Source organism: Pseudomonas sp. S9 (assembly GCF_000222125.1).
Lineage (GTDB): Bacteria > Pseudomonadota > Gammaproteobacteria > Pseudomonadales > Pseudomonadaceae > Aquipseudomonas > Aquipseudomonas segetis.
This window is the reverse complement of sequence record NZ_AFFX01000003.1, coordinates 1-57,671: the sequence shown is the minus strand read 5'-3', so window position 1 is coordinate 57,671 and position 57,671 is coordinate 1. Positions and strand designations below refer to the sequence as shown.

Here is a 57,671-nt window from a genome sequence, read left to right as displayed (position 1 = left end):
CTCGACAGGCTTGCGCCGCGGAATCGGTTTCCATCCTCCACGCTACACAGCCGTTAATGAGTCATATAAACCCAGCTGACAAGTGCCAGGCAAAATTCAATTAACTGTTCGGCATAGCATGAACAAATTAACAATCAGCTCTTCACAAAATGTTCAGGGTCCGGAAGCCGATTCAGCCAAAAGAACAGCAGTTGCCTCTGTCAGTCAGCCTTGGGGATTGGCGAACAAGCGGGCCTTCAACTCATGGAATAGCTCTTCTGCGGGCGCAGTGAGGCTATGGCGGTCGATGCACACCAGATTGACTGGGTAATCCGGCACCAACTCCTGGATGTCCACATGGGCCAACTCTTCACCCTGTGGATAACGTTTGAAATCCCGAATGGCCAGTTCGCTGATCGTCATCAGCGCTTCATCATGCTTGACCAGTCTCAGCGCCAGCATGATTGAGGTGCACTCGATGGCGCTCTGCGGGCGGCGTATATCATTGACCTCAAACAACTGGTGAAACTGCGATGCAGGCTCGTCCAATTCATCCAGGCTAATCCAGTTTGCATACTGCAAGGAGCGCAGGGAGCGCGAGAACTTATGCAGATTGCTTTTATGGCAAACCACCAGGCCTTTGATGCTGCCCAGCGCTTCCCAGTCCAGGTTCAGGCGAGTTAATGGTTGCTGGGAGGTGATGGCAAAATCCAGCGAGCCATCGCGCAGACGCTGCAGAATCTGGTTGGGGCGCAGGTCGGTAATGCTGATGGTCAAGCGCGGGAACTTGCGGCGCATCGTCAAAATGGCTTCATCCAGGCCTTCGAGCATGGCCGTCAGGGACGTCACCCCGATTGCAATGTGCCCGACCGTTGCATCTTGAATATGTGCGGCATCGACCTGTAGCCGTCGAATGCTTTCCACCACCAGATTGGCATGGCGGATAATCCGCCGCCCTTCTTCGGTCAGCGACATCCCCTTGTAGGAACGTTGCAACAGGTTGAATCCCAGCTCTCGCTCCAACTCCTTGATTGAGCGACTCAGGGCAGGTTGAGTGATATGCATGACCTTGGACGCTTCCTGGATACTTCCAGACTGGTGAATTGCCACCAGCGCCCTGAGTTGATGAAGCTTCATCCTGTTCATACTCCCACCTAAACCAGCGCAGGAATTAACCATAGGCACAGGGCAAAAGTAAACGACTATGAGTTCAGGATTGACTTAACAGCATGATGGCTAAAGCGCAGCCTGGGGCGAGGCGACGGGCCTAACACCAAGGCTTTTATAATCCAAACGTTCGCCATGAGTAGTTGAATATTCAAAGGTCATGTCACGACCGACAAGCGAGCCGGGAATATTTATCAAGGCCAGTTCAACTTCTGCCCCTGTTATACAAACAGGGGCATTTAATAACGACAGCCCTGCCCAACCCCTACTTGGTTTAGTTAAAAGACAAATATCGCCAGCAAGATAATAATCGGAATTGGTACACCGAGAAAAAACAGCAATATAGAACGCATAACAACCTCCGGGTATCAATGTTCAGGATCAGGCGTCGCGTTGACGACCACCCAATGTGGCGGAAAAACTCGCAACGAAAGCGCCAACCAACAATGAAATAAACAACCAAATCGCTGCATAGGCGGATGTCTTACGCGCTTGATCAGCGGTTTGGCGTGCCTGGGTCTGGGCTTCGTCCACAGCGCTCTTGATTCGGGTAAAGGTTGCAGTGACTCGCTGTTCGGCCTCTGGTTGATTGAGCCCTGTGCGCCTGGCAACTAGTTGACCCAGGTATTGCGTATCCTCGGCTGGCAGTGAACCTGTGTGTATCGCATTCATGAAAATGCGCGTGACTTCGGCAATAGGTGCAGGTCGTTCCTGGGCCGGGGCCAATCCACTTTGCGCATTGGCAGGCGCATTTACAGTGCGGCGAAACAGGCTGTCCAATGCGTACCTCATGCCAGCGCCTGCATTATCAGTGTTGGTCACAGCTGCGCCGGCCTTCGCCGCAGAGGAAGCAACGCCTTGGGCAAACGAGGCGCCCACCTTCGCCCCGCCACTGGCGATGCCGCCCAGCACAGAGCTCAGCAGCAACGCAGTCGCAAGTGTCGCAATGGACCATGCAAGAAAACCATGTGCCGTGTCGCGGAAATAGACTTCGTCGGCATGGACATCAGTCCACTTGGCCCTGAGCCGCCCTGCCAGGTAGCCGCCCAAACCGGCGGCTACCAGCTGGGTGAAGGTGATCCAGGCGATAGTCGAGACGCCAAGAGTCTTGATGCTGGCGCCATCGTTGGCCCAGGGCGAGACAAACGAAAACCCCAATCCCGTACCCAGAACCAGCAATAACAGCGACAGCGCCGCCGCGCCAGCAGCACCCGCCAATATCGCCCCCCATGAAACTGCACGGGGTGAAAGTTGAGTCATACTCAAGGCGATTGAATCCGGTAACGCAAGTTGTTCGTTTATTGTTTTCATCGTCCATCTCTCATATAAAGCGCACGCTAATGCAGCCAACTAACACTTCATGAGGTGCGACACTTAGTCATGCCACTTGCACCTGTGCAGGAGCAAGGCACATGCCATGTTTATACGAGCTATGAATCGCAAGACTAATCAACTAGTTAGCAAGCCAGCACGATCAAGCAACGGCTTGCATTGTGCATGATGACTTTTAATGACCGTGCAACTTGCACGACCATCTTGCTGGCCGATGGCGTCATCAAAACCAGCAGACTGTCCTGGTACTTGCCAACACTCTGTTTGCAACGGGCATTCTTGTTAGGCTCTGCTTGAATACCAAGGCGAGCTTTATGACCAACCGTGCTGCAGAGCCGCCTCCTTATGGCGAGTGATACCAGTCCTGCCGGCAAGGACTGGGCTATGAAGGACTTAACCTAATTTATAGTTGGCGGTGATTGTGGACAGGTTTCAAGAGATGAAGGTGCTGCTGGCCGTGGCTGAGGCAGAAAGCCTCGCCGGTGGGGCCAAGCTGATGGCTATGTCGCCAACGAGTGTCACGCGTGTGATTGCCGGGCTTGAAAGCCGCCTGGGCACGCTGTTATTGGCGCGGAGTACACGCAGCCTGCGCCTGACCGAAGCTGGGCGGCGCTATGTCGATGATTGCAAACGCATCCTGCTCGAACTTGACGAAGCGGAAGAACTGGCAGCAGGCAGCAGTAACCGGGCGCGAGGCGACTTGGCCGTGACCGCATCTGTAATGTTCGGCGAACTGTATCTGATCCCGCTGGTCAACGCCTATCTGGAGCAACATCCTCAGGTCACCATCAACGCCCTGTTGGTTGATCGTCTGGTAAACATGGTTGAGGAAGGCATAGATGTCGCCATCCGCATCGGTCAATTACCGGACACCAGCCTCCGGGCGGTGAAGGTCGGCCAAATCCGTCCCGTCGTCTGCGCCGCGCCTGATTTTCTAGACCGGGTGGGCAGGCCAACATTGCCCAAGGACGTGCTAAGCATGCCGATTGTCATGTCCTCGGCTAGCAATCTGCTGACCGCCTGGCACTTCAAGACCGGGAAAAGTGACTTGACCTTACACCCCAAGGCCCGCCTGGTGGTCAGTTCTAATCAAGCGGCGATCAATGCCGCGCGCATGGGGGGAGGCCTGACGCGGGTGCTTTCTTACCAAGTTGCCGAATGGGTGACCAGGGGCGAGCTGGAAATTGTCCTTCAAGAGTTCGAAAAAACTGCCTTGCCGGTACATATTGTTTATCAAGACAGTGGCCGACTACCCGCCAAGGTACGAACCTTCGTCGACTATTGCACACGCCAGTTTCTTGCCGACCCGAGTCTGCAACCAGCGACGCGGGACCTGTAAATGGGCCGTTATCGAGAGATCCAGACATTCGATGCCGTGGCGATGACTGGCAGTCTGGCTGGCGCTGCGCGGCACCTGCAAGTGTCATGCGCCACTGTCATGCGAACGATCAGCGCCTTGGAAACACGTCTGAATAATACCCTGCTGCTCCGTGGCCCCCGGGGTGTCACCCTGAGCCCGACAGGCAAAGAGTTCGCCCACAGCTGTCGACATATATTGCGCCAGACTGTTGCGGCCGAGCACTCTGCTGTGGGTCTGCACGCACGCCCGTCCGGACAGTTGACTGTCGCATTGCCACTGCTGATGGCGTCGCAAATATTCATGCCGATTGCCCTGGCCTACCTGGAAGCCTTTGCCGATGTGCGACTGCTTACCCTAACCCGTGAAGCTGTACCCAAACTCCTTGAGGAAGGTATCGATATCGCCCTGGTCGTAAGCCAACTGCCGGACTCTTCTAGCTTCGCCATGCCGATTGGCAAGGTAAAGCCAATCATCTGTGGCGCGCCCGGCTACCTCGCAAAATGGGGAAAGCCACAAACGCCTGTCGACCTCAAGAGCCACCGGACGATTGTCACGACGGCCCAAGGTTGCGAATCCGAATGGCGCTTTTGCAACGCGGGTTCCTACCGGCAGGCAAAGCTCGCACCGGGGCTCAGATGCACGAACCAGCGCGCGGCCATTCGCGCGGCGAGCCTCGGGCTCGGGCTGGTTCGCTGCATGAGCTACGAGGTCCACGATGAAGTACGCAACGGATTATTAATACCGGTTCTGACAGACTTCTCCAGTCCAGCCGTACCCGCACAACTACTCTATCGCAATGGCCGACGTGCCGACGCACGCGTGCGCACCTTTATCGATTTCGCAACGCCGCTGCTGCGTGCCCATCCGGCGCTTCTTGAATCAAGCTGACTCTTTCAAAAAACGAAATTATGCATTGTCTGTGACGGGGCTTCTGCTCAGCCAAGCCTGGGCGCAGTATCCCCAACCAGCGCATTAACCTCCTATTGGGTTTGCCTTAGCGCTGATTTCCCCAAATCAACTGAGGAGTCAAAATCATGCCCACTGATGCCATAAAGCTCTATCGCCACCCTTTGTCCGGCCACTCCCATCGCGTTGAGCTACTGCTCTCCCTGCTACAACTACCCACCGACTTGGTCTTTGTCGACCTTGCCAACGGCGCGCACAAAAAAGCCGAGTTCCTGGCCATCAACCCCTTCGGCCAGGTTCCGGTTATTGACGACAAAGGCACTGTTATCAGTGACTCCAACTCGATACTGGTCTATCTCGCGCAAAAATACGGTAGCGGTAACTGGAAAATCGAAGACCCGCTGACGGCCGCACATATCCAGCGCTGGCTTTCGGTGGCCGCAGGTCAAGTTGCGTTTGGCCCTGCCGCCGCGCGGTTGATTACGGTATTCGGCGCGTCATTCAATGCGGATGAAGTCATCGGCCGCTCCCACGCCTTGCTTAAGCTGATGGACAACGAACTAAACGAGCGCTCGTTCCTGGTCGGCGACCAGCCCACCATTGCCGATGTAGCCAATTACAGCTACATAGCCCATGCCCCGGAGGGCAACGTCTCTCTTGAGGCCTACCCAAATGTGCGGGCTTGGCTTGCGCGCATTGAAGCGCTTCCCGGATTCGTGCCGATGCAACGCACCGCTGTAGGTCTACAAGCAAGCTAAGTCCGGATCAGGCTGCTGTTAAGGCCGCCAATTCAAGGAGTGCTCCGCATGGAACACCTTCCCAAGCACCGTCGATCACCTTGGCATGCCGGTGAGAAAATACTCCAAGACCTGTTCAACGCCTCTGATCGAATGGAGGCGGTTGGACAAAAGGTCATTCGTCCCTATATGCCCGACCAACACCGCGAGTTCTTCCAGCAATTGCCCTTTATGGTGGTTGGCAGCCTGGACACAGAAATGCGGCCTTGGGCTACCTTTCTGGAAGGACCCGAAGGTTTCGTCAGCTCACCTGACCCGGAACACCTGGCCCTGGCTGTACAGCCCGACAGCCAGGACCCAGCCACCGCCGGAATGCAGGCAGGACAGCCCATAGGCATGCTGGGTATCGAACTGCACACTCGGCGGCGCAACCGCGTCAATGGGATTATCCAGCAGGCTACGGCAAATCGGCTTGAAGTTGCGGTCGAGCACTCCTTCGGCAACTGCCCCAAGTATATTCAGCAAAGGTCCTATACACGCTTACCCGATCCACCGGGAAAGGGCCCACGGCTCGACGCCTCGGTGCTGGACGAACAAACCAGCAAAATGATTCGCGATGCCGACACCTTTTTCATTGCCAGCTACTTTACCCATGAAGACCACAGCTGTTCAGTTGACGTATCCCACCGCGGCGGGCGCGCCGGTTTCGTCAAGGTCGAAGGCAACCGACTGAGCATTCCTGACTACGCTGGGAACCTGCACTTCAATACCCTTGGCAACTTGCAGGCCAACGGATTGGCCGGGCTGTTGTTCGTCGACTTCACAAACGGGGACATGCTGCAACTTACCGGGCGGGCAGAACTGATACTCGACAGTCCGACAATCAAGGCATTCGAGGGCGCCGAGCGGATCTGGACCTTTGATGCAGAGCGAGTCGTCCTGCGCCCCAAGGCCTTGTCGATTCGCTGGACATTTGATGACTATGCCCCGACCAGCCTGATGACTGGAACCTGGGAGCAGGCTGACGAGCGCGTGCGCCAGAACGAACTGCGCCGACAGTGGCATCAATGGCGAGTGACGGGAGTCCACCAAGAGAGCAAAGACATTCGCTCGCTGTACCTTGAACCGCTGGACGGCGCACAGGTTGCCTTCTCCCCTGGCCAGCACTTGCCGATGCGCATCCCCGGGGCAGGCCAGGATGCGCTCGTACGTACCTATAGCCTGTCCAGCGCACCCTCAGACGGACACGTCCGCATTAGTGTCAAGCTGCAAGGCAAAGCATCGCAATTTCTTCACCACCAAGTGAAGGTTGGCGACCTGCTCGAAGTCCGCACGCCGCTGGGCAACTTTACCCTCTGTGACGGGACAGCAAGGCCAGTGGTCCTGATTGGGGCGGGAGTGGGCATCACACCACTGATTTCCATGGCCAGAGAGCTGGTTGTGCAAAATCAACTGCAGCAAACCGAGCGTCCCGTTCATCTATTCCAAAGCGCCAGAGGCCTTGAGGACCTGCCGTTTCAGGCGGAACTCAAAGACCTGCAACAACGCTCTGCCGGACGACTGCATATCCACCGGGCATTGAGTAACCCCGGCCCAGACACGGTGCTGGACCAGCACTACCAAGTGGCCGGCCGTCTCGGATTTGCTCAGATCAAGGCTCGATTACCGCTGGATGACTATGATTTTTATCTGTGCGGCCCGGCAGGTTTTATCCAGGATATTTACGACGCTCTGCGTGGCATCAATATTCCAGACCGGCGCATTCACGCCGAAGCCTTCGGCCCCTCGGCCCTTCGCCGGTTTGAAGTAGAACAATCATCGGTGCTGGAGCAACCGCCTGCTGCAAGCACGCCGGTCCCTGTCTATTTTTCATCCTCTGCCACCCAGGCACGCTGGAAGCCAGATAGCGGCAGTCTGTTGGAGTTGGCGGAAAGCCGGGGGCTCAGCCCTGAGTTCAGTTGTCGTGGTGGCTCTTGCGGCACCTGCAGCACGCGCTTGATCAGCGGCCGGGTGCATTACCCCAATCCACCCGCGCAATTGCCAGATGACAATACTGTGCTGATCTGCTGCGCCATACCTGCACAAGCAGCAGAAGGGACTTTGCCCTTGGTTCTTGACCTTTAAGCAACGCGTCACAACCCGCCAACCGAACAGGAGCAATCGTCATGTCCACCTCAGAAATTCGCCAGCCAGTTCCTCCCTTCACCCGGGAAACAGCCATCCTCAAAGTGCGACTTGCAGAAGACGGTTGGAACAGCCGCGATGCGGCTAAGGTCGCACTCGCCTACACCCCGGATACCAAGTGGCGAAACCGTGCTGAATTTGCCAACAGCCGCGCCGAAGCGGAAGCCTTTCTGCAGCGCAAATGGAGCAAGGAGCTGGACTACCGCTTGATCAAGGAACTGTGGGCATTTACCGATAACCGAATCGCCGTGCGTTATGCCTACGAGTGGCATGATGACTCCGGCAACTGGTTCCGCTCCTATGGCAATGAGAACTGGGAGTTTGCTGAAAACGGCCTCATGGCACATCGGTTTGCATGTATCAATGACCTGCCCATCAAGGAATCCGACAGAAAATTTCGCTGGCCGCTGGGCCGTCGTCCGGATGACCACCCAGGTCTCTCCGACCTGGGCTTGTAAGCTCAATAAGGTTCGCCAGCACCTGGAGTCCGGAGAGGTACAACTGACTCGATACCAAGGTATAAAAACCGCATATTGATGAATGAGCTGAACTAAGCCCGAGTGCAAATGAAAACCCACAGCCCCGGCGATAGATTAATCGCCAGGGGTTGTGGAGGATTTCATCGTGGGTAAGCTAAGCGCTGATGTGCTGGACACCATGACAGAGCTTCGCTCGAAAATGCTGGTCTGCCTGAGACTGAGCACTGCCAGCGTTGCCAGCCAGCTCAACCGGATCATGCCCAAGGCTCACTCGACAGAAGATCTAGCCAGGCTGCAGTTCAATGTTGTCAGCATCGGCCCGGATATGGACAGCCTGTCTCCAGGCGCACACCTGATCAGCCCGCGTCGTTTTTATATGCATCATGGTATCTACCTGGGCAACGGCACCATTGCCCACTACTCAGGATTTGGCAGCTCGTTCAAAGCAGGCCCGATTGAGATCACCAACATGCAACGCTTTGCCCATGGGAAACCCGTCTGGCGACTCGAAGAGCCGCGTAGATTTTCCAATGACCAAGTCGTCAATCGCGCCCGGTCGAGAGTCGGCGAGAACCAATACAAACTGCTTACCAATAACTGCGAACACTTCTGCAGTTGGTGCATCAACGGCCAAAACCACAGCGCGCAAATCAATGCCTACCTGCATTGCCCAGCCCACTTGCTGTGTTTGATTTCAGCGCTTGATCCCTGCCTTACGGCCTAGCGATTCGACGGCGTATTCAGCCTAGCAACAACCATGCACCCTACGCACGGCAAGAAACCTGTGTGGTCAGACTTCCCGTTGAACCTCATCCTGGTCAGTGAGCCGACTTGGCCTTGAAAATAAAGGGGCAGTAGCGCCTGATCGATGCCAAGTCATGAGTATTTTTACCAATAAAGACTATTGATCATATCGACTGGCCTGCATCTGCGCCCTGTTAAAGAATCTGTCCCAAGGCAGCAATGCCCTCCGTCAGTAAACAGGCTAAGAGGACAGCTAAAATGACAATGTCAAACGCTGTGGCAAAACTCCAGATCACACGCAGCGCCGCAGCTCTGGTGCTGGCAGCACTGGCAAGCTTGGCAGGTTGCGCACAGAACGCCGATACCCGGCTCAGTTGGGAACGGCGCAATACCCTGCAAGACATGAATCGTTTCGCCTACCTCGATTGCGTCAGCAAACGGGCAAACTCAAGTACCAGCACCATCACATTCGACCAGACCTCAGGGCAGTTGCTTGTCGGCAGCAATGACCCGCAGAAGGCCAGTGGAAGGGTCGATGTTAGCGAGCATAATGGCAACCTGCAGTTTAGCGTCTACCAAGCACACGCCTGGCAGACAAGGGGGGACCTGGTCAACGCGGAAACAGCCTGCGCCCGTAGCTAGGCCTGGCTACAGCGCCCCCGATTCGGTGGGCGCTCATCTGCTGGCTAGATCTGGCCCAGGCCACCGTCCGCACAAAGATCAATACCGGTGACGAAACTGCTCTCGGAGCTAGCCAGAAACAACGCAGCAGCAGCCAATTCCTCGGGCCGTCCCAGGCGTCCCAGCGGGATCATCGCTGCAACACTATTCTCGAAAGCCTCAAGGTTCTCTGGCGCGATCCCCATCTTGCCGATGATCGGGGTCTTGACCGGTCCCGGGCTCAGGCAGTTGACCCGGATACCCCGGTGTTTCAAGTCATGGGCCCAACTACGGGCAAAGGAGCGCACTGCAGCTTTGGCCGCCGCATACACGCAATGGCCATCAATCGCCTTGAAATGCGCGATGGAGGACACCAATACAATGGAGCCGCCGTCGTTCAGCAGTGGCAAGGCTTTTTGCGTGGTCAGAAACAGCCCGCGGACATTGATATCGAACTGGCTATCGAATTGCTCCAGGGTCACGCTCTCAAAAGGGGCCGGATGGATGACACCTGCATTGGCCACCACGATATCGATGCGGCCATGCAACTGGCCAACTTGCTGGTAGAGACGCTCAATATCATCGGCAGAGCTGACGTCCGCACACACTGCCGGGGCCTGCGACCCCATGAGCGCCACGGCGTCATTGAGTACCGATTCGCTGCGCCCGGAAATCACCACCCTGGCGCCTTCCTCGACAAACCTCTGGGCGATGGCCAAACCAATGCCGCTACCGCCGCCGGTAATCACTGCTACTTTGTTGTTCAACTTGCCCATCACTGACTCCGTTAATACCTTGGTATTCGAGATCAAGCCCATCATTGGCTTGCTCATCGGTGTGCGTGGGGGCATCTGGATCGGTGTAAACTCGAAGGCGTTCGAACAGGCGCTGGCGACGCTCGGATAGCTGTGCAATCAGGCTATCCAGGGCGCCCAGCTTCTCCATGTGTTGCTGCAGGCACTGACGGAAATGCTCTGAACCAGGCTCACTGTCCTCAAGGTAAGCCAGCAGCCCATGTATTTGCCGCGTGCTGAAGCCACAGTCGATTAGCTCGCGAACCCACAACACCCCCTCTACGGTCGCATGACCATATTCACGGTAACCATTTTCCTGCCGGGTCGACTCAATCAGCGCCTGCGCTTCATAGTGACGCAAGGCCCGATGGCTCACACCAGTCCGCTTTGCCAGTTGTCCAATTCGCATGATGCCCTCCACCAAGGCACTCTAAAACCCTGACGCTAGTGTCAGGGTCAAGCGCTAAATTCAGGAAAAATACCAAGCTCAGGTGCTACTGCGCGGGCGCACTCGAAGCCGCTGGCAAGGTAAATTGAACAACGGCCCCGCGCGGCAAATTGGCACTCGCCCACAAACGCCCGCCATGGGCATCGATGATCGAGCGACAGATCGATAACCCCATTCCCAGGCCGGTCGGCTTGGTCGTGTAGAAGGGCGCAAACACATGTTCGGCGTTTTCCTCGGCAAAGCCAGGGCCGGAATCGCGGACAATCACCAGCAGGTTGCCGCCATCATCTCGACCAGTACTGATGTGCAACTCCTTGGCCCCGTTGGCAACCTCGCTCATGGCCTCAAGCGCATTGATTATCAGGTTGAGCAGCACTTGCTGGAGTTCGACCAGGTCGCCGTCGACCAGAGGCAGGCCACGGCTGAGTTGCGCCTGCACCAAGGCACCGCTTTTGTTGGCTTGCCCCCGGGTGAACTCGATCATTTCATGAACCGCGACATTGATATCGACCAAGGTCTTCTGCGGCGCTTCCTTCTTGATCAAGCCACGAATCCGGCTGAGCACTTCAGCAGCCCTGTTGGCATCGTTGATTATGCGCCCCAACACCTGCTCGACCTCGCCCAGTTCGGGCGGCTCGAAGCGCAGCCAGCGCAATGCCGTCTCGGCGTTGGTGACTGTCGCCGCTATGGGTTGATTGACTTCATGGGCAATCGAGGCTGCAAGCTGGCCCATGGTTGCCACGCGATTGGCATGTGCCAGCTCAGCCTGAACTTCACGGTATCGGAGCTCGCCTTCGCTGGCCTTTTGCTCCGCCAGCTTACGCTCGGTCAGATCAAGCACAAAGGCGACGCCCTCATTGCGGCTTGCCTCAAAAGAAGCCAGACCGAGAATAACCGACAACAGGCTGCCATCCTTGCGAATGTACTGCTTCTCGAAGGGCTGGACATGCCCGGTACTTATGGCTTTTGCTAGGGCGTTTTCACTCTCTGCCCGCGACTCAGGAGGAGTCGGGTCCCGCCAGCCTATGTTGCCTGAGACAAGCTCTTGGCGCTCATAGCCCACCATGCGCAGAAAGGCATCATTGGCCTCAATGATTTCACCATCGGTGTTCCACACGATAATACCGATGATATTGGCGTCCACCAGTCGCCGTATCTTGGCTTCACGCTGTTCAACACCACGATAGAGCCGGGCGTTATCCAGGGAGATAGCCGCTTGGGAGGCCAGCAGCTTGAGTACCGCAATACGCGCGGGACTGAAGACCTCCGCGGCGAGGTTGTTTTCCAGGTAGAGCGCACCAATAAGCTTGGCCTGGTTCATCAACGGCAAACACAGAATCGAACGGGCACGGTGCTCGCGAATATAGGTGTCACCGGCAAACTGCAACTCGGCGACTGCATCATTGAGACACAGGTATTGGCCGGTACGCAGCACCTGATTAAGGATAGAGCCCGGCAAGAGCGATGCACTCACCGGCACATCGCGCAGCATCATCTGCGTGGCATCCTGGCTGGTTGTCGCTTCCGCCGCGATCCGCAGCTCATCATCGTTCGACAGGATCAGCACACCACGCTCCGCGCCAGCTTGCTCAATCGCCGTACGCATGACCATGTCGATCAGTTTTTCCAGCACCAACTCACCGGATGCCGCCTGCGCGACCTTGAGTACAGTCGCCAGATCGAGGTGTTCAACCGCCGCGGCAATGGTGGTGGTTGGCCCGGGCGCCGGTATATCTGGGCGCAGGTAGGCGTATTTGGCTTCGAGCTGGCGGACCTTGCCATCGGCCCCCCAGCGCACATAGGCATAGCGTGCGTCCTGCATATATACGCGAGCAACTTTTTGCAGCCCGCGCCCAGCATAGAATCGCGCAGCAAGCTCGTTGGCCACGGCCTCGACATGGACAAACGAGGCTTTCTGCGCCAGATCTATGGCGTACTCATAGAGTTGTTCGGCGTCGACCACACGCTCCTGGCAGCGGGCGATTTCAGCATCCACCAGGGCAACCTGGCTGGCAAAGTTTTCAGGGCATTGTTGCGCCCAGGTCCGCAGCTGCAAATGATGTCCGACCATGTCAGCCAGGTACTGCTCGCGAACATCGCCAGACGCGTGCTCAAAAGCTGCCGCCATCGCCAGCGCCGCATAGAAATAGTATTCAGCTTCCTCATAAAAGGAGGACGCAACCCAAAGCAACGGCTGTGCCTTCGCCGCCGATGCCAGGGCTGCATCGTTATCTTCAGCCAGATAAAGCGCCTGTAGCTTGCGTATCCAGTACCAGCAGGTTGCAAGCGCTAGATCTGGATTGGCACACAGGTGGGCCTCGGTTTCGCGTTCACTGAATTGCTCACTGTCGAAATAACCAAAGTTCGGCGTCAAGCCACGAAGCATCCGCACCAACGCCAGTTGAGTGCTGATAAAGTCAGTGACCAGGCCAAACCTCACTTTCGTGGCATAGGCAAGGCCACGCTCAGCCTCGCCCTGCACATCAGACAAGCGCTCGCCAGAAAAAATAAGGTCGGAGTTCAGTGCATTACCGGCGTATGCCCCATAAGCCAGGTCACCGACGCGATTGGCCGCCACAAACGCACGTTGCAACAGTTCTCGACACTCTCGCACCGGTTTCATCCAACGTGCGACAAAGATCGAAAAACACAGATAGGTGCTCGCCTCGAAACGCTTTAGTCCGCGTTTCTCGACCAGCTCGCAGCCCAGCTCGCCAAAGCGCAGGCCGGCCTGGTAATCACCGAACCGTCGCCCCGCCACCCGGCCGACATTGGCGTAGAGCACGCAAGAGGCATCGCAGTTGCCACGTTCAAGGCTAAGGCTGACTGCCTTGCAGATCGTCAGGCTGGCCAGGTTCGCGTCGCTCTGCAAGGCAGGCGCAAACAGCTTGCCCAGTACATCCAGGGTCACCAAAGACGCGGCATCTTGCATCAGCGGCAGATCAATCAACGACTCGATGCTCCGGTCGCCAAGACGCAGCCAGATCTGATCGTATTCGCGACGTACCTCGTCGTCATGGGGATGGGCCGACAAATCGATGTCGACATGACGCATGTAGTCGAGACTGGCCGCAACCGCACGGTCGCTACGGTCAAGCAGCAAATGGACATCCATCTGCAGGCAGGTGATCTGGCCGCGCTCCACCGTTGTAGAGGCCTGGTCCATCAGCGCTGCCAGGCGTTGGTCCGCCGCAATCAACTGCCCGGTCAGAAATTCGCATTCGGCGCGATTTAGCTCAAGCGCAAAGCTCAGCTCATGCTGGCGCGTCCAGCGGTCCGCTGCGAGCAATTCAATACCGGCAGCAAGATAGGCAAGTGCCGACGCATAGGCGGTCGATGCCTTGGCACGCAAGGCGGCGAGCAGGTTGAACGCCGCCAGTTGTTCTCGCTCAGGTTGCTCATCGATCAAAGCAGCGCCGCGATTGAGCTGCCCGACGATCTCGAAGATCGACTCCTCTTGCTGGCCCGGCAGCATCTGGGCCGCGAGCAACCGGCCGATTCGCAAGTGTGCCTCGGCACGCTGGGGGGCGGCGAGCAAGGAGTATGCGGCTTCATGAATTCTATCGTGAGCAAAGTTGTAGCCCTCAGCCGTACGCTCGACCATCTCTTGCCGCACCGCTTCCCACAGCACCCGCTGCACCTGTTCCGGCGAACGGTTCAGGGCCATCGCCAGTACAGCTGTCTCGGCCACGTTACCGAGGCAGGCCAGTTGTTGCAGCGCCTGCTGTGTCGAAAGCGGCAGGCGCGTCAACTTGTTGACCATCAGATCAACAACATTGTCTGTATAGCCCTTGGCATGGATGCGCTCAGGCGCCCACTGCCAAGACCCAAGGCGATAATTGAAGCTGAGCAATTCGCCCTCGACCAATGCCTGCAGGAACTGGATCACAAAGAAGGGATTGCCAGCGGTTTTCTCATGTATCAACTGGGCCAAGGTATCGATCTGTTCCGGCAGGCAATGCAGAGCTTCAGAGACTAATTGCTGGACATGCCCGGTCGTCAAAGGCATCAGCCTGATTTCATCAATTCTGACACCGGCATTGCCGATGGCTTGCAGCTTGGTGGTCAGCGGATGGATGGCATCAATTTCGTTGTCCCGGTAGGCACCAATCAGCAACAGGTGACGCAAGTCCGATTGCACCAACAGGCTTTCGAGCAGATCGAGGGTGGCAATATCCAGCCACTGCAGGTCATCGAGGAACAGAGCCAGGGGATGCTCGGGCTGGGCAAACACGCCGATAAAGCGCTGGAACACCAGCATGAACCGGCGCTGCGCCTGCTGCGGCTCAAGTTCGGGAACCGCAGCGGGTTCACCAATAATCAGTTTCAACTCAGGGATCAGGTCGGTCATAAGCCGCGCATTGGGCTCCAGCGCCCCAAGCAACCTGACACGCCAGCTTGCAAGGTCGGCCGCGGTCTTGCCCAACAAGGCGCGCACCAGTCCCTGGAATGCCTGAACCAGAGTGGAATAAGGGATATCGCGCTTGTACTGGTCAAACTTGCCGGAGGCAAAAAGTCCACGCGGAGGCACCAGCACCTTGTGCAACTCATTGACCACCGATGACTTGCCAATTCCCGAATATCCGGAAACCAGCACCAACTCGGGCACACCCTTGCTTACAACCCGGGCAAAGGCACTCACCAGGGTCTCGACCTCCTGCTCGCGCCCGTAGAGTTTTTCAGCAATCAGCAAGCGATCTGAGGTGCCGTGCTCGTCCAGGGGAAATTCATTGATGCTCCGCTGGCTCTGCCATTCGGACAAACAACGACGAAGATCCTGCTCGACACCGGCGACGGTTTGATAGCGCTCCTCGGCGGTCTTGGCCAACAGTTTCATGACGATCGAAGAGAGCGCAGACGGGACAGTTTCGACCCGAACACTGGGCGCCAAGGGCTTTTTAGCGATGTGGCAGTGCACCCACTCCATGGCATCGACTGCGGTAAAGGGCAGCGAACCGGTAAGCATCTGGTAGAGGATGACGCCGAAGGCATACAGGTCGCTGCGTGAGTCTATCGAGCGATTCATCCGTCCGGTTTGCTCGGGAGCCATATAGGCGAGTGTACCGGCGATGGTTTCAAGCGGTTCCGGGGCCTGTTTTTCCCGGGGTATTCGCGATGCAAGGCCAAACCCGGTAAGGCGCGCCTGGCCGTCATCGCAGTTGACCAGTATGTGCGCTGGCTTGAGATCCTTGTGCACCAATGTGCGCTGGTGCAGCCTGCCAAGTACCTCGGCGATGGCAATGGAAAGGCGCAGGAACTCACCGATGTCCATGGGCGCGACCAGCAGCCGCGAGAGCGGCTCCCCCCCCGGGTCATGCAGTATCAATGTGGTCTGCCCGCCATCGCGAACCAGCTCGACTGGCTTGAGCGCCCAGGCCTCGTCCAGTTCATCCTTGAGGCTGAACTCGTGAATAAGCCGATCAAGGCACGCAGGCGCTGGTTGCTCGGCAGTCGGACCCATCGTCAGGATGCTGTAACGCCCAAGCGGTCCCTCACCCCACTCGCGACAGAAAGTACGCTCGCCGTCGTTAAACAATACTTGCAGTCTGTTATCCATCAACATCGGACCATTGGTAGACGTTTACCTGCCGCAAGCGGCTGACATGCTGTTCGTCACACGCCCACATCATGCTAAACAAGATAGACCGCAAAACCACGGGCAATAGCCTCAATGCACGCTCAGGAGGACGCTTGAGACTGCGGCTTGACGCCCAGGGTTTCAGCCTTTCGGACCAGGTCGGCCACCGAACGCGCAGCCAGCTTTCTCATCACCTGCCCGCGATGAACCTTGACGGTCACCTCGCTGAGATTAAGCTCATAGGCAATCTGCTTGTTCATCAACCCGGCCACGACAAAGCCCATGACTTCTCGCTCACGGGCCGTCAACGAAGCATAGGCTGCCTGCAGCGTAGCGATCGACTGTTGTGACGCAAGCCGCTGGCCATCCTTGACCAGGGCAGCAGAAACCGCGTCAAGCATATCCTGGTCACGAAACGGCTTGGCCAGAAAGTCCACGGCACCAGCCTTCATCGGTTTGACCGTCATGGCGATGTCGCCATGACCTGCCATGAACACGATGGGCATCTGCACGCCGTGCTTCTCAATCTGCTCCTGAAAATTAAGGCCGCTTTCTCCCCGCAGCCTGACATCCAGCACCAGGCAACTCGGTACATTGCCCTTGGGGAAGTCCAGGAACTCTTGCGAGGACTCAAAGGTTTCCACCTGCAGGCCTATGGAGCGCAATAAACCATCGAGGGCCAGGCGCATCGAGGCGTCGTCGTCGACCACATAGACCACCGGTCCTTTTTGCTCGGCAGAACCCTGGGCGGATTTTGAATGGGACCACGAACTCATCTTGCCTCCTGTCTCTCGGCCAGCAGCACGCAGGGCATGCATACCCAATAACATATCCCAAGGATCACACCCGGCACCTCTCAAAGCCGCTGCAAGCAAACCTCGAGGCGCAGCGCGACGCCTGCGTTTTAACCCAGGCCTCCCGTGACCTGAAGCACCCGTGAAGATTCCATTATTGGCAGTTTGCCGCTTTTCCCTCGACAGCGCGATGCCCACACTACCTAAGTATGAACCAGGGACACTTAAGTATAGTTACGTCACTGTCTGGCGGAACCTATGCTGCCAGCTCAATTCGCGTTTATAGCCCGTACGTGCCTCTTGCGCAGCTCTAGCTCGAAGCGCTTTTGCGCAAATCCGCACGTGCCACGCCCCAGTTGCTGGATCAGATTTCACAGGCGCCATGCAGACGACACGAGAAAACTTTTTGCGCCGCGGTTCTATCGTCCTGGGGGGAGCCATATTTATCATTGACACGGCAACGTCCCTGACCATTGCCGTGGCAGTGCTGTATGTCACGGTGATCCTGATGTCAGTGGCCGTGTTCAGCTACCGTGGCGTACTGGGCATCACCCTGGGCTGCATGCTGCTCACCATCGCCTCTTTCTGGATTTCCCATCCGATTTCACCGACCAGCCAGGCCTTTACGCGTTGTTTGGTCAGTTTGATAGCGATCAGTGTCACGGCCCTGTTCGCACTCAGGAACAAAGCGGCCAACGACGAACTGCATGTTCAACTCAGCCAGCTGTCGCAAACCCATGACGCCATCATGATCCGAACCCTGGAGGGTACGGTGACTCATTGGAACCGTGGAGCGGAAACTCTTTACGGCTGGAGCCGAAGCGAAGCCATCGGCAAGAACCTGGTTGAACTGATAAGACTAAAGCCCCAACAGCCGCTGGAGGAAATAGTATCCACCGTGCTGCAGACCGGCAGTTGGGAAAGCGAACCTGACAGCTTCAAGCGCAATGGCGAACGAATGACCGTCGCCAGCCGCTGCACCCTGCTGCGCGACAAACGCGGCAAGCCGGTGGGCATTCTGGCAACACACAACGATGTCACTGAGCGTAATCAGGCCGTAAAAGCCCTGCGCCGCAGCGAAGCCTTCCTGGCCGGTGCGCAACGCATCAGCCGTACCAGCAGTATCGGTATCAAAGTGCCGGGCGGGGAAATCTATGGTTCCGAAGAGGCCCGGCGCATTCTTGAATTTAACGAAGACGAGCGACCTTCCTTGCTTAGCCTGGTGGACAAGACCCACCCGGAAGACAGGACGATCATCGAACAAGCAATCAGGGATGTGCTCAAGGATGAACCCAAGATCGACCTTGAGTACCGCTTGCAGATGGCCGACGGGCGTATCAAGTATGTACATATGCTCACTCACCCGGTACGTGACTGTAGTGGTAACCGCGAGTACGTCGGCGCCTTGATGGATGTAACCGCCAGCAAGCTTGCCGAAGAGGCACTGCACCGCTCACAGATCGAGCTGGCGCACATCACACGGATCACAACCCTGGGTGAGCTGGTCGCCTCCATCGCCCATGAAGTCAACCAGCCACTTGCTGCAATGGCAGCCAATGGTGAAGCAGGTCTACGCTGGCTGAGCCGCGACCAGCCGGATCTCGATGAAGCAGCCATTTGCATTCAACGCATGTTGGCCGAAGCGCGCCGGGCCAGTGAAGTGATACTGAGAATTCGCGCACTGTCCAAAAAGGACGACCCGCAATACAGAAGCCTTGATTTGCGGGAGGTGGTGGAAGAATCACTGGCCCTGATGCGCGCCGAAGCCAAGCACCATAACGTGCGGCTGTCAGCAGTACTGCCAAATGCCTGCTTTCTGGTGCATGGTGACAGGGTCCAGCTGCAACAAGTGATTATCAACTTGATCATGAACGCGATGCAGGCCATGGCAAGCCAGGATAAAAAGCGCCGTCTTGGTGTGCAGTTACGCTGCTCGGCTCAGGGAGAACCCTTGTTGGCCGTGATCGACAGCGGGCCCGGGATCGACCCTTTGCTGCTGCCAGATATTTTTGAGCCCTTCTTTACCACCAAGGCTCAAGGCATGGGGATGGGATTACCCATCTGCCGCGCCATTATCGAAAAGCACGGTGGCAGGATCTGGGCCGACCCACATGCCACGCAAGGCGCAACCATTTGTGTGTCCCTGCCACCCGTAACGAGCTGAAGACTTGAAGTTCAGGCCACTGCCAGGGCAATGCAAGAGGCCTGCTGCTGGCTGAAGTGACGATGAACACAAGCACGTAACCAAGACTCACGCGGGTCGTTGTGGGTTGCTCCACGCCACGCCATGGACAGCTCCGGTGCTGGCAATTTCAAGGGGGGAAGCTCAGCCCGTATGCCATCGACACGAACCATGGCGGCCGCCACATAGTCGGGCACTATGGCAAGCATATCGCTGCCCGCAAGCAGCGCGGGCAATGCACTGAACTGCGGCACGGCCAATACCACCTTGCGCTGTAGTCCGAACCCGCTCAGGGCTTGATCAACATCATCGATGACACTGCCCATCGAAGACACAGCCACATGCGGGCGTGTGCAGAAATCATCCAAGGTCAGCGCGTTTTTGGATGCATCAGCACGCAGCAACATCGGTTGCATCGACCGCAACCGCTTGCAGTGGGCACTGGCCGGCAAGTCCTGGACAAAGCTGGTACCCATGGATATTTCGCCCGAGGTCAGCAGTTGAGGCAATTGCCGGTGATCCACACGGCGTACCACCAGGGTGATATTGGGCGCCTCGAGTCGCAGGGAGCGCATCAGGCCCGGCAACAGCGCGTACTCGACGTCATCGCACAAGCCAATATGAAAGCAGTCCTCGCTGGTCGAGGGATCGAAGGTCTGGGCACAGCTCAATGCCACGGCGATGCCATCCAGGGCGGGCGCCAGGCGGGCGTGGATTTCCTCGGCACGCGCTGTTGGTTCCATCACACCGCCGGTGCGGATAAACAATGGATAATTGAACATCGAGCGCAGTCGGCCCAGCGAGCTACTGATGGTGCCCTGACAGAGGAACAACTTCTCTCCGGCCCGGGTAACATTACGCTCATGCATTACCGTCTCGAAGACAACTAGCAGATTGATGTCGGCACGTCGCAGATCATTTCTGTTCATTATGTTCGCCGCCTGGGCGCAAATCGCCCCGGATGAGTGGATTGGAAACCTGATCGCTGCTTACGCCGCCTCGGCACAACCAAACGATCTGCTCCAAGCCTATCCAGGCCGCCACAAAAGGTCTGTTGTACCTGGGTTTAACAGGAGTATCCATTGAGTGCGCGCGCCTGTACCTGGGTATGCCCAGTACCGTAAAAACGTCCACGCCTGCCCGGGACAGGGTACTGGCCGGGCATATCATCCAGGTTCGCAGAACAGCCCAACCCGGCAGCCGGAGCGGCCTGCCTGGAGGCTTCTAGACTTTGATCTGCATGCGATATACCTAGGTATACTTCTCCGTCCCATGAGACGGCGTATCTTGCAATATCAACAGGCGCCGTCACGAGCGACCCACATGATGCAAACTAATCAAAGGCGCAATACGGCCGTCATTGCGGTTGTCGATGATGACGAGCCCATCCGAATCGCGCTGGAGAGTTTATTGCGCTCCAGCGGCTATCAGGTCAAAAGCTATTGCAGTGCCTTGGACTTTATAAATTCCAATGGCCCCTGGGAAACACACTGCCTGATTTCCGACATCCAGATGCCTGGCATGAGCGGTGTTGAAATGCTTGAACAGCTCAACGCACAGGGCTTCACCATTCCCGTGATTTTTATTACCGGTTATCCAGGTGCAGCGCCTTGCATCACGGCGGCTACCCCCCACTTGGTGGCGTGTCTGCCCAAGCCTTTTGCAGCTGACAAACTGCTCAGCCATATCGAGACCACCCTCCAGGCAAAACGCTGAGCGATCAGCCGCCCACCACAGATACCTCGGTATCACTTACTGCAACTGACGCATAACCCTGATACCCAAATGTAGAAGTGTGTTCACCAGGCCCCGCCAATAGGATTAATCCAGAGCAGACGATTCGCCGTAGCGAGCATGGGCTCCTGTATTTCGGCACCAACACGTCGTCCTGCCGACCCTGAAGAACGCTTCAGGGTCATTGGCCACTTCTACTGAGGAACAAATCATGAAACAGCAAATATTGGTCATCGGCGCGGGGTTTGGTGGTGTATGGAGTGCATTGAGCGCCGCCCGGTTATTGGATATGCACGACCGTAACGATGTGGAAATCACACTGTTGGCGCCCCAGGCAGAGCTGCGCATTCGTCCACGCTTCTACGAAACCGATGTCCACACTATGTTCGCCCCGCTTGATGCGCTGTTCGACACTGTGGGCGTGCGCTTTGTCAAAGGTACAGCCGAGCATCTCGATGAACTCGGCAGAACGGTCGGCTACCGTGACGAGCATGGCGGCCAGGGTGTGTTGAGCTATGACCGCCTGGTGCTCGCAGCTGGCAGCCAGTTGTCCCGCCCACCAGTCCCGGGCCTGGATGCCTATGCTTTCGATGTGGATGAAATTGAATCGGCCGCACGCCTTGAAGCGCACCTTAAATCCTTGAAGGACCAGCCCGACAGCATTGCCCGTAACACGGTGGTGATCGCCGGTGGTGGGTTTACCGGTATCGAAACCGCAACGGAAATGCCCGCCCGCCTACGTGCGATTCTCGGAGACGACGCCGCGATTCGCGTGATCATCGTCGACCGTGGTCCGCAGATCGCCGCTGCCATGGGAGATGAAATTCGTCCATCCATAGTAGAAGCCTCGGATCACCTTGGTATCGAATGGGTACTCAACGCCACAGTTGCAGCGGTGGATGCCAACGGTGTAACCCTGGCGGATGGCCGTCATATCGAAAGCCATACCGCAATCTGGACTGTGGGTTTCCGCGCCAGCAAGCTAACTGAGCAGATGACCAGCGTTCGCGATGCCCAAGGCCGCCTGCATGTCGACGAAAACCTCAAGGTCAGGGGCCAGCAACATATCTACGCCGCAGGCGACGTTGCTTATGCCGCCACCGATGACCTGGGCAACTTCGCCGCCATGTCCTGCCAGCATGCAATCGCTCTGGGGCGTCATGCAGGCAATAACGTTGCCGCAGAGCTGCTCGGCGTAGCGCCAACTCCTTACCGGCAACCCAAGTACGTTACCTGCCTTGATCTAGGCGCTTGGGGCGCGGTGTACACCGAAGGCTGGGATCGCCAGGTCAAGCTGATCAAGCACGAGGCCAAGGAGCTCAAGAGCCAGATCAACAGCATCTGGATCTACCCGCCAGCTGCGGATCGTGCCACGGCACTGGCAGCTGCTGACCCGATGATTCCAGTGGCCTGAAACACCCTCAACAGAGCGTCCGCAAGGGCGCCCGCCGAGCAACCCTGTGAGGGGCATTGGCTATGTTCACTTTCTTCGAGTCTCCCCGGAGTGCACTCAGGCTGTCCAGTTACTTGCTGTTTTGCGGCATGACCATGCTGGTGATTGGTGGGCTGCTGGCCTACGGCCTGAGTGCATACCTATCGATAACCGTCCTGGTCGTGGCGCACCTCATGACCATCCTGGGGCCAACGCTGCTCAAGCTCGGCTATGTATTGCGCCTGCAAACCCATTACCGCCTGAAGCTGCGGCTGCATCGGCCAAGCACCCTCGCTAGGAGCACCCAATGAGTAATTCCAAGGATTTCGCACCCAGCAACCCGGAGCGGCGCGACTTTCTGCTCCTCGGCTTGAGTGCCGCAACACTGGCCACCTTTGCTTCGGTGCCCTTCGCCGCACTCGCCACAACCCTCGCTTCAGAACCCAACCAAGGAGTCATGACCATGAACACAGTGACCACCCAAGACGGCGTTGAAATTTTCTACAAGGACTGGGGCCCCAAGCACGCCCAGCCCATCATGTTTCATCATGGCTGGCCACTGAGCAGTGACGATTGGGATAACCAAGCCCTGTACTTCGTCAACCTTGGTTATCGGGTCATTGCCCATGATCGCCGTGGCCACGGCCGCTCCTCCGAAGTAAGCGACGGCCACGACATGAACCACTACGCGGCAGATGCAGCAACCGTAGTGGAGCATCTGGATCTACGCAACGTTGTGCATATAGGTCACTCAACCGGCGGCGGTGAAGCATTGCGCTATGTCGCCATGTATGGGCAAAAACAACGGCGCGTGGCCAAGCTGATCCTGATCGGCGCAGTGCCTCCGCTCATGCTCAAGACACCCGCCAACCCTGGAGGACTGGACATCGAGGTTTTCGACGGTTTCCGCCAGCAACTGGCTGCTAACCGCTCGCAGTTCTACCTGGATGTTGCCAGCGGCCCCTTCTACGGTTTTAACCGCCCAGGCGCCAGCGTTTCGCAAGGCATGATTCAAAACTGGTGGCGCCAGGGCATGAACGGTTCGGCCAAGGCTCACTACGACGGCATCAAGGCATTTTCCGAAACGGACTTTACCGAAGACCTTGGACTGGTCGACGTCCCGACCCTGGTGATGCACGGCGACGATGACCAGATAGTGCCCATTGCCGACTCTGCACTGCTGTCGAGCAAGCTGCTGAAAAACGCTTCGCTCAAGGTCTTTGAAAAGTTTCCACATGGCATGTGCACCACAAATGCCGATGCCATCAATCCCGAGTTGCTGAAGTTTATTCGCAGCTAGCCAGGCTGCTGCGCCCAACCGCTACCTGCTGCAGGCCGGGCGCATTTTTCACTTTAGATTCTGCACCCATGCAATGGAGAACGACCATGACAATGCATCAGACCCAAACCCCGGCCATCACTGGCAAAGCAGGCTTTGAAGAGCTTGTACCTTCGCGCTACGCCCTACGGGTTGGCGATATTGACGTGCTGGTGGTGAGCGAGGGCGTCCTGCCCCTGCCTACCGAAACGATGTCCACCAACGCGGACCCGGATGCACGTGCAGCCTGGTTCAAAGACATGTTCCTGGGCCCGGACGCATTCGACTGGGCACTGAACGTACTGGTGGTGCGTAGCGGCGAACAGACCATATTGGTTGACGCCGGACTGGGCGGCCAGTTTCCTGGGTTTCCGCGTGCCGGACAATTTCCCAAGCGCCTGGAAGCTGCCGGTATTGACCTTGGCTCCGTGACCGACATTATCATCACCCACATGCATATGGACCATATTGGCGGGCTGCTGGTCGAGGAAGTGAAGAACCGCTTGCGTCCAGATGTCCGCATCCACGTTGCCGCTACCGAAGTCGAGTTCTGGAAGTCACCTGACTTCTCCTTGACCTCCATGCCGGCACCCGTGCCTGAAGTGCTGCGTTCGACTGCCGCTGAATTCATCAAGCAGTACCAGGACAATGTGCGCACCTTCGACGATGAATACCAAGTGGCACCTGGCGTGCTGGCCAAGCTTACAGGCGGCCACACACCCGGGCACAGCGTGGTCTACATCAACTCCGGCGGCCAGCGCTTGACCTTTGCTGGGGATGCCTTGTTTCCCGTCGCCTTCGAACACCCCGATTGGCACAATGGTTTTGAACATGACCCCGAGGAGTCCGTGCGTGTTCGCGTGCGCCTGATGCAAGAAGCCGCGGCCAGCGGCGAGCTGTTCGTGGCAACGCACTTGCCATTCCCATCTGTCGGCCGGGTCGCGATCGAGGGAGAAGGTTTCCGCTGGATCGCGGCCTTCTGGGATTACTGACGGTTCCGGCTTCCGCCTTGCTGCTACGCTTCTGCGGATGTAGCGGCAAGACGGAGGCTGCACACGACTTGAACTGATGATAAAGCACAGCCTTTGGTAGACGCCCCAGCATCGTTCCCAAAGGTGGCCCTGCAGGGGATAGACCTTGTGTGACCTTGCAACTGAACGACGCATGCAGGGCGCCCACGCCAGCGCTCACTCAATACGGTAGTGGAAGGTATTTTTTACCCCACCCCCCGCGACCGCCTTGCCGTTTTCCACGCGCAGCTGATAGCGAAAGGTTTTCGCAGCAGAGGGTGAAGGCCGGACAAATAGCGGGGGGCAATCGCCAATAACCTGCGGGTTCTCCACTCGACCTTGAGGATTGACTCTATAGCTGACAGTGCAGTCGCCTTCGATGTTCTTGTCCAGGGCGCGATCAGGGTAATCCGGTGCCTCCTTGGAGATTGGCAGGTATTGACGGCTGGCAGCCGCAGCGGCTTCAGCCTGACGTGCACGCTCAGCCGCGAGAGCCGCTTCCTGCTGCTGACGCGCCTGCTCCAGGGCCAAGCGTTGTTGGGCTTCAGCTTCGCGACGTGCCAACGCCTGCTGCTCGGCAATACGTTGTTGTTCACGTTGCAGTTCGCGCTTGCGTTCTTGCTCAGCCACTCGTTTACGCGCCAATGCAGCTTGCTCCAGCTTCTGTTGCTGAATGCGTGGATCCGGTTTCGGTGCTTCGACCGGTTCAATCGGTTTAGCAGGCGTCACGGGCGGTACAACCACCGGCTCTGGCGGGGGGCTGATGTCCGGCAAAGCAGGCGCAGGCAAACTAATCAGCTGGGTGGTCAAGGTGCGTACCTTGGGCGCATCAGGTGTATCGCTTGGCCATTGCGCAAGCAACAAAGCCAAGACCATGGCATGCACACCTACTGCAACCCCGGCAGCGGTGAAATTACGCCAGTTATGCGCATTCGGTGTCCACAGGCTATAACCTTGGCCGGACATCAGCACGGCACTCACTGTGGCGCCTCGGTGATCAACCCGAGGTTGGTTACCCCGCCCTGCTGCAATGCGGCCATGCCGGCGACCACGCGTGAATAATCGACAGCACCGTCGGCACGGATATACACCTGAGTATCGCCTCGGGCAGCGAGCAGTTCGCCAACCTTGGTCGTCATCTCCTGTAGATCCACTGCACTGTCGCCCCGGCTGTCTATGTCCAGGTCTGGGCCAAGGTTCCAGTAGTAGCCGCCGTCGGCCTGTACCGAGAGGGTAAGCACCTGTTGCTGGCTATCGCTGGGCAATGCCTCGGCAGCGACCTTGGGTAACTCAACCTTGACGCCTTGAGTGAGCATGGGTGCGGTCACCATAAAGATCACCAGCAGGACCAGCATCACGTCGATATAAGGCACCACATTCATCTCTGCCTTGGCCGCGTACTTGCTGTGAGGTTTACGCATAACGCCCTCCTCAGGCTGCCTGGGACAGATTCGGCGATGACTGCAGCTTGCGTTGTAAACGACCCTGCAGCTCGTTGCCAAAGGCATAGAAGCGCGAGCTCAGCGTAGCTACACGGGCGGCAAAACGATTGTATGCAACTACCGCAGGGATCGCTGCGAACAATCCAATGGCTGTGGCGATCAACGCTTCGGCGATCCCAGGCGCAACGGTCGACAAGGTTGCCTGCTGCACCTGTGACAGGCCGATAAATGAATTCATGATTCCCCAGACGGTGCCGAAGAGCCCGATATAAGGGCTGACCGAGCCAACAGTGGCCAGGAACGGCAGGCCCTTTTCCAGGCGCTCTTCCTGCTCGGCAATAGCGACCAGCATGCCGCGCTCAACCCCATCAATCAGCGCTTCGGGGGTAGCTCCAGCCTTGCGTTGAAGCTGGGCAAATTCGCCGTAACCGGCGCGGAAAATACACTCGAGCACAGCGTCGCTATCGGCCTGTTCTGCACCTTCACGGTAAAGCTGGCCAAGATCACTTTGCTGACGAAAGCGCTTGAGAAAATCTTTCTGCAACCGCTCACTGCGCCCAAGCAACAAACTGCGCTGGATAATCAGATACCAACTCGCCAATGAGGCGAGCAAGAGAATGAGCATGACCAACTTGACCAGTAAGCTGGCGTCGCCAATCAGGCTCCAGACGGTCATTTGTTCGAGAGTGCTGTGCATGATGATGCTCCTGCTGTTACGCACCGCCGCATGCATGGCGACGGCGATCTGCCGTTGACCCCAGCCTCAACGGCTGAAATCGGTGCTGTGAAATATTGGCCATTGGATTACATGGCGATTACCGACTGATGACAGTCATTGCAAATGCAACGCCTCAGCCACCTGACTCCAGGCCACGAACTTGAAGTTCTGGGTCGTCTCAGGCATGCGCTTGCGGCCGTCTTGCACCACCAGCATGCCTTTGCTCCATGGGCCGCCAAGGTTGGCGGAAGTGACTTCAAGACCATCGGTTTCAGAGGCCCCATCAATACCCAGCGCCCCATTGAGGCCGACACGCAGGGCACCACGAATGGCATAAGGAGGCATGGCATCAAGCACCACATAGCTGTCGTTGCCTTGGCTGGAAACCAGCAGATAACTGTGCTTTGCGGCTTGATAAAGCCCCAGGCCTTCTACGTCGGCTTTGAGTACATCACCGACCGCCAGCACCGAGCTCAGCTCGGTGGAGCCATCAGCACGGGCATCAACCGCCCAGACGCCAACATCCTCCTCACCGATAAACAATCGTTGCTGCTGATCATCGGCAACGCAGCCCTCTGGCTGGCTGGCAACTGCGAAACGACGAACCAGCTTGCCAGCCAACTTGCCGTTGGCATCGCTCAATCGGTATTGCAGGAAGCTGCCATCCTTGTCGTTGGCGAAGGCATACAACTCACCCGGCTGCGGCTGAAACAAGCAGATGCCGTAGATCTCTTTGAGCGGTGTCGGAATCTCACCTGCGGTGCTAATCGTGCCGTTGGAACGGTCTATGGCGAACAGGCTGATACTGTTGTTATCGCGGTTGCTGGCAACAGCCAGGTCAATCGTTCGCCCAGCAAGGCTGAAGTCAGCCCGCAGATCGACATTGTTCAGACGCCCGACTGGCAGGTCTTTCAGCAACTTGCCGTTAAGGTCGTAGGAAAGCAGCCCCTGCTTCTTGTTAGTGCCGAGTACTCGCGACAAGCTCGGTTGGGTTGGATGCACCCAAATAGCAGGATCATCTGCCGCATCGCCTTGGCGACCGACCGGTTCGGTCTGAGCTATGGCCGCCACATTTGGCAACACCGGTGCAGTACTTACGGGGCTCGGTTGCCAGTTCAACAGGCCCTGATAGAAGTGGCCACTGGCGTCATCCTGTAGCAGTACCTGCAAACCCGCTGCGGTAGACTGCACAGCAATATGCTCAGGCTCTTTCACGCCGGGCAACTGTACGGGGCCCACTGAGCGCCAATGCTCACCTTGCTGTTGATAGAGGTGTAACGCTCGGGCGGAAGGATCAAGCACCAGCAGGCCGCCAGGGACACTGGCCATGGCTCCGGCGCTGGTTTTTAGCCGACCATAGGGCGCGCGCATATCGACGGGCACACGACTGGCACCCGCCTCGGGGTGGGCAGGATAAGCCCACAGCCCAAGATTTTCTTCGTTAACAAAGAGCCTGTCAGCGCTGTCATCTGCCTGGCAGTATTCCGCCTGTGGCGGTAGGGGCAAGCGCCGCACTTGTCTGGCACTGGCACTCAAGCGATTGGCCGTACCGACCAGCCACTGCTCTCCCCGGCCCTCCTCGCCAACCAGAAACAGAAACAGGTTGTTCGCCTCGTCGCGGTAAAGACACAGCCCGGCTACGGCAAAATCTCGAGCAGGCAGTGCTAGCGTGTGCCCCCATTTACGAGCGGGTAGATCAAGCCCAACCAATGTCGCTTGCTGGGTGCTGTTATTGATGCTGGCGACAATCAGGCTGTCACCCGCCTTGCGGCTGTCCAGGGCCGAGTAATTACCGGGCAAGCGGGCCAGTTCCGCACCTTTGCCATCAAGCACAAGCAGGCCACGGCTTTCACTGGCGGCGATAAACAGATCAGCACCCGCCGTTGTCTCGGCCGGGACGAAGCGCAGTGTTTCGGCCTCAATCTGAGGCAACTCATTCCAAGGGCTAAGTACCACGCTGGCATCAGCCGCCAGGACTTGAGAGGGCATCTGATCGCAACCCGTCAGGGACAGAGCGGCGACTAACAGAGAGCGAGTAAACAACGCGTTCATTGAAAAAAAGTCCTTGTGATAAAGCTTGGCGATGTTTTAAGGCGAGCGGTGGGAATCAGCCACACCGGGCCAGAGACAGCGCATCAGAAGTTGGTGTAGGTCAGGCCGAGCTTGTAGGTTGGGCCGTACTCTTCGTACTGCGCGTTGTAGGAACGGCTGCCGGTATAGACGTAGTAGTTTTCGTCGGTGATGTTCTGCGCTTCAAAGCGCAACTGCAGGCCTTTGGTCAGGAAGTAACCCGCGCTGAAGTCGACAAAGACCTGATCATCCACATGCTGGTCGTGGGCCTTGTCGTTGATGCTCGCCACTTCGTACAGGTAGTCGGATTTGTAGTTGGCAGACAGGCGCAGGCTAAGCTTTTCGTCTTCCCATCCGAGCATCAGGTTGCCAATGGTGTCCGACTGAAACGGCAAGTCGATGTCCCGCGAACGGCTTCCACCCGTTGCTGCATCGCTACCGGTAATGGTCGCCTCAGAGCGGCTGAACGTGGCGTTGGCGCCCATCAGCAAACCGTTCCAGGGCGCAGGAAGCCAATCGAATTTTTGCGAGTAGGCCAGCTCAAGGCCGTAAAGATCAGCGCTGTCTCCGTTGGCGAAGGTATTGGCCTCGGCAAAATCAAGCCAGGCTCCGGTGCCCGACAGGTCAGCGTTGTAGACGAAGTTGTCGATGTCTTTGTAAAACAGGAACGCCGACACCACCCCAGCCCGGCCCAGGTAATGTTCGATACCCAGGTCGAAGTTACGAGACTCCAGCGGATCAAGCTCAGGATTACCAAAGCTGGCTTCATCACCATCAATCACGAAGCCTGGCGCCAACTGGCCGAAGGTCGGGCGCACCACCGAATGGGTAATAGCGCTGCGCAATTGGGTATCCTTATCCAGTTGGTAGCGTAGGTGCAGGCCAGGCAACCAGTTGTGGTACTCATTCTTCGACTTGATGGCTTCATAGTTGCCATCGCGCAGGCCCGTGCCTTTGGCATCGAACTTAGTGCCTTCATAACGCACACCAACAATCACGCTCAAGTCGTCGATGTCGAGGCTGTGCATCAGGTACGCCGAGTCAATGTCTTCGCTCATTTTGAAGTCATTAACCCGCGATTCCTCCTCGTTATAGAAGCTATTGCGATCCAGGCCCGAGATCAGGTCTTCAATCCTCCCTGCTGACAAGCCAGGGCCAAACCGATCCAGGCTGTAGTCGACATCACCTTTGCTGAACGCGTCCATATTCAGTTGCGCATCGCTGAAACCGAAGTCGCCAAGGTCTTCATAAGTCCAGATGTTGGTGTCGTTGTCCTTGTCGCGACGGCTGAGCTTGCCGCCGAATTTAACTTGCGCGGCATTACCTGCCAGGTCGTAGTCACGGGCTATGTCGAGCTTGATATTTTTCTCGGTATCCTTGGTGTTTTCTTCGGCCCACTCGACTTCATCGAGCGCAAAATTACTCGGGTCGTAGAAGTCGTCGCCGATGGTAAACCGCGGCTTTTTCGTGTTGCTAAAACCGCTGTCGGCGAAATCATCAAGACCTTCAAATACTGCGCCCCCTATATGCCCGGGTGTATCTTGGTTGGCCTTGCTGTAGCCCGCCTGGGCTTGCAGCGTCCACTGGCCAATAAAACGTTCGCCACCAAACACATACGACTGGATTTCCTGAGTTTCTTCCCGGTCCTTCAACTCGCGCCAGCCCTCAGCCTCGCCCTGTTCGCCAGCAAGCTGCGCGTCGGCAAACTCAACCCCGGCGGCGTTGCGCGTTTCGGTGTCTTTGAAGCGGCTGTAGAGCGTGCGCAAGTAGTAGCTTGAGTAGTCGTCTGGTCGATAGTCGAAGTTCAGCCCCAGGCCGCTGCGCTCGCGACGAATGTCGTAATCACGCTGCTCAAACTGCTGCAACCGGTCGCCATCGGAGAAATCCCAATCGCCACCGGTCTCGACATTGTCTGAGCCAAAGTCACGTTGCTGCACGCTTAAGGCCGCGGCCACGCCAAAGTTATCCACACCACCGCCCAGGCTGAACAGGTCGCTGATGGCACCAGAAAATTTCGGACTGGTCTGTTCGGTTTTATCGTCGTAGCTGGCCTCGCCAGTACCCGGGTAGAACAGGCCTTTATGGTCGAATGCAGACAGGCTCTCGACCTCAATGGTGCCACCCAGGGAGTTGGCGTCCATATCAGGTGTCAACGTCTTGACCACCGACAGCGACTGCACCAGTTCTGCCGGCAATACATCGAGCGCAACGGCTCGGCGATCACTGTCTGGCGACGGAACCAGCGTACCGTTGATGGTCACACTGTTAAGATCTGGCCCCAAGCCACGTACGCTGACAAAACGTCCCTCGCCCTGATCACGCTCAACAGAAACGCCAGGCAGGCGCTGCACGGCTTCCGCGGCGTTCTGGTCAGGCAGTTGCGCCACGCCATCGGCATGCACAACACTCTCAATTTGATCCGCGCGGCGCTGCTCTTTTAGGGCCTGGTCCAGACTAGCGGCCTGACCGACCACATTGACGTGCTCGGCCTCGCTAGCCCACAACGGAGTGATGGCCACAGCCAGCGCCAAAGCACTGATATGAAAACCGACGCGACGGGCATTGAGTTGGTGCTTATGCATACTGCTCTCCCAGATAAGCCTGCTGGCCGGGTATTGCCCGGCGATCTGCAGCGCAAGCTAGAAGTGCGGCGTGACAGTTAGATGACAGGCCAGCAGCACAAGCCCCTAAACACGGGGTTTGTCCGGGGTTTTGAGCCGAAATGACCTGGCCTTGTCGAGGTGAACGGCTCAGCCCTGATGCGCAAACCCGCTTCGTAGCGGAGGTAGAACCACTTTTATCTAAAAAATTGCGCGTCCAACTGAGCCAAACTGACCTCCCCCATTGCAACCATTTAGTAACAAGACTCTGTTGTGCTGCAGGCTTAGCCACCTGGACGCTGCGCCCATGACCACCTTGCTCAAACTGCATCGCCTGAAACTGGTCGTACTCTTGCTCGCCACAAACCTTGCGCTGCTGTTGCACCTTGCTGCCGGCCATATAAAGCCGATGAGCGAATGGGTCTGGCTGGACATCCTTGGCGAGGGCGGCTCGACGCTGCTGTGCCTGACCTGGTTAGGACTGGTACTCAAGAGTCGTCCTGCGGGACGGGTTACCAGCTTCTTGGCCATGGGCCTGGGGCTGGTGTTTTTTTCTTGGTGGGTCGATACCCTAGACGAATTTATCCGCCTTCCTGACAGCATCGTCTGGGATCACTGGATGGAGTCAGCGCCTATGCCATTTGGCCTGCTCCTGCTGACACTGGGCATCTATCACTGGCACCGTGAGCAGCTAGCGATTAGCGCGCAAATGGAAAAGCGTGAACGACTGTTCCGCGAACACCGCTTTTTCGATTCGCTAACCCCATTAAACACCGCCGAGTACCTGCGCCAGCACTTGGACCAGGCTCTTTGTCAGGCACGTAGCGCACAACAGCCCTTGTCACTTGTGATCCTCGATCTCGATAACTTCAGCCGGATCAATCATCTGCATGGCCATGCCGAGGGCGACCGTGTACTACAAGCCCTGAGTCAGTTGTTAGTGCTTAACCTGCGCCATCAGGACTTGCTCTGTCGCTTGGCCGGTGATCGCTTCGTGGTCATGCTGCCGCACACCGGCGAACGCCAGGCACAGCAGCTGGCCGAGGACTTGCGCCTGAGTGTTGAGCACTTCGCGCACAAGGCCCGCGCGCACGGCGAGCGCTTGCAATTGCGCGCCAGCGTGGCCTGCGTAATGGCCCTGCAGGACGACGCAGAAAGCTTGTTGCAGCGCCTCAATCAAGCACTGGCGCATGCAAAACCAGCGCTCTATGCGCGCAGTGCTTGAGGTAAAACCATGACCCTCAAGGCCACTTGGTACGAGAACGACAACCGTTTTATTCCTGGCCACTGGCAACCTGCGGTGCTGGTCGACCTGGCCCTGTCACGGGGCATCGACAGCCACCGATTGTTACGCGGCACCGGTTTGTTCCATGAAGATCTGCAGGCTGGCAAGCCTCGCCTATGTGCTCAGCAATTCCTGCAACTGATAGACAACAGCGAACGCCTGCTGGCCGCCGCAGACACCCGTTTTCTCTTTGGCCAACGTCTGTTACCCGGTTACTACGGCGCCGCCAGCCATGCCTTGCAGCATGCAGCAGACTTGAGCCAAGCGCTGGATATTGTGTGTCGCTACCGTGCCCTGATCAGCCCATTACTCAGCCCACGGGTGCTGCTCGATGAGCAAAATGTCTACGTCTATTGGCTGGACACTTGCGGCGCAGGGGCGCAGCAGCGGTTTCTGGTGGATTCGGCAATGACCGCCTTGCTGGCCATTAGCCGCTGGTTGGCCGGTGCGCCACTGCCGTGGAAAGTCAGTATTGCTCAAACCAGGCCGCGCCAAGTTGAACAATACTGGGTCAACCTGGGTGAGGATGTACGCTTCGACGCGCCTGTGGATCTGCTCAGCCTGCCGCGAGAATATCTGCACCAGCCTTGGCCTGCAGCCGCGCCAACGGCCGGCCAAGCAGCCCAGCAACAAAGCATGCAGCAGCTGCTGGAACTGGGGTTCGATGCCAGCCTGCTCGACCACCTTTATCGCCATCTGTTGGCGAACCTGCGGCACCAGCCACAACTGGAAAACGTCGCGCTAGCGTTTGGCATGAGCCCCTCAACACTGAAACGCAAGCTGCATAGGCACGGCACCCATTTTCAAGAACAACTGGATTTGGCGCGTAAACATATGGCCCTGTATCTCTATCAGATCAAGGGTCAAAGCAATGAAGAAGTAGCTGCTTACCTGCAGTTCCACGATTCCACCAACTTACGGCGCTCATTCAAGCGCTGGACTGGACTCGCCCCGAGCGCGCTGCGCCAACTCTGGCCGTGCGATTAGCCTGAAGCTGCGGGCGGTGTTCTTGCAAACAGGTCACTCAACCTAGCTCGGATGCTTAGTCATCAACCGTAAAAAAAGCGCCGACGGGCGCTTTTCTTACCTGCTGGTTTCAGCTCAGGTTACTTATCCAGCGAATACGCAATCACGTAATCGCCCCGGTCCGGGGACTGGCGCGCGCAACCTGCCGAGATGACTACATATTGCTTGCCTGTTTTAGGTGACTTATAGCTGATAGCCCCACCTTGGCTACCGACAGGCAGGCGCGCCTTCCAGACTTCCTTGCCGGTCGAGCTGTCGAAAGCACGCAGGTAATAATCCTGGGTGCCGGCGATAAACACCAAGCCGCCCTGAGTGCTCAGGGTGCCGCCCAAGGTTGGCAAGCCAACCGGGATCGGCAGGCGCATGCGGATGCCCAACGGGCCGGTATCTTCGACAGTGCCCACAGGAGCCTGCCAAACGATTTTCCGGGTCTTCATATCAATTGCAGTGAGCGTACCAAAAGGTGGCTTCTGACAAGAAACACCCAAGGCCGACATAAAGCGGTTTTTGTTCACCGCATAGGGCGTGCCTTTCATGGGCACAACGCCCATGCCAGTGTTGACGCTCTCCCCCCCAGTATTGACAGCGGTGCTTTGCGGGTCTGCCTTGACCATCTGGATCCACAGGCCCAGACGCATGTCATTGACGAAGATGTAGTCATTGACCGGATCAGTGGAAATACTGCCCCAGTTCATGCCGCCCAGAGAACCCGGGAAGCTCAATGACAGGTCGGTGCCTGGAGCCGTGTACAACCCCTCATAACGCATCGACTTGAATGCAATGCGGCACATCACTTGGTCGAATGGTGTTGCGCCCCACATGTCGGACTCAGTCAGGGTCTGGGCACCGATTTGCGGCATGCCGACTGAGCGTGGCTGGGTATCGGAATACTGCTCATTGGGGATATTGCTGCGCTTGACCGGTACTTCCTTGACCTCGGTCAGCGGCTTGCCGGTGGCACGATCGAGGACAAAGATCTGCCCGGCTTTGGTGCCGATCACCACCGCTGGGGTGGTTTTACCGTTCTTACCCGGAAAATCAATCAGCGACGGCTGCATTGGCAAGTCAAAATCCCACAAGTCGTTATGTACGGTCTGGTAGGTCCATTTTTCTTTGCCCGTGGTGCCGTCCACCGCTAAAACCGAGGTGGCATATTTGTGGTCAAGTTCTGTGCGATTAGCGCCCCATAGATCAACCGAGGAGCTGCCCATCGGTATAAACACCGTATTTGACTGCGGATCGTACGACATGGCCGCCCAGGAGTTCGGGCTGCTGCGCGCATAAGTTTCCCCAGCCTCAAGGGTTTTGTTTGGGTCTTGCGCACCCGGGTCGAACGCCCAGCGCATGGCACCGGTGATCACATCAAAACCGCGAATAACACCGCCGGGCATATCGGTACTGACGTTATCGGCTACGCGTCCACCCACGACCACCGTGGTTCCAGCCAGGGTTGGCGCCGAGGTCAATACATAGCTCGGGTCCTTGGCATCACCCAGACCGGCAAGCAGGTCAACCTGCCCATCCTTGCCAAAATCAGGACAGAACTCACCGGTATCGGCATCCAGGGCAATCAGACGAGCATCGATGGTGTTCATCAGGATTCGACGCATACATGCAGCACCGCTGGCTACTTGAGCCGCTGGCACTGGAGTCGCGTTGTTGGCATCCGGCTGCACCAATGGCTTGCTGTCGTCGAAATACGCGAGGCCACGGCAGCGCATCCACACCGAAGACTTGGCGTTGATTTCATTCTTCCAAAGCTCTTTGCCGGTGTCGGCATTCACTGCAATGACATTGTTGTGCGGGGTACAGAGGAATAGCTTGTCGCCAACCTGCAGCGGTGTCAGTTGGTCTTCTGCGCCATTGCCGTCGCTTTGCGGGATATCGCCGGTGCGGTAAGTCCAGGCAACTTTCAGGTCCTTAACGTTATCGCGAGTAATTTGGTCCAGCGCGACAATTCGGCTGCCGCCCGGCGTATTGCCGTAATTGTCCCAGTTCTTTTGATCCTGGTGCGGGTTCACTGCTTGCAACGGCAACTGCCCAGACGCCTGAAACGGCATGTGCGGCTTGAAAATCAAGGGGACAGTTGCAACCAGACAGCCAAGCGTAACCAGGGAAAAGCCGTAGGCCGGGCCACGCAGCTCGGGCTTGCCCTGCAGGCGGCGCAGCATGGGGATCGAAACCACCACCGCAAACAGCAGCACGCCGTTGAACATCAGCCTTGAAACCAGTGGCCAGAATTCCAGCCCGGCATCGAGCAGGGCCCATACCAGGGTGCCTAGAAATACCAGCACATAGAGCCAGGCTCCGGCGGTACGGCGCATGAAAAACAGCACGCCCGAGATCAGCATCAGAACCCCGGCGCTTAAAAAATACCAACTGCCGCCAAGCGCGATCAGCTGGCCGCCGGTGATGGAAAAAAATGCGCCACTGACAACCAGCACCAAGCCAATCAAATAAAACCAGCAATTCATCACTGCTGGAACGGGTGCTTGTTTTGGGTTCATCGGGCTCACTCCTTGACCTGTTTTGAAGATAGATACAAACAGGTTAAGTGAGGTGCTACCCACCCGCAAGCCACGGCCCGCGCGGCTTTGGTCAATAAAAAAGCATCAATTCGGATCAGGTTGAAAAAGTGACCGAACCCAAGCCCGCAAACTTAACTTCGACCCGGGCCGAAGGCGGCGCCCAGCAGATCCCGGTCCAACTGCCAGTCGCGACCAGGTCTCCGGCCCGTAGCGGATTGCCTTGCAGCGCAGCATGCCTTGCCAGCCAGGGGAGCGAGTTAAGCGGTTCAGCGAATGGGTGGCTGCCCGTGCTCACTTGTTGAGAAACACCATTGATCCGAACCTCGGCTGTTTGCCCCGGCCAATCAAACGGCGCTTCCAGCGAGCATGGTTCGCCGATGATAAGGGCGCGGTTTGATTGCTGGTCAGCCAGACGCAACAAGGGGTCTGCGTGCTCAGCGCTGAGCCAGCGCGTATCGCAAAGCTCGATGCCCGGCAACCACGCATCAATCGCGCGATAAGCCATTTCCAGATCGGTATGTTGATCAAGATCGCAACGCAGCCGCACGATCAACTCGCCCTCAATGCCGAAACCGTTGCAATAACCGGACGGCGCCTGCCAACCCGAAGAGTGGACGGCGTCAGCAGGTACGCCTGCCGCGCTGATAAAACTATCGGGGCTGCCACCCAGCTTCCAGGCCCGGGCCGGCTCCTGGCTGAACCAGCCGAGCGCATCAGCGACGCACTGTTGTACGGCATAGGCTTGAGCTTCACTTTCCAGCACCAGGCCCCCATGTGATTGGCGCTGGCCCGTATGCCAAGCCTCAATCAAGCGTGCGGCAACCTGTTCAACCATATTCATAAAGGTAATTCCGTCTTGCGCCGCCGCAATTGCGCGGGCGCGGGTCTGTCGCAGCGCATAAACTGTCCCCGTCCTGCTGCGCCACGTGGCTCAACATCCCACACCACCTCGCCACGGGACAAGGTCATCGCGGGCCAGGCGCTCAATTGCATGCCTGCATAGGGTGTGTAATCGACATTGTGATGCAGCAGTTCATTGCGCAAGTCGACTCGCTGGCCTTCATCCCAAATAACCAAATCAGCATCGGCGCCGATAGCAATGCTGCCTTTGCGCGGGTACAGGCCATACATCTTCGCCGCATTGGTTGAGGTCAGCGCAACAAAGCTCTGCGCAGTGATACGGCCACTGCGTACGCCTTCGGACCAGAGCAAGGCCATGCGCGTTTCAACACCGGGAATACCATTGGCAACCTGGTCGAACGAGATGTTTTCGCCATGGGCTTTCTTGCCGTCCGGCCCGTCGAAGCGAAAGGGCGCGTGATCGGAAGAGAATATCTCGAACGCACCATTTTCCAGCCCATCCCAGATGACTTGTTGATTGGCGGCATCCCGAGGCGGCGGGCTGCAAATACATTTAGCCCCTTCAAAGCTGTCATCACAGCCCAGGGAGTCAGCCGTCAGAAACAGGTACTGCGGGCAGGTTTCCGCGTAGACCTTCAACCCCTGGCTTTGTGCCCAGCGGATTTGCTCAACCGCCTCGCGCCCCGAGACATGGACGATAAGAATCGGCACATCAACCAGTTCGGCCAGGGCAATTGCACGATGCGTAGCTTCACGTTCGACCAGCATTGGCCGCGATGTCGCATGGTACTTCGGCGCACTCAGGCCAGCAGCCAGCAAGCGCTCGGTCAGCCAGGCGATACAATCGCTGTTCTCGGCATGCAGCATGACCATTGCACCTTCGCGCCGTGCCACCGACAGGGTTTCGAGAATTTCGCGGTCGCCCAGCTTGAGCGCGTCATAGGTCATGTAGATCTTGAACGAGGTGTAGCCTTCGGCAATCAGTGCTGGCAGCTCTTCACGCAATACCTCAGGCGTTGGATCTGTCACTATCAAGTGAAAGGCATAATCGATCACCGGCTTGTTGCCTGCACGGCGGTGATAATCATCCACTGCGGCACGCAGCGATTCACCCTTTTGCTGGCAGGCGAACGGAATCACCGTGGTGGTGCCCCCGCATGCAGCTGAGACCGTGCCGCTGAAAAAGTCATCCGCCATCAATGAACCGTCGCCGGTCGGCTGGTCCAGATGCACGTGGCTGTCGACGCCGCCCGGCGTGACATGACGGCCGGCAGCGTCGATTTCGTGCAGGCCAGCAGGCAAATCCAGCGCCAGCGCGGTGATACGCCCATCGCGAATACCAATATCACTACTAAAGGTGTCCGCGGCGGTAACCACACGGGCGTTGCGAATGACAGTGTCGAAAGCTTGCATATCAGGCCTCATGAAAAGCGCCGCGCAGCAGCTTTCAACTCATCAACTGTGGCGCGAGTATGAAATGCGAGGTGAAGTTGCCAACACCTCGGATAAAACTGATTCAGCGCGTGGTGGCAGCGTCGCGCTCCAGCCAGGCCTGGGCGATCTGTTCGCGGGTGGCGAACCAGACGCCTTCGTGGCCCTGGGCGTATTCAATGAATTTTTTCAGCGCGCGCACGCGCCCTGGCCGTCCCACCATGCGCGGGTGTAAACCGATGGACATCATGCGCAGGCCATCGGCGGACTCTTCGTGCAGTACCTCGAAACTTTCCTTCATGTACTCAAGAAAGTCAGAGGCTTGCGAAAGACCGGGCGAGTTCCAGTAGCGGAAGTCATTCACATCGCTGGTGTAAGGCACCACCAGATGGCGCTTGCCCTCGACCTCGACAAAGTAAGGCACATCATCGTTGTAGGCGTCGGAGTCATACAGGAATCCCGCTTCCTCGGCGACCAGGCGCCGCGTGCGCACGCTGGCTCCGTAGCGGCAATACCAGCCCACCGGGCGCTTGCCGCAGGTGCGCTGGAAAGACTCTATGGCCAAGCGAATATGCTCGCGCTCCTGTTCTTCGCTGAGGCGAAACAGCTCTTCCCAGCGATAACCATGGCTGCACACTTCAGGGCCCAGGGCGACGGCCGCCTTGGCAACATCCGGGTTTTGCTCGAACGCCAGGGCGCAGGCATGGAAAGTGGCCGGTACATCTGCCTGTTGCAGAATCTGCAGAATCCGCCAGATACCGACGCGGGAGCCGTATTCATACATCGACTCCATCGCCAGGTTACGCACCCCCTCAGGAAATTGATAACTGCCCCACTCGGTCATGCTCTCCTGATCGGAGTCGCCCATGGCCAGCGAGCGCTCGGAGCCTTCCTCGTAGTTGATCACCACACTGATGGCCAGTCGCGCACCGTTGGGCCAGGTACCTAGCGGACGCTGCTGACCATAACCAACCAGATCTCGAAGGGGTAACGCCATGGAAAATTCTCCTACAGGTTTGGCAAATTACTCAGCCACACAGGCTCAGCAATCAATCTCTTTCAAGGCTTCGTGGTCGGTCTGGCCATCGCCAAACGCCAAGCCCATGGCCAGTGTCTGGGCAACACAAAATGCTGCGGTAAGTGAACGAAAGCCGAGCAACTCAGCATCGTTGACCTCGATCATCACCGAAGCACATTGGCCTATCGGGCTGAGAATGCTGTCGGTGATCGCCACGATTGGCGTGCCGGCAGCCAATGCCTGCTGGCAGGCATCAATCGTCTCCTGGGCGTAGGGCGGGAAACTCACGGCCACCAGGACATCATCGGCATGCAATGCACCGACCTGCTCGCGCAGGCTGCCGCCCAAACCACTGATATGCACGGCACGGCGCCCCACCCGGCTCAAGGCATAGCTCAAGTAAGCCGCCATCGGGAACGACCTGCGCATGCCCACCACAAAGGTGGTGCGCGCCTTTTGCAGCAATGCGATGGACTGCTCCAGAGCCTGCACTTGCTGGCCTTCGGCCAAGTGCTCGAGCGAAACGATATTGGCCTGGCTGAAGGCAGACAGCATGGCGCCAACATCCCTTGGGTCATCCAGCAGTTGCTCGCCACGGTAATGTCGGATGCGCTCCTTGAAGCTGCCCTGCCCTGCCTTTTCCAACGGTGCCTTGAACAGCCGCTGCAGGTCGCTAAAGCCGCCGTAGCCCAATGCTTGCGCCAGGCGAATATATGCCGATGCAGGAATCGCCGAACGCTTGGCCAGCGCCGCCAATGTATTGAGGGCAGCATCGTGGGGATGCTCGATCAGGTAATGGGCGGCATCGCGCATCCGGCTGGTGAGTTTGTCCTGTCCCAGCGCGATGGCTGAGCGCAGTTCATCCAGGGTTTGTGGCAGTGACATAGGCAGGTCGCTCGGTAAAAATCAGGATGGGCGCAGCTCGGCAATAGCCTCACTCAAACAGGCCACTAACCGGGTCATTTCTTCGACGGTGTTGTAGTGTGCAATAGATACGCGCACCACCCCGCCTTGTTGTGCCAGGCCCAGTTCGTTGATCAGGTGACGCGCGTAGAAATCGCCAAAACGAATACCAATGCGTGCCGGGTCAATGCGCCGCACTATGGCTTCGGACTGCACGCCTTCGACGACAAAACTGATGGTCGGCACCCGGTCACCATTGGTCACCTGGCTCTTGCCGATGATACGCACGCCCGGTGCCTCTCGCAGATAAGCCAGCAGGGTTTCAGCCAGAAGATTCTCCTGGACCTCAAAGGCATCAAATGCCGCCTGCATGAGTTCGCGCTCACTGCCTTGAGCCCCCAGGCGACGGCCAATATCGACCAGGTAATCACTGATACCGATGCAACCGTACGACAGCTCATAGTTGAGGTTGCCGGGTTGGAGCTTGTAGGGCAGCACGTCGCGCCCGATGAAGAAGTGGTTGAGGCTTGGCAGTTCCAGAAGCAACTCACGCTTGCCCCAGAGCACGGCGAAGTGGGGGCCAAAGACTTTATAGAAGCTGAATACGTAGTAGTCGGCGCCACTGGCCTGGACATCGACCAAGCGGTGTGGCGCGTAAGCCACCGCATCGACGCATAGCTTAGCCCCGACCTGATGCACACGACGCGCGACCTCGGCCACGGGATTGACGCTGCCCAGGATGTTCGAGGCATGGGTCATGGCCACATACCGGGTTTTCGGGCTGAGCAAGGCATCCAGGTCAGCCAGTTCCAGCTCCAGGGTTTGTGCATCGACATGCCACACGCGCAGCACGGCATCGCGCTCCTCGCACAAGCGCTGCCAGGGGCCGATATTGGCTTCATGGTCGCTGTGGGTGACGATGACTTCATCGCCGGGCTTGATCGAAGGTGCAATCGCACGCGTGAGAATTTGCAGCAGATGGGTGGTCGAGCCGCCCATTACACACTCTTCGGGGTGGTAGGCATTGATTAGTTGCGCAACCGACTCACGCGCCTCCATCACCTTGGCGCCAGCCTGCACCGAGGGCTCATATGAGGCGCCAAGCTGCACCGCATGGTTGAGCAGGTACTGGCTGATACGATCGGCAACCGGCTTGAGTACGGCCGAACCACCTGCGTTATCGAGATAGGCATAGCCATCGGCCAGGGCGGGGAACTGGCTGCGAACGTAATTGATATCGAGCAAAGTCAAAATAAGTCTCCCGAAAGTATCAGTGATGCAGAATCGCCTGCAGAAAAGCCTGGGTTCTCGGCTCTTGCGGGGCGGTGAAAAATTCCTGCGGCTTGTTCTGTTCGATGATTCTGCCGCTCTCCATGAAGATCACCCGGTCGGCGACCTTACGCGCAAAACCCATTTCATGGGTGACCACGATCATGGTCACGCCCGAACGCGCCAGGTTTTGCATCACATCAAGCACTTCACCGACCATCTCCGGATCAAGCGCGGAGGTGGGTTCGTCAAACAGGATCACGCGTGGCTCCATGGCCATGGTCCGCGCAATGGCTACACGCTGCTGTTGGCCGCCGGACAGCTGGCTTGGGTATTTCTCGGCGTGGGCGGCCATGCCGACTTTCTCCAGCAGCGCACGCGCACGGTCATTGGCACTGCGCCGCGACATGCCGCGCACCCGCACCGGCGCCAGGGCAACATTGGCCAGCACCGTGAGATGGGGATAAAGATTGAAATTCTGAAACACCATCCCCACTTCGCAGCGAATGCTCGCGAGATTGGGACCGTTTTCCACACGCTGGTCGGCAACCCGGATCTCACCTTCCTGATAAGCCTCCAGCAGGTTGATGCAACGAATCAGCGTGGACTTCCCAGATCCGGACGGCCCCAGGATGACCACCACTTCGCCTTGTTCAACAGTCATGTTGATGTCGCTCAAGGCCTGGAACTGGCCGTAGAACTTATTCATGTGCTCGATTTCGATCAGGCTGCTCATGCGCTTTTACCCCCGGCAGCATTGCGCCGCTCTATCCAACTGACCATTTGCACCAGCGGCAAGAGCAGCAACAGATACATCACCGCGGCCCCCACCAAGGGCGTCGGATTAGCCGCCAGCGCCTGGGCTTGCGTTGCCTGCTTGAGCAAGTCAGGCATGGCCACCACCGATGCCAGCGCGGTGTCTTTCATCACGTTGATGCAGTTGCTGGTCATGGGCGGCATGACAATACGCATGGCCTGCGGCAGGATCACGTCGCGCATGGTGTTGAAAAAGCTCATGCCTTGTGACGCCGCAGCCTCGAACTGGCCCCGTGGAATGGCTTCGATGCCGGAACGAAAAATCTCAGCCGAATAGGCGCACGACACCAGCGACAAAGCTGCCGCTGCGGCCGCGAATGACGACAGGCGAATCCCCACAAAGGGCAATGCGTAGTAGATCAACACCAGCAGAACCAGCAGGGGAATCGAACGCAAGACATCAATATAGGCCCGCGCCAGCCAGCGAATCGGCGCGAAGGCATAGAGGCGCAACATCGCCAGCAGCAAGCCGCCAACCAACCCGAGAATGATACTGACCACACCCAACAGCACCGTCACGCCAAGGCCGCGAAGCATCAGTGGCAGCGCATCGACAAATACGCTCCAGTTGAAGAATGTATGTAACAGCTCCATAGAAAGCACCTTGCTCGTGAACGGTTGATCGAGTGATTACTTTGGTACGTCAGTCACCATCACCGTGCTCGAATCAGCTGCGGCTTCAGCACCAAACCATTTCTTGTGCAGGTCGGCGATCACGCCTTCTTTCTTCATGGTGCTGATGATGTCGTTGACCTTGGCGCTCTCGGACCAGTTCTTCGCGTGCATCAATGAATATTTTTCGCCCGTTGGAATACGTGCGACCACGGCGTACTGCGGCTTGTCCTTGCTTTAAAAAAGCACCGCTGGAATATCACTGACATAGCCGTCCAATCGGCCCGAAGCCAGATCCAGCATGGCGGGCGACAAACCTTCATAACGCGAGACATCCTTGAACTTGTATTCGCCCTTGTGCTCGCCAACCCACATGTCGCCGGGGGAGCCGGTATCGACGCCAACTACTTTGTCAGCCATGCCGTCCAGGCCCTTGATGCCCGACTTGGTCAATACCGACAAGGACTGGTCACTGTCGTAATAGGGCTGGGCGAAACCAACAGACTCAAGGCGTTTGGGAGTGATGGTGATTGAGGAAATGGCAATATCGGCACGCTTGGATTGCACCGCGCTGAACAGGCCATTGAAGGGGATATTGATGAATTCGACGCTCTTGCCCGCACGCTTGGCGACTTCCTTGACCAGATCAACCTCGAAGCCAACTATCTCGCCCTTGGCGTCCTGGAACTCCCACGGAACGTTGCCGACGTTTGCGCCCACCGTCCAGTCAGCGGCCAGAGTCGATGCTGAAAACGCAGTGGCGATTGCCATGCCCAAGAGTACTTTCACGTTCATGTCTAGCTCCTCGATTCAAGTCAGTCCTACAGGCCGCCCGCTTGGATGAACAGGCGTTTCGAGATTGAGCATAGGCACATGAATTAAATATTTCAACAACTTAATTTACTGAATTAAATGCTCCAGCAAAGTGCAAACCAGACCCGGTTTGGTGCAGTGTTTACAAGGCACACAGGGTCTGGTTACAGAGTATTTGCGTGGCAGAAAATCAATCCAGACGCACTGATGCAGGGCGCCGGATCAACCCTTAGGACACCGGCATTCGATCACACAACGGGTTCGCCGGAGGATTCTTGGCGCAGCTCTTCAAGCAACAACTGCGCAGGGAATGACAACTGGCTGGCGTGACGGACAATCACACCGTAGGGCTCGCGTCTTGATTGGATCTGCAGGTCCAGGCGGCCAATCATGCCAAAACCCTGGCTGAACCCGGCCACCTCGCGCGGCATCAAGGCCACCGATCTCGCGTCTTGTTGCAACAGGCTGAGCATGCTGAAGGTCGAAGCAGTCTCCAACGGGTAACGCGGGAACTCAAGGCCTGCCTGGCTGAACTCGTGCTCAAGCAACAAGCGCATGGGCATATTGGCCGGGTAGATGATCCAGCGACAATCACTGAGTTGCGCCAGTTGTACATTGGCAACGCCCACCAGCGGATGTTCTGGATGAGCCACCAGCACCAGCTGTTCTTCGAACAGCTTCAGGCAATCGTAGGCATCCGGCCTGCGGCTGACACTGGTGCGGCAGATGGCCAGATCGAGACGCCCCTGATCGACCAGGCTGAGCAGGCGCTCGCTGGTATCCTCGACGATTTCCACCGACAACTCCGGCTGCTTTTCGCGTAAGCCTGTCAGGGCGCGCATCAATTGCGGGACCGCACCCATGATCACTCCAACCGACAGTCGCCCGCCATGGCCCTGAACAATGCCGATCATCTCTTCGCGCAGGTGCGCCAGGTCGCTGTGGATAAGTCGCGCATAGCGAATCACGCAGCGGCCCAGGTCATTTGGTGCCAGGCCTTGGCTGGTACGGGTAAACAGGCTGGCACCAAAAGTCGTCTCGATCTCATGCAGCGCCTTGGTCGCACCGGGTTGGCTAATTGCTACCTGCTCGGCCGCACGATGCAGCGAGCCTTGCTCATCGAGGGCAATAAGCAAGCGCAGTTGCTTGAGGCGCAAGCGCGAAACAATTGAAGGCAAGGACGAGATCATGGTGATGACTAAAAGTTATCGCTCAATCAGAAGCTTTCATTAGGCAGCATCTCCAAGGATTTTTAAAGTGATGCTTTAGGCTATCAACAGGAGCCAGGCCGATGCGCTTGATTCAATTCGAAAATGAACAGGGCCAACGCCACGTCGGCGTGGTCAATGGCGAGCGTATCGACATCGTACGTGACGCGCGCAGCACCCGTGAGCTGGCCCTTGCCGCCATCCGCAACCAGCGCAGCCTGCAGGCGCAGATTGAAGTCCATGGCTGTGAGCCTGGGCCGCTTTACCGCCAAGTGCTCGACGAACAGCGCGTACTGCCTCCGCTGGACCACGAAGACCCGGCGCATTGCCTGGTCAGCGGCACCGGCCTGACTCACCTCGGCAGCGCCTCGACCCGTGACAAGATGCACCAACAGGCTGAGCAAGAAGCAACCAAGCTGACCGACACCATGCAGATGTTCCGCTGGGGCATGCAAGGCGGCCGTCCAGAATCAGGCACAGCTGGCGCTCAACCCGAATGGTTTTACAAAGGGGACGGCAGCATCGTGGTTCGCCCCGGCGCTGATTTCCCGGCCCCTGACTTTGCCGAAGACTTTGGCGAAGAGCCGGAACTGACCGGGCTCTATGTGATTGGCGATGACGGCATGCCCTATCGCGTGGGTTATGCACTGGGCAATGAATTTTCCGATCATGTGGTTGAACGCAAGAACTACCTGTATCTGGCCCACTCGAAATTACGTTTCTGCTCCTTTGGTCCGGAAGCGCGCCTGGGTGAACTGCCCAAGCATCTGGCTGGCATGAGCCGTATTCGTCGCGATGGCGCAGTGCTCTGGGAAAAGGAATTTCTCTCCGGCGAAGAGAACATGTGCCATAGCCTGGAGAACCTCGAATACCATCATTTCAAGTACGCACAATTCCTTCGCCCCGGCGATGTCCATGTGCATTTCTTTGGCACCGCTACACTGTCATTCGCCGATGGCGTCAAGGCTCAGCCTGGTGACCAGTTCGAAATCAGTCTCGATGCTTTTGGCGAGCCACTGCGCAACGGTATCGAAATCAACAAAACGTCTTTTGTCGCCGGTACAGTCAAGGCGCTCTGAGCCACTTCGCCAAGCCCCTTGCAAGAGTTGGTTACGCAAGGGAACTGACAGCTCGCAGGCTGCGAGGCACTTCATCATTCGCGGGCCTATGCCCACCGCCTGAACCCATAAGGTCAAGGAGTCGAACATGCCCGATATACTCGGTCAAAACTACATCGCCGGGGGCCGTAGCGCTGCTGGCAATACCGCTTTGCAAAGCTACGACGCACAGAGCGGCGAAGCGCTTCCCTACCAATTCCATCAGGCCACGGCCGATGAGGTAAACGCGGCCGCCGAAGCCGCCGCAGCCGCCTATCCCGCTTACCGCAGCCTGCCTGCGGAAAAGCGCGCGGAATTCCTCGAAGCCTGCGCCGCCGAAATTGATGCCTTGGGCGATGATTTCGTGGCCCTGGTTTGCCGTGAAACCGCCTTGCCAGCCGCCCGCATTCAAGGCGAGCGTGGCCGCACCAGCGGGCAAATGCGCTTGTTCGCGCAGGTCCTGCGCCGTGGTGATTTCTACGGTGCGCGGATTGACCAGGCATTGCCCGAGCGCCAACCAATGCCGCGCCCGGACCTGCGTCAATACCGCATTGGGGTTGGCCCCGTTGCGGTATTCGGTGCCAGCAACTTCCCCTTGGCATTTTCAACCGCAGGTGGCGACACCGCTGCGGCACTGGCAGCAGGCTGCCCGGTGGTGTTCAAGGCCCACAGTGGCCACATGGCCACCCCCGACTGCGTAGCGGGCGCTATCACTCGCGCTGCGCAGAAAACCGGCATGCCCGCCGGTGTATTCAACATGATCTATGGCTCGGGCGTCGGTGAGCTGTTGGTCAAGCATCCAGCCATTCAAGCCGTAGGGTTCACCGGCTCCCTGAAAGGCGGCCGCGCCCTGTGCGACATGGCTGCTGCCCGCCCGCAACCCATCCCGGTATTTGCCGAGATGTCGAGCATCAACCCGGTGCTGATGCTGCCGGAAGCCTTGAAAACCCGTGGCGAGCAGATTGCAGCCGACCTCAGCGCCTCGGTGGTACTTGGCTGTGGTCAGTTCTGCACCAGTCCGGGCCTGGTTATCGGCGTTAGCTCGCCGGAATACAGCGCCTTTATCAAGACCCTGTCCCAGCAGATGGGCGACAAACCGGCGCAAACCATGCTCAATGCTGGCACGCTCAAGAGCTACGTCGGTGGCCTTCAACGCTTGCATGCACACACCGGCATCAGCCATTTGGCCGGTAGCGAGCAAACGGGCAACCAGGCATATCCCCAGCTGTTCAAGGCGGATGAGAGCTTGCTGCTCGAAGGGGACGAGTTGCTCCAGGAAGAAGTTTTCGGGCCGACCACCATCGTGGTTGAGGTGGCCGATCCCGCGGAACTGCTGCGTGCCCTGCACAGCCTGCATGGGCAACTCACCGCGACCCTGATCGCCGACGAGGCTGACCTGCACAATGCCGGCGACCTGCTGGCAGTGCTTGAGCAAAAACCTGGCCGCCTGCTGCTCAATGGCTACCCGACAGGCGTTGACGTGTGCGACTCGATGGTCCATGGGGGCCCCTATCCGGCAACTTCCGACTCACGTGGTACTTCCGTGGGCACATTGGCCATCGATCGCTTCTTGCGCCCTGTGTGCTACCAGAACTGCCCGGACGCACTGCTGCCACAAGCGTTGCAGAATGCCAATCCACTGGGCATTCAGCGCCTGGTCGATGGCAAGCCCAGCACCAGCGCCCTGGCTTGAGTCGTTGATGGCGATCAGTTACGCCTGAAGCGTTCACCCCAAAAATGCCCGGCTAAAATGCCGGGATTTTTTTTTTATGAGCGACGCCCTTCCTAGCTGCCACAAGCCATGGCTTAGACTGGGCCTACTGGTCAATCAAAGGAAGCAAAATGCTTATTGTCTTCAGCGGCCTGCCTGGAACCGGCAAGACCACCATTGCCAGTGCCCTGGCCCGGCAAACAGGGGCTCTGTATCTGCGGATCGATACAATTGAGCAAGCCATCCGCAATGCTGATGGCTTGGTCGGTGACCTGGGGTGCTGCGGGTATAGCATCGCCAACGAGCTGGCCCTGAGCAATCTGCGCCTTGGCAACACAGTTATCGCCGATTGCGTCAACCCAGTTGCCGAAAGCCGCGAAGCCTGGCGCATAACAGCCGCAAACGCGGCGGTAGAGTTGGTCAATATCGAGGTCAGCTGCTCAGACACAACAGAGCACCAGCGTCGAGTTGAAACGAGCAGCTCCGACATTGCAGGACTAAGTCCGCCGACATGGCAGGCAGGGCTCAATCATGAGTACAAAGCCTGGGACAGCCCGCCTCTGCAGATCGACACAGCCCGGCTCATGCCGGCACAGGCCGTGGCCATGATCCTGCGCCACATCAATCCCAAGCCTTGAACCCGGCGCACGTTGCGCACGCCGGGTAACTTCATTTAGTGCGAGTGACGCGGCACATCGGAACCACGGCAGCCGACCAGAAAGTCAAAGTCACAACCCTCATCGGCCTGCAGCACGTGATCAACATACAGACGGCGGTACCCGCCATCCCAGATCAAGCCCTGGGTTGCCTGCCATGCGGCAAGTCGCGCCTGTAGCTCTGCATCCGAAATATCCAGGTGCAGGCGTCCGGCATCACAGTCGAGCTCGATATAATCGCCATTTTGCACCACGGCCAATGGCCCACCCGCTGCAGCTTCCGGTGCGACATGCAGTACCACTGTACCGTAGGCTGTACCGCTCATGCGTGCATCTGAGATCCGCACCATATCGGTGATGCCCTTGGCCAGCACCTTTGGTGGCAGGCCCATGTTGCCGACCTCCGCCATGCCCGGATAACCTTTGGGCCCGGCATTTTTCAGCACCAGTACGCAGGTCTCGTCGACATCAAGATCAGGATCGTTGATACGCGCTTTATAATCGTCGAAGTCCTCGAACACTACAGCACGGCCTCGGTGCTGCATCAGCTCTGGTGAAGCAGCTGAAGGTTTCAGTACCGCGCCTTTGGGTGCAAGGTTGCCACGCAGGATGCTGATGCCACCATCGCGGCGCAGAGGGTTATCCAGCTGACGAATCACTTCGTCCTCACCGTAGATCGGCGCGTCGATGCAGTTGTCCCACAGGCTGCTGCCGTTGACCGTCAGCGCGTCAGGATTCGGCAGCAGGCCCTTCTCGCCCAGGCGGCGAATCACCGCTGGAAGACCACCGGCGTAGTAGAACTCTTCCATCAGGAAACGTCCCGATGGCTGCAAGTCAACGATAGTCGGCGTACCGCGTCCAACTCGGGTCCAGTCATCCAACTCAAGCTCAACGCCCATGCGCCCGGCGATCGCCTTTAGATGGATCACCGCATTGGTCGAGCCACCAATGGCGGCGTTGACCCGAATCGCGTTCTCGAAGGCTTCGCGGGTAAGAACTTTCGACAACCGCAAATCTTCACGCACCATCTCGACAATGCGCATGCCGGACATATGCGCCAGTACATAGCGACGTGCATCCACAGCCGGAATCGCCGCGTTGTGCGGCAGAGATGTGCCCAGGGCTTCTGCCATACATGCCATGGTCGAGGCCGTACCCATGGTGTTGCAGGTACCCGCTGAACGCGACATGCCGGCTTCAGCGGCCATGAAGTCGTGGATCGAGATCTTGCCGTCCTTCACTTCTTCGCTGAGCTGCCAAACCACGGTGCCTGAACCAATGTCCTTGCCCTTGTGCTTGCCATTAAGCACCGCCCCGCCGGTCACAACAATCGCTGGCACATCGCAACTGGCAGCCCCCATCAACAGCGCCGGCGTGGTCTTGTCGCAACCGGTCAGCAGCACCACGGCATCTACCGGGTTGCCGCGGATCGACTCTTCAACGTCCATGCTCGCCAGGTTACGCGTGAGCATGGCGGTTGGCCGCAAGTTGGATTCACCGCTGGAAAACACCGGGAATTCAACCGGAAAACCACCGGCTTCAAGTACGCCTTTCTTGACGTGCTCGGCGATCTTGCGAAAGTGCGCGTTGCACGGCGTCAGCTCAGACCAGGTATTACAGATGCCAATGATTGGCTTTCCTTTGAACTCGTGATCGGGAATGCCCTGGTTCTTCATCCAACTGCGGTACATGAACCCGTTTTTGTCGGCGGTACCGAACCATTGGGCAGAACGTAATGTGCGTTTCTCAGTCATGATTGCAACCTGTCAAGCAAGGGGGAGCTCGCCTGGAGCTACCCTGGGTAATTGAAAAATGGGGGGTTAGAGCAAGCCCGTCGAAAGGACTGGGAAGAACAACAGCAGGCTGAGTACGCACAGCTGAATGATGATGAAAGGCACCATCGATTTGAAAATATCGGTCAGGGTGATATCCGGGGGCGCCACACTTTTCAGGTAGAAAGCGGCGGGACCAAAGGGTGGTGAGATGTATGAAACCTGCATGCTCACGGCAAAGAGAATCCCGAACCACACCGGGTTGTAGCCCAGTTGCACAACAATAGGCACAAAGATCGGCAGGCACAGCATGGCAATGCCGATCCAGTCGAGAATCATGCCCAGCACCAGGAAGATCAGCATCATCACCATGATGATGACCACAGGTGCGACATCGAGCCCGGTAATCGCCGATGACACGAAGCGATTGCCACCCATCAGGTTGTAGACGCCAACCAGGCAAGCAGCGCCAATCCCGATCCAGACGATCATGCCGCAGGTTTCAAGGGTCTGGGTCAGGCTGGCCTGGAGCAACTTCAGACTAAACTCACGACGCAGCACAATCGCCAACAGCACGCCCAGGGCACCCATTGCCGCCGCCTCGGTAACCGAGGCGATACCGCCGTAGATGCTGCCCAGCACCAGCCCGGCAATAGCCACTGGATAGAACATACCCTTGATCGCTTCGGACACTGTCAGGCGTGGAAGACCGTCCGAATCCTGCTTGATATGCGCCCCGCCCATTTGTGGATAACCAACGCAAATCACCACCACATAGAGCATGTAGCAGCCCATCAACAGCCCGGCGGGCACCTCGGCGGCCTTGAACAAGTCGGCAATCGACACGCTGGCGATCAGGCCGTAGATGATCAGAACGATTGACGGCGGCACCATGGTGCCGAACGAACCAACAGCGCAGACAACGCCGATTGCGATGCGCTTGTTGTAGCCCAGACGCAGCATTTGCGGCAGGGCCAACAAGCCCAGCAGGACGAATTCTCCGCCGATGATGCCGGAAATGGCTGCAAGAAAAAACGCCACCACCAGTGTCTCTACGGCAACCCCACCAGGCATCCTGCCGGCGAAGAAACGCATCGAGTTGAATAAATCCCGGGCCAGGCCCGATCTGTCGAGCAGCCCCGCCATGAACACAAACATGGGTACGGCAACGAGCGAATACTCGGTGATAAAACCATACATGCGGCTGGCCACCAGCGGCGTGGCCATCGGGCCAAACCAACCGAGGGTAAAACCTGCGGCAACCAAACCTGTCACGAACGCCAGCGGCAGCCCCATAATCAGCAGGCCGAAGATGGCAAAAATCATCAGATACGTAGCGATTTCAATACTCATGGCGCTGATCTCGAATTATTGCTTGTTGCGCCATTGGCGACCGATACGCACAACTTGCTGCACTGCCATGATGGCAATCGCAATCAGGATGACGATCTTGGTGAAAGCGGGAAGCGGCGGATTCCAGGCCGAGCCTGAGGTTTCCAGGCGCCAGGCCCCTGTCGGCGAATGGGTGGCGTTAAATGCCAGGACCCAGGCGGCGTAGCCAATTGCCAGGCAAAACACCACGCCCAGCAGCAAGTTGAATATCTCCAGCCAATTGCGCTTACGCGGCGAGAGACGATCGAGCAGGATACGAATCTGGATATGCCGATTGGTTGCCAGCGCGTAGGGGCCGCCCAGGGCGAAAATCGATGCCACCAGGAATGTGGTGGTTTCGTGCGCCCAGTCGGTTGGCGCGTTGAACACGTAGCGCATGATCACTTCGTAGACACTGACCAGCATGGCCAGGAACACCAGCCAGGCGATTGCTTGGCCCATACGCTGGATAACACGATCAAGTGGATTGTTACTGGGCACTGACTCGGGCTCAGCAACACCGAGCGGGTTTTCGCTCGTTGGCGGATTCGCTTTCACGGGGAGACTCCTGACTTCCAGAGCGACCTGTGCAGAACAGCACAGGTCGTGCGGGGGATCAGAGCAGGTCTTTGCTCTGCAGATAAGACTTGATTGAATCCACGGCTTCCTTGGCTTCAGGGCTGCTGTTGCGCCAGGTGTCCCACTCGGTGCGGGCAATCTGGCGGAATTTCTTCAGCTCTTCAGGGGACAGCGTGGTCAAGGTCACATCACCACGCTTGGTCGCCAGCTCAACCTGCTCCTGGTCTTTCTTGTGCAGGTCGCTGATCAGCGTCGCGGTGAATTGATCAACAGAGTCCTCAAGGATTTTCTGCTGTTCGGCGCTCAGGCCATCCCAGATCGTCTTGTTGATCGAGATGTCTTTCATCGGCATCGAGTGAAAGCCCGGATGCACGGCGAATGGCGCGTACTTGTAGTAACCCTGCTCATAGTTGGTGGAGAACACCGTGTAGTCGGCGGCATCGATAACGCCCTTTTCCAGGGCGGTGTAGACCTCGGATGTCGGCAGGTTCACGGGGGCGGCCCCCACCAGCTTGAAGATATTCGAGACCATGCCTTCCGGCGCACGAATCTTCATGCCTTTGAAGTCGGCCAGGGTGTTGATCTTCTTTTTGCTGATCAAGGCTTCGACCCCAACAGCGCCGGCGCGGATCAGGTGAACGTTGTAGGGTTCGACCAGCTTGTTGTAACCCGCTTCGCCACCGCCGTTGCGCATGTAGTCGAGGAAGGTCGAGGTGTCGCTCCAGGCGCCGACCATATTGCCGTAAACGGCAAAGGCAGGGTTTTTACCTGAGAAATAACCGGGGTCGGTGATCTGGCCCTGGATGATACCGGCGCCAACGGCGTCCAGTGTTTCGTTGTTACCGACTATGGTGCCTGTCGGCATCACTTCGATGACAATTTCACCCTTGGTTTTTTCAGCTACGTCTTTCGCCCAGTTCTGAGCGATTCGGTACTCATCATCGCCAGCGTTGACGTTGATCTGGAACTTCCACTCTTCCTTGGCAAAGGCGGCAGTGGAACTTAGGAGCACAGCCATAGCAACGGCGCTCAGGGTCAGGCGGGTGGAAAATTTACTGGGTTGCATGGTGCCTCTCCATTTATTTTTATCAGGCATTTTGGCGGCAACACCGTCTAGGGCGCTACTCGCAAGCAGGTGTGCCAAGTCAACAGGCAGGCCGGCACACGCGTTCCGAGGCCAAAGAGTAGACAGATCATGGATAATCAACAAATATGTAATTTCGCCAAATACATATACAAATGGATATACCTAAGCCGAATGAAACCACTCAATAACAACTGGTTCGTGGGTGCGGGCCTAAAAAGCCGCCACATTCCGGTGCTGGTCGCACTGGGAGAAACCTGCAACCTTAATCGAGCGGCTGAAGGCCTGGGTATTTCCCAACCGGCAATCTCAAAACTGGTCAAGGAGTTAGAGGACGGCCTGGAGGTGCCACTATTCGAACGCCATGCACGTGGCGTGGTGCCTACGCTCTATGGCGAGGCGGTCATTCGCTATGCGCGCCGGGTGCAAACCAGCCTCGACAGCGCTTTTGATGAAGTGATCGCACTACGCGCCGGGCATCGCGGCCACGTCCGCATCGGGACCATTCTCACGCCTTGTGCCGACCTGTTGCCGGAGTTGATCCGCCAGGTGAAACAATTGCATCCCAACCTGGAACTGAGTATCCACACCGGCTCAAGCCGCGACCTGATGACCACCTTGAACGACGGCGAACTGGATTTTCTGGTCGCACGCTTCTTCGCCGATGTTGGCCTCAGCGGCATGCACTTCGAGCCGCTGCACAAGGAACCCCTGTGCGTATGTGCTCGTGCCGGGTTGATCGACCAACGATTGTCCCGCGAGGCGCTGCATCAGGCCGACTGGGTGCTGCCACCGTCCGGCAGCGTATTACGCTACGAGTTCGATGCGCTTTTCCAGCAAAAAGGCATGCTGCCGCCGAGTAAGGTGGTCAATGCCGAGAACCTGCTAATGGTCACCACCTTGCTTGAACACAACAACATGCTGACCGTGCTGCCGCGCGAGGTGGTCGCCCATTACGCGCGCTACAACATGCTGGCCGTGGTCGATGTCGAAGCCGGGATCGAAGAAGATCTGAATCGCAGCTTGATGGCCTATGGAATCATCACCAAGCATGAAGATTTGCTTTCCCCCTCGGCCAAAAGCGTGCTGACCCAGCTCAGGAAAATTGCCCAGTCGCTCTAAGGCAGCCCCCAGCCATGATCCCGACCAAATCCCGGGGCGCGCTTATTTATCGAGCAATTGTGCAGTGATGATTTTCTGGTCGTTGTCGTACATATCGGGGTAGTAATGGATAACCCCATTGGCGCCGACTTCCACTGTCCAATAGGCCATCACCAGGTTGAGTTGCTGATCCAGGCGGTACTGGCTGGTCTTGCCTGAATCGAGGCGGGCCTGGACTGTGCGCATCTGATCTGCATCGAGAATCTTGGTGAGCAATGTCTGGATGGCCTCGACGCGCACACAACCGGAGCTGAACACCCGTGGTGAACGGTCAAACAAGCGCTGGCTGGGCGTATCATGCAGGTATACAGAGAACGGATTATCAAACCGCAGCACCACTCGGCCCAGTGGATTGTTCACCCCCGCCTCCTGGCGCAGCATGATCGCACCGGGTTTTGACCAGTCGATGTCATGGGGGTTGAGGCGCTGGCCCTGGTGGTTATAGACATTCATCTGGGGTTTATCCAGGTAGCCGATATCGCTACGGATCGCAGGTAAGTTGTCCTCGCGCAAAATAGTTGGCGGCACTGTCCATGTCGGGTTCAGGGTTATCCGGTTGATACGCGACACCAACAAAGGTGTTTTACGCTCCGCACGGCCGACCTGGGTGCGCTTGCGCCACAGGTCCACGCCATTTTGCATCAACATCACCTCGGCACCCGCAACGTTCACCGCCACCTGTGCCTGCGTTAAATCATCGGCGAGCCAACGCAGTCGCTCAAGATTGACCCGCAATTGCTCGCGCCGGGTCAGCGGTGAAACATTGAGTTCGGTCAGGGTCGCGGTACCCATCACACCATCATCGTTAATCCCATGACGGGCCTGGAATGCCCTCAGGGCTGCAACAGTACCTGGGTCGAACCGGGTGTCTGTCTGAACATTGCCGCTGGTAAGCGCGGTGTTGTAGCCCTCTGCGTTTAGCCGGGTACGCAAGGCAGGAACCCGCGGGTCAGATTGGCCCGTGTGAAGGGTGGGACCTGCGGCAATCGGCTGCCAGCTTTGCAGCGGCCGACTGCGCAGTGCCGCATAGGCTGAGCGCAGCTGCTGATACTGCACGAGGCTCGGTCGCACGGCTTTAAACGCCAGGCCGGGCTCCGACAGATTGGCGATTGCAACCGGCATTATCGTGACCTTGGCTGAGGGCCGTACTGGCATATCGGAAGAACGCCAAACACTTTCCAGCTTCTGTTGCGACAAACGACCGTAGTGCAGGTCATGCAGCCCCTGCAGGTAGCTATGGGTCGTCAGAATATCAATGCAGGCTCGCAATCTGGGACTGGCATCGAGCGGCATGCTCGGTATTGGGTAATCGGTTGGCGATAATCCATCATCTGCCAACTGATTGACCTGCTCCAACAGCATGACCCGTGTGGCTTCATTTGGCCAAGCCAACGCCCCAGCAAGCGGTTGATAAAAATCATGCAATTGCGCTCTGGAAAAATCGTCTAGGCTTGTCGGCAGGGGCGCGCAACTGGTCGAGAGCGTGTCGATCAGCACACCCATGCTTTCTGTCGGGTTTGATTCAAGTGGCGGTAAGGTCACTGCATGACCGACAAATGGCGCCAGAATTAAGGCCAAGACCGTGTAAACTGCTCGTTTTTTGATCAATGAACTGCTCCATCCTTAGCTATACAGATCCGCCACCTCTAATGTGGCCCAATAATAAGTATAAGCGAGTCATCGCAAGGTCGACGCCAGGATGCACAGAAGCAATTGCTTTAGAGGGGAAGGGTTTATGTCTGTATGGGTTCGCCGGCTCTGCGTTGCAGGGCTAATGTCTTTCTGTGGCCCCCTTTTGGCCGCCTCCACTCAACCAATAAAAGACCCGCTGGTAGCACAACTGACCAAAGTAGCGCCTGGACTGGATCGCGAAGCCTTGCGCCACGCAGTTGCCGCCATGCAGTGCGCGGTCAATAACGGCGCCGCCCGCGCCAACAACCTCGCCGTCATTGATTACTCCCAGCCTTCATCGGCCAGACGCTTGTGGATATTCGACCTCAAGCGCCAGAAATTAATTTTGCGTGACTATGTAGCCCACGGCCGCATGTCGGGCGAGAACATTGCCAGCCAGTTTTCAAATCGGTTGGGCAGCTATCAAAGCAGCCTTGGACTATTTCGCACAGCCGAAAGCTACAGTGGCAAACACGGGCTATCGTTGCGAATGGACGGTCTCGAGCCAGGTTTAAACGATCTTGCACGGGAACGAGCCATCGTCATCCATGGCGCCAGTTACGTTGATCCTAATTTGATCCGCAGCCAAGGTCGCATTGGTCGCAGCCTCGGTTGTCCGGCCGTGCGCCCACAGGTTGCGCGAATGGTGGTCAACAAACTTAGCGGCGGCCAGTTCTTGTTTGCCTGGCATCCCAAGGCGCGTTGGACCCAACAGTCTGCCTACTTCAACTGCAAGCCACGCCAGGTCGCCGGTATCATCAATAGCCTTGGCCCGCGCAGCTAGCGCTCAAGCCATCTCGGCCGCAAGCAGGCGTAAAACAAAAAGGCAGACCTTTGGGTCTGCCTTTTTGTTTGTCCAGCATTGTGCGGTGCTTCGGATTATCCCAGCTAACCAGACTTGGATATTGAGCCTGGACAGCCTGGGTTTGCGTTGCTTGCCGGGTTCCAGTGCATATTTCAGGACAATGCTTTTCGCCCATGACATCAGTTGAGCAAAGCCTTATCACCAGGACGCGTAGCTGCGAATATCGCGGCGACTAAGCCATCTGTGCAGTCAGTAAACAGCCACCGCGAGGTGGCCTTTTATTGGCTGGGTATCAACCTTGACTGACTACTCTTGGTTGTCAGCAT

At 57.5% G+C, this 57,671-nt stretch carries 48 protein-coding genes; 20 read left to right on the top strand and 28 right to left on the bottom strand.

Features of this window, described 5'->3' with window-relative positions; genetic code table 11:
• Window positions 1-204: 204 nt before the first annotated feature.
• Together PSES9_RS0106960 and PSES9_RS0106955 are read right to left on the bottom strand one after the other, a co-directional pair.
• A complete protein-coding gene (locus PSES9_RS0106960) occupies window positions 205-1,116 on the bottom strand; it encodes a LysR family transcriptional regulator (RefSeq protein WP_010485426.1) in 912 nt (303 codons plus the stop codon).
• Window positions 1,117-1,527: 411 nt separating this feature from the next.
• Entirely contained in the window at window positions 1,528-2,406 is an 879-nt protein-coding gene (locus tag PSES9_RS0106955; protein ID WP_138943057.1) for a hypothetical protein, read from the bottom strand.
• Between the two features lie 511 nt (window positions 2,407-2,917).
• Here PSES9_RS0106955 and PSES9_RS0106950 point away from each other — a divergent pair.
• From PSES9_RS0106950 to PSES9_RS0106920, 7 genes are all read left to right on the top strand, one after another.
• Window positions 2,918-3,817, top strand: coding sequence for a LysR family transcriptional regulator (locus tag PSES9_RS0106950; RefSeq protein WP_010485420.1), 900 nt, complete (start codon window positions 2,918-2,920; stop codon window positions 3,815-3,817).
• On the top strand, window positions 3,818-4,726 hold the full coding sequence (locus PSES9_RS0106945; protein WP_010485418.1) for a LysR family transcriptional regulator: 909 nt from the start codon (window positions 3,818-3,820) through the stop codon (window positions 4,724-4,726). It abuts the gene before it with no gap.
• Window positions 4,727-4,872: 146 nt separating this feature from the next.
• Window positions 4,873-5,502 (top strand): glutathione S-transferase, encoded by a 630-nt coding sequence (locus PSES9_RS0106940; protein ID WP_010485416.1) that lies wholly within the window; start codon window positions 4,873-4,875, stop codon window positions 5,500-5,502.
• A gap of 48 nt (window positions 5,503-5,550) precedes the next feature.
• Window positions 5,551-7,605, top strand: coding sequence for an FAD-binding oxidoreductase (locus tag PSES9_RS0106935; protein WP_010485415.1), 2,055 nt, complete (start codon window positions 5,551-5,553; stop codon window positions 7,603-7,605).
• A 41-nt stretch (window positions 7,606-7,646) separates the two neighbouring features.
• A complete protein-coding gene (locus tag PSES9_RS0106930; protein ID WP_010485413.1) occupies window positions 7,647-8,123 on the top strand; it encodes a nuclear transport factor 2 family protein in 477 nt (158 codons plus the stop codon).
• A 166-nt stretch (window positions 8,124-8,289) separates the two neighbouring features.
• Window positions 8,290-8,868, top strand: a complete 579-nt coding sequence (locus tag PSES9_RS0106925; protein ID WP_010485411.1) for a lecithin retinol acyltransferase family protein — start codon at window positions 8,290-8,292, stop codon at window positions 8,866-8,868.
• A gap of 278 nt (window positions 8,869-9,146) precedes the next feature.
• On the top strand, window positions 9,147-9,530 hold the full coding sequence (locus PSES9_RS0106920) for a hypothetical protein (RefSeq protein ID WP_010485409.1): 384 nt from the start codon (window positions 9,147-9,149) through the stop codon (window positions 9,528-9,530).
• A gap of 44 nt (window positions 9,531-9,574) precedes the next feature.
• Here the strand turns inward: PSES9_RS0106920 and PSES9_RS0106915 are convergent, their stop codons facing one another.
• From PSES9_RS0106915 to PSES9_RS0106900, 4 genes are all read right to left on the bottom strand, one after another.
• Window positions 9,575-10,324 (bottom strand): SDR family NAD(P)-dependent oxidoreductase, encoded by a 750-nt coding sequence (locus PSES9_RS0106915; protein ID WP_010485407.1) that lies wholly within the window; start codon window positions 10,322-10,324, stop codon window positions 9,575-9,577.
• Window positions 10,278-10,751: a MerR family transcriptional regulator gene (locus PSES9_RS0106910; protein ID WP_036988108.1), complete on the bottom strand. Its 474-nt coding sequence runs from the start codon at window positions 10,749-10,751 to the stop codon at window positions 10,278-10,280. The genes PSES9_RS0106915 and PSES9_RS0106910 overlap by 47 nt, the downstream gene beginning before the upstream one ends.
• A gap of 85 nt (window positions 10,752-10,836) precedes the next feature.
• Window positions 10,837-16,335 (bottom strand): trifunctional serine/threonine-protein kinase/ATP-binding protein/sensor histidine kinase, encoded by a 5,499-nt coding sequence (locus PSES9_RS0106905; RefSeq protein WP_029529410.1) that lies wholly within the window; start codon window positions 16,333-16,335, stop codon window positions 10,837-10,839.
• Between the two features lie 134 nt (window positions 16,336-16,469).
• A complete protein-coding gene (locus PSES9_RS0106900; RefSeq protein ID WP_010485401.1) occupies window positions 16,470-17,144 on the bottom strand; it encodes a response regulator transcription factor in 675 nt (224 codons plus the stop codon).
• Window positions 17,145-17,568: 424 nt separating this feature from the next.
• Here PSES9_RS0106900 and PSES9_RS0106895 point away from each other — a divergent pair, with 424 nt between their 5' ends.
• Window positions 17,569-19,326, top strand: coding sequence for a PAS domain-containing sensor histidine kinase (locus PSES9_RS0106895; protein WP_010485399.1), 1,758 nt, complete (start codon window positions 17,569-17,571; stop codon window positions 19,324-19,326).
• Between the two features lie 11 nt (window positions 19,327-19,337).
• Here PSES9_RS0106895 and PSES9_RS0106890 read toward each other — a convergent pair whose 3' ends face one another.
• Window positions 19,338-20,273: a LysR family transcriptional regulator gene (locus PSES9_RS0106890; protein ID WP_010485397.1), complete on the bottom strand. Its 936-nt coding sequence runs from the start codon at window positions 20,271-20,273 to the stop codon at window positions 19,338-19,340.
• A gap of 394 nt (window positions 20,274-20,667) precedes the next feature.
• On the opposite strand from PSES9_RS0106890, the gene PSES9_RS0106885 reads away from it, so the two are divergent.
• The 5 genes from PSES9_RS0106885 to PSES9_RS0106865 all read left to right on the top strand — a co-directional run bounded on the left by PSES9_RS0106885 (window position 20,668) and on the right by PSES9_RS0106865 (window position 24,820).
• Window positions 20,668-21,060, top strand: a complete 393-nt coding sequence (locus PSES9_RS0106885; RefSeq protein WP_010485395.1) for a response regulator transcription factor — start codon at window positions 20,668-20,670, stop codon at window positions 21,058-21,060.
• 229 nt (window positions 21,061-21,289) lie between these two features.
• Complete coding sequence (locus PSES9_RS0106880) at window positions 21,290-22,492, top strand: NAD(P)/FAD-dependent oxidoreductase (RefSeq protein ID WP_010485394.1); 1,203 nt, start codon at window positions 21,290-21,292, stop codon at window positions 22,490-22,492.
• 62 nt (window positions 22,493-22,554) lie between these two features.
• Complete coding sequence (locus PSES9_RS0106875; RefSeq protein ID WP_010485391.1) at window positions 22,555-22,821, top strand: hypothetical protein; 267 nt, start codon at window positions 22,555-22,557, stop codon at window positions 22,819-22,821.
• 152 nt (window positions 22,822-22,973) lie between these two features.
• Window positions 22,974-23,810, top strand: a complete 837-nt coding sequence (locus PSES9_RS0106870) for an alpha/beta fold hydrolase (RefSeq protein WP_010485389.1) — start codon at window positions 22,974-22,976, stop codon at window positions 23,808-23,810.
• A gap of 86 nt (window positions 23,811-23,896) precedes the next feature.
• On the top strand, window positions 23,897-24,820 hold the full coding sequence (locus PSES9_RS0106865; protein WP_010485388.1) for an MBL fold metallo-hydrolase: 924 nt from the start codon (window positions 23,897-23,899) through the stop codon (window positions 24,818-24,820).
• Window positions 24,821-25,015: 195 nt separating this feature from the next.
• On the opposite strand, the gene PSES9_RS0106860 is transcribed toward PSES9_RS0106865, so the two are convergent.
• The 5 genes from PSES9_RS0106860 to PSES9_RS0106835 all read right to left on the bottom strand — a co-directional run bounded on the left by PSES9_RS0106860 (window position 25,016) and on the right by PSES9_RS0106835 (window position 31,650).
• Window positions 25,016-25,819 carry an energy transducer TonB gene (locus PSES9_RS0106860; protein WP_010485386.1) on the bottom strand — a complete coding sequence of 268 codons (804 nt, stop codon included), beginning with the start codon at window positions 25,817-25,819 and terminating at the stop codon, window positions 25,016-25,018.
• Window positions 25,816-26,259, bottom strand: coding sequence for a protein TolR (gene tolR, locus PSES9_RS0106855; RefSeq protein WP_010485384.1), 444 nt, complete (start codon window positions 26,257-26,259; stop codon window positions 25,816-25,818). The genes PSES9_RS0106860 and tolR overlap by 4 nt, the downstream gene beginning before the upstream one ends.
• A 10-nt stretch (window positions 26,260-26,269) precedes the next feature.
• Window positions 26,270-26,977, bottom strand: coding sequence for a protein TolQ (tolQ, locus tag PSES9_RS0106850; RefSeq protein WP_010485383.1), 708 nt, complete (start codon window positions 26,975-26,977; stop codon window positions 26,270-26,272).
• Between the two features lie 135 nt (window positions 26,978-27,112).
• Window positions 27,113-29,050 (bottom strand): phytase, encoded by a 1,938-nt coding sequence (locus tag PSES9_RS0106840; protein WP_010485381.1) that lies wholly within the window; start codon window positions 29,048-29,050, stop codon window positions 27,113-27,115.
• Window positions 29,051-29,133: 83 nt separating this feature from the next.
• Window positions 29,134-31,650: a TonB-dependent receptor gene (locus tag PSES9_RS0106835; protein WP_010485379.1), complete on the bottom strand. Its 2,517-nt coding sequence runs from the start codon at window positions 31,648-31,650 to the stop codon at window positions 29,134-29,136.
• A gap of 325 nt (window positions 31,651-31,975) precedes the next feature.
• On the opposite strand from PSES9_RS0106835, the gene PSES9_RS0106830 reads away from it, so the two are divergent.
• Together PSES9_RS0106830 and PSES9_RS0106825 are read left to right on the top strand one after the other, a co-directional pair.
• Window positions 31,976-32,893 (top strand): GGDEF domain-containing protein, encoded by a 918-nt coding sequence (locus tag PSES9_RS0106830; RefSeq protein WP_010485376.1) that lies wholly within the window; start codon window positions 31,976-31,978, stop codon window positions 32,891-32,893.
• Window positions 32,894-32,902: 9 nt separating this feature from the next.
• The gene (locus PSES9_RS0106825) at window positions 32,903-33,940 is read left to right on the top strand and encodes an AraC family transcriptional regulator (RefSeq protein WP_010485375.1); all 1,038 of its coding nucleotides are present in this window, start codon (window positions 32,903-32,905) and stop codon (window positions 33,938-33,940) included.
• Window positions 33,941-34,059: 119 nt separating this feature from the next.
• Here the strand turns inward: PSES9_RS0106825 and PSES9_RS0106820 are convergent, their stop codons facing one another.
• The 11 genes from PSES9_RS0106820 to PSES9_RS0106775 form a co-directional block, all read right to left on the bottom strand.
• Window positions 34,060-36,486, bottom strand: a complete 2,427-nt coding sequence (locus tag PSES9_RS0106820; RefSeq protein ID WP_010485373.1) for a glucose/quinate/shikimate family membrane-bound PQQ-dependent dehydrogenase — start codon at window positions 36,484-36,486, stop codon at window positions 34,060-34,062.
• 115 nt (window positions 36,487-36,601) lie between these two features.
• A complete protein-coding gene (locus tag PSES9_RS0106815; RefSeq protein WP_010485372.1) occupies window positions 36,602-37,348 on the bottom strand; it encodes a fumarylacetoacetate hydrolase family protein in 747 nt (248 codons plus the stop codon).
• Window positions 37,345-38,781 (bottom strand): dihydropyrimidinase, encoded by a 1,437-nt coding sequence (hydA, locus tag PSES9_RS0106810; RefSeq protein WP_010485369.1) that lies wholly within the window; start codon window positions 38,779-38,781, stop codon window positions 37,345-37,347. Before hydA ends, PSES9_RS0106815 begins: the two co-directional genes overlap by 4 nt.
• Window positions 38,782-38,884: 103 nt before the next feature.
• Window positions 38,885-39,796, bottom strand: a complete 912-nt coding sequence (locus PSES9_RS0106805; protein WP_010485366.1) for an allantoinase PuuE — start codon at window positions 39,794-39,796, stop codon at window positions 38,885-38,887.
• 45 nt (window positions 39,797-39,841) lie between these two features.
• A complete protein-coding gene (locus tag PSES9_RS0106800; protein ID WP_010485364.1) occupies window positions 39,842-40,702 on the bottom strand; it encodes a MurR/RpiR family transcriptional regulator in 861 nt (286 codons plus the stop codon).
• Window positions 40,703-40,723: 21 nt separating this feature from the next.
• Complete coding sequence (locus PSES9_RS0106795; protein WP_010485362.1) at window positions 40,724-41,971, bottom strand: cysteine desulfurase-like protein; 1,248 nt, start codon at window positions 41,969-41,971, stop codon at window positions 40,724-40,726.
• 19 nt (window positions 41,972-41,990) lie between these two features.
• Window positions 41,991-42,725, bottom strand: coding sequence for an amino acid ABC transporter ATP-binding protein (locus PSES9_RS0106790; RefSeq protein WP_010485360.1), 735 nt, complete (start codon window positions 42,723-42,725; stop codon window positions 41,991-41,993).
• A complete protein-coding gene (locus PSES9_RS0106785; RefSeq protein ID WP_010485358.1) occupies window positions 42,722-43,399 on the bottom strand; it encodes an amino acid ABC transporter permease in 678 nt (225 codons plus the stop codon). The genes PSES9_RS0106790 and PSES9_RS0106785 overlap by 4 nt, the downstream gene beginning before the upstream one ends.
• Before the next feature lie 36 nt (window positions 43,400-43,435).
• Window positions 43,436-43,630, bottom strand: coding sequence for a hypothetical protein (locus tag PSES9_RS25230; RefSeq protein WP_238530372.1), 195 nt, complete (start codon window positions 43,628-43,630; stop codon window positions 43,436-43,438).
• A 24-nt stretch (window positions 43,631-43,654) separates the two neighbouring features.
• Window positions 43,655-44,212 carry a transporter substrate-binding domain-containing protein gene (locus PSES9_RS23045; protein ID WP_238530371.1) on the bottom strand — a complete coding sequence of 186 codons (558 nt, stop codon included), beginning with the start codon at window positions 44,210-44,212 and terminating at the stop codon, window positions 43,655-43,657.
• A gap of 266 nt (window positions 44,213-44,478) precedes the next feature.
• Complete coding sequence (locus PSES9_RS0106775; protein ID WP_010485356.1) at window positions 44,479-45,420, bottom strand: LysR family transcriptional regulator; 942 nt, start codon at window positions 45,418-45,420, stop codon at window positions 44,479-44,481.
• A 101-nt stretch (window positions 45,421-45,521) separates the two neighbouring features.
• Between PSES9_RS0106775 and araD1 the strand changes: the two genes are divergently transcribed.
• The 3 genes from araD1 to PSES9_RS0106760 all read left to right on the top strand — a co-directional run bounded on the left by araD1 (window position 45,522) and on the right by PSES9_RS0106760 (window position 48,884).
• Window positions 45,522-46,517, top strand: coding sequence for an AraD1 family protein (gene araD1, locus PSES9_RS0106770; protein ID WP_010485355.1), 996 nt, complete (start codon window positions 45,522-45,524; stop codon window positions 46,515-46,517).
• Window positions 46,518-46,644: 127 nt separating this feature from the next.
• Window positions 46,645-48,228, top strand: a complete 1,584-nt coding sequence (locus PSES9_RS0106765; protein ID WP_010485354.1) for an aldehyde dehydrogenase (NADP(+)) — start codon at window positions 46,645-46,647, stop codon at window positions 48,226-48,228.
• A 149-nt stretch (window positions 48,229-48,377) separates the two neighbouring features.
• Complete coding sequence (locus PSES9_RS0106760) at window positions 48,378-48,884, top strand: AAA family ATPase (protein ID WP_010485352.1); 507 nt, start codon at window positions 48,378-48,380, stop codon at window positions 48,882-48,884.
• A gap of 35 nt (window positions 48,885-48,919) precedes the next feature.
• Here PSES9_RS0106760 and PSES9_RS0106755 read toward each other — a convergent pair whose 3' ends face one another.
• The 4 genes from PSES9_RS0106755 to PSES9_RS0106740 all read right to left on the bottom strand — a co-directional run bounded on the left by PSES9_RS0106755 (window position 48,920) and on the right by PSES9_RS0106740 (window position 53,690).
• Window positions 48,920-50,656, bottom strand: a complete 1,737-nt coding sequence (locus PSES9_RS0106755) for an IlvD/Edd family dehydratase (protein WP_010485350.1) — start codon at window positions 50,654-50,656, stop codon at window positions 48,920-48,922.
• A gap of 66 nt (window positions 50,657-50,722) precedes the next feature.
• A complete protein-coding gene (locus tag PSES9_RS0106750) occupies window positions 50,723-52,027 on the bottom strand; it encodes a TRAP transporter large permease (protein WP_010485347.1) in 1,305 nt (434 codons plus the stop codon).
• A gap of 15 nt (window positions 52,028-52,042) precedes the next feature.
• The gene (locus PSES9_RS0106745; protein ID WP_010485345.1) at window positions 52,043-52,603 is read right to left on the bottom strand and encodes a TRAP transporter small permease subunit; all 561 of its coding nucleotides are present in this window, start codon (window positions 52,601-52,603) and stop codon (window positions 52,043-52,045) included.
• Between the two features lie 58 nt (window positions 52,604-52,661).
• Window positions 52,662-53,690, bottom strand: a complete 1,029-nt coding sequence (locus PSES9_RS0106740; RefSeq protein ID WP_010485343.1) for a TRAP transporter substrate-binding protein — start codon at window positions 53,688-53,690, stop codon at window positions 52,662-52,664.
• 192 nt (window positions 53,691-53,882) lie between these two features.
• Between PSES9_RS0106740 and PSES9_RS0106735 the strand changes: the two genes are divergently transcribed.
• Window positions 53,883-54,830, top strand: coding sequence for a LysR family transcriptional regulator (locus PSES9_RS0106735; protein WP_010485342.1), 948 nt, complete (start codon window positions 53,883-53,885; stop codon window positions 54,828-54,830).
• 42 nt (window positions 54,831-54,872) lie between these two features.
• Here PSES9_RS0106735 and PSES9_RS0106730 read toward each other — a convergent pair whose 3' ends face one another.
• On the bottom strand, window positions 54,873-56,477 hold the full coding sequence (locus PSES9_RS0106730; protein ID WP_010485340.1) for a L,D-transpeptidase family protein: 1,605 nt from the start codon (window positions 56,475-56,477) through the stop codon (window positions 54,873-54,875).
• Window positions 56,478-56,604: 127 nt separating this feature from the next.
• On the opposite strand from PSES9_RS0106730, the gene PSES9_RS0106725 reads away from it, so the two are divergent.
• Complete coding sequence (locus PSES9_RS0106725) at window positions 56,605-57,324, top strand: murein L,D-transpeptidase catalytic domain family protein (RefSeq protein ID WP_029529408.1); 720 nt, start codon at window positions 56,605-56,607, stop codon at window positions 57,322-57,324.
• Window positions 57,325-57,671: the final 347 nt, after the last annotated feature.

What these genes read in the sequence shown, in the direction of transcription:
- PSES9_RS0106820 (WP_010485373.1), bottom strand. Translation starts at nt 36,486, where the DNA reads ATGAACCCAAAACAAGCACCCGTTCCAGCAGTGATGAATTGCTGGTTT.
- PSES9_RS0106900 (WP_010485401.1), bottom strand. Translation starts at nt 17,144, where the DNA reads ATGAGTTCGTGGTCCCATTCAAAATCCGCCCAGGGTTCTGCCGAGCAA.
- PSES9_RS0106890 (WP_010485397.1), bottom strand. Translation starts at nt 20,273, where the DNA reads ATGAACAGAAATGATCTGCGACGTGCCGACATCAATCTGCTAGTTGTC.
- PSES9_RS0106755 (WP_010485350.1), bottom strand. Translation starts at nt 50,656, where the DNA reads ATGACTGAGAAACGCACATTACGTTCTGCCCAATGGTTCGGTACCGCC.
- PSES9_RS0106940 (WP_010485416.1), top strand. Translation starts at nt 4,873, where the DNA reads ATGCCCACTGATGCCATAAAGCTCTATCGCCACCCTTTGTCCGGCCAC.
- PSES9_RS0106870 (WP_010485389.1), top strand. Translation starts at nt 22,974, where the DNA reads ATGAACACAGTGACCACCCAAGACGGCGTTGAAATTTTCTACAAGGAC.
- PSES9_RS0106735 (WP_010485342.1), top strand. Translation starts at nt 53,883, where the DNA reads ATGAAACCACTCAATAACAACTGGTTCGTGGGTGCGGGCCTAAAAAGC.
- PSES9_RS0106830 (WP_010485376.1), top strand. Translation starts at nt 31,976, where the DNA reads ATGACCACCTTGCTCAAACTGCATCGCCTGAAACTGGTCGTACTCTTG.
- PSES9_RS0106785 (WP_010485358.1), bottom strand. Translation starts at nt 43,399, where the DNA reads ATGGAGCTGTTACATACATTCTTCAACTGGAGCGTATTTGTCGATGCG.
- PSES9_RS0106800 (WP_010485364.1), bottom strand. Translation starts at nt 40,702, where the DNA reads ATGTCACTGCCACAAACCCTGGATGAACTGCGCTCAGCCATCGCGCTG.
- PSES9_RS0106835 (WP_010485379.1), bottom strand. Translation starts at nt 31,650, where the DNA reads ATGCATAAGCACCAACTCAATGCCCGTCGCGTCGGTTTTCATATCAGT.
- PSES9_RS0106825 (WP_010485375.1), top strand. Translation starts at nt 32,903, where the DNA reads ATGACCCTCAAGGCCACTTGGTACGAGAACGACAACCGTTTTATTCCT.
- PSES9_RS0106765 (WP_010485354.1), top strand. Translation starts at nt 46,645, where the DNA reads ATGCCCGATATACTCGGTCAAAACTACATCGCCGGGGGCCGTAGCGCT.
- PSES9_RS0106910 (WP_036988108.1), bottom strand. Translation starts at nt 10,751, where the DNA reads ATGCGAATTGGACAACTGGCAAAGCGGACTGGTGTGAGCCATCGGGCC.
- PSES9_RS0106875 (WP_010485391.1), top strand. Translation starts at nt 22,555, where the DNA reads ATGTTCACTTTCTTCGAGTCTCCCCGGAGTGCACTCAGGCTGTCCAGT.
- PSES9_RS0106815 (WP_010485372.1), bottom strand. Translation starts at nt 37,348, where the DNA reads ATGAATATGGTTGAACAGGTTGCCGCACGCTTGATTGAGGCTTGGCAT.
- PSES9_RS0106930 (WP_010485413.1), top strand. Translation starts at nt 7,647, where the DNA reads ATGTCCACCTCAGAAATTCGCCAGCCAGTTCCTCCCTTCACCCGGGAA.
- PSES9_RS0106750 (WP_010485347.1), bottom strand. Translation starts at nt 52,027, where the DNA reads ATGAGTATTGAAATCGCTACGTATCTGATGATTTTTGCCATCTTCGGC.
- PSES9_RS0106760 (WP_010485352.1), top strand. Translation starts at nt 48,378, where the DNA reads ATGCTTATTGTCTTCAGCGGCCTGCCTGGAACCGGCAAGACCACCATT.
- PSES9_RS0106945 (WP_010485418.1), top strand. Translation starts at nt 3,818, where the DNA reads ATGGGCCGTTATCGAGAGATCCAGACATTCGATGCCGTGGCGATGACT.
- PSES9_RS0106880 (WP_010485394.1), top strand. Translation starts at nt 21,290, where the DNA reads ATGAAACAGCAAATATTGGTCATCGGCGCGGGGTTTGGTGGTGTATGG.
- tolQ (WP_010485383.1), bottom strand. Translation starts at nt 26,977, where the DNA reads ATGCACAGCACTCTCGAACAAATGACCGTCTGGAGCCTGATTGGCGAC.
- PSES9_RS0106865 (WP_010485388.1), top strand. Translation starts at nt 23,897, where the DNA reads ATGACAATGCATCAGACCCAAACCCCGGCCATCACTGGCAAAGCAGGC.
- PSES9_RS0106740 (WP_010485343.1), bottom strand. Translation starts at nt 53,690, where the DNA reads ATGCAACCCAGTAAATTTTCCACCCGCCTGACCCTGAGCGCCGTTGCT.
- PSES9_RS0106790 (WP_010485360.1), bottom strand. Translation starts at nt 42,725, where the DNA reads ATGAGCAGCCTGATCGAAATCGAGCACATGAATAAGTTCTACGGCCAG.
- PSES9_RS0106960 (WP_010485426.1), bottom strand. Translation starts at nt 1,116, where the DNA reads ATGAAGCTTCATCAACTCAGGGCGCTGGTGGCAATTCACCAGTCTGGA.
- PSES9_RS0106920 (WP_010485409.1), top strand. Translation starts at nt 9,147, where the DNA reads ATGACAATGTCAAACGCTGTGGCAAAACTCCAGATCACACGCAGCGCC.
- PSES9_RS0106805 (WP_010485366.1), bottom strand. Translation starts at nt 39,796, where the DNA reads ATGGCGTTACCCCTTCGAGATCTGGTTGGTTATGGTCAGCAGCGTCCG.
- tolR (WP_010485384.1), bottom strand. Translation starts at nt 26,259, where the DNA reads ATGCGTAAACCTCACAGCAAGTACGCGGCCAAGGCAGAGATGAATGTG.
- PSES9_RS0106915 (WP_010485407.1), bottom strand. Translation starts at nt 10,324, where the DNA reads ATGGGCAAGTTGAACAACAAAGTAGCAGTGATTACCGGCGGCGGTAGC.
- araD1 (WP_010485355.1), top strand. Translation starts at nt 45,522, where the DNA reads ATGCGCTTGATTCAATTCGAAAATGAACAGGGCCAACGCCACGTCGGC.
- PSES9_RS23045 (WP_238530371.1), bottom strand. Translation starts at nt 44,212, where the DNA reads ATGAACGTGAAAGTACTCTTGGGCATGGCAATCGCCACTGCGTTTTCA.
- PSES9_RS0106935 (WP_010485415.1), top strand. Translation starts at nt 5,551, where the DNA reads ATGGAACACCTTCCCAAGCACCGTCGATCACCTTGGCATGCCGGTGAG.
- PSES9_RS0106775 (WP_010485356.1), bottom strand. Translation starts at nt 45,420, where the DNA reads ATGATCTCGTCCTTGCCTTCAATTGTTTCGCGCTTGCGCCTCAAGCAA.
- PSES9_RS0106725 (WP_029529408.1), top strand. Translation starts at nt 56,605, where the DNA reads ATGTCTGTATGGGTTCGCCGGCTCTGCGTTGCAGGGCTAATGTCTTTC.
- PSES9_RS0106840 (WP_010485381.1), bottom strand. Translation starts at nt 29,050, where the DNA reads ATGAACGCGTTGTTTACTCGCTCTCTGTTAGTCGCCGCTCTGTCCCTG.
- hydA (WP_010485369.1), bottom strand. Translation starts at nt 38,781, where the DNA reads ATGCAAGCTTTCGACACTGTCATTCGCAACGCCCGTGTGGTTACCGCC.
- PSES9_RS0106885 (WP_010485395.1), top strand. Translation starts at nt 20,668, where the DNA reads ATGATGCAAACTAATCAAAGGCGCAATACGGCCGTCATTGCGGTTGTC.
- PSES9_RS0106950 (WP_010485420.1), top strand. Translation starts at nt 2,918, where the DNA reads ATGAAGGTGCTGCTGGCCGTGGCTGAGGCAGAAAGCCTCGCCGGTGGG.
- PSES9_RS0106955 (WP_138943057.1), bottom strand. Translation starts at nt 2,406, where the DNA reads ATGACTCAACTTTCACCCCGTGCAGTTTCATGGGGGGCGATATTGGCG.